Genomic DNA, 57,671 nt, shown 5'->3' with positions numbered 1-57,671 from the left:
GACGCTGTTGGCTTCATTTGGGTGGCCAGTAAAATGGTTTCAATTTCCCGGAGTGGAGAACGATGTGCCTCGCTGGGGTAATACACAAAACCTTCTATATAGAAAATTTTGCCTCTTTTGGCATCCACCACGGTATAGGACAAGAAAGACCCGCCCATTGATAGGTTATTGCTTTTCCAAGCCCCCCGCATCTCAATCGCATATTCTCCGTCAATGGTGGTAGTTGAAAAGACAGGCGGCTCGATGGTTTCTGTTTTTAGGAAGGATTCTGGTTTAGCAGGATCTGCGAAAACTCTGGGCTTTAAAATGCTGTCCCTCAGGGCTATGATATTTTCCGGAAAGACCTCGCTTTCGTCTGTGTAATCTGTCATATAAAAAAGGAGGCTGATGTCGGGTTTGTCCGAGCGGGGAGTGGGTTGACGAAACCAAAGAAATTGATCTTCGTCTTTTACGAGTTGATAAGACGCCGGGAGGTTTAATTGCACGCCGAATTTATCTTGTGCCAATACGGTGGCAAGGCTACTTTTGCGACTAAAAAGGGCTTTCCCTAAGCGTTCCCGTTCACGGGTTAAAAAGAGGTTTTGAAGTTTGGATTTATTGTCCCGAAGGTTTCTAATCAGCTCTTCCTCGTTATTCCCAAATAAGTAAACCACTTCCTGACCAATGGCGAATTCGTCTTTGGAGCGAAGCATAAACATAGACGGGTCCTCCAAGGCCAATTCCTTGGACCCTTCCGTAAATTGGCTATTGATCACCCGGCTACCTGGCTTGGGGTCGTCAAAGGTGGTGACATAGATCATGTTGGTTGCCATTTTCAAAATCCGGGTCAAACTCCGTGGGTCTACTTTTTTGATGTTAAAAAGTGACTCCTCCCGGATAATGCCTCTGATGTCCTCTTCAAAGATATCCATCAGGATTTCTCCTACAGGTCCAGCGTATTTGGTCGAATCGATTACCAAGATAATTTCACCGTAGGCACCCCTTGCTTTGGGGAGGGTTGATTTTCCGGAACCCCCATTGCCCCCGGTATCCTCGCAGGCAGTGAATCCAAACAGAGAAAGGCAAAGCAAAGAAGCCAGAGCAAAGATTTTTGAGTAGTTCATAACGATGGTTTTGTTCCTTGCTTACAAGTTAGGAAAATTAGAAAGCATAAAAAAATTAAATTAAAAAATTAGTTCCAAACTTACCCGATAATGAGCTTCTGCCCGGGCTTTATCTGGTTTGAGTTCAGGTTATTCAGCTTTTTGAGCTGTTCAATGGTGACTCCTTCCAGTCGGGAAGAGATTAGCCAGAGTGAATCTCCAGGTTGCACGGTATACACTTTGGATCCGTTTTCACTGTTTACCTGAAGCGGCTTCGTACTGCTGGCAATGGTAGGTTGGTTGAGCGTGCTGGTGGGCTGATGAATATGAAGCACCTGTCCAACGCGAATTAGGTTACCATTGATTCCATTCCAGCTTTTTAGATTGGCTACAGATACATTGTACCGTTGGGCAATTGCACCCAACACATCACCTGACTGAACACGGTAGGTCACTGTGTGGCCCGAGGTTGGCAGAGGTACCGCTGTTGTGGGCTTTTCAGCTACAAACCGAGTACCTTGTACATTTAGGGAATCTCTGATCCAAGCCTGATTTTCTACTAGGTAATCCACGTGTGATTTCGGTACTTTAAGGGGGATTTCCTTGTTGAGGTTCGGAATTCTGGTAGCGACAAGGGAGGGGTTCAAGAACTCTAGATCTTCTACACAAATGGCAGTGTGCTTTGAAAACTCCATGAGATCTAAGTGCCCTTCCCAAGCGATTTGCTCAAAGTCCAACGGAAAGGTGGGATTCTCCAAGTATAAGTTATGGTATTCGCTGTGGCGCATCACATACATGATCGCTTGAAATTGCGGGATATAACTTCTCGTTTCCCTTGGGAGGTAATTGTAGATTTCCCAAAAGGTACGTTTCCCTCCAGACCGCTTGATGGCCTTGTTTACGTTTCCCGGACCGCAGTTATACGCAGCCATTGCCAGTTCCCAATCTCCATAGCGTTTGTAGAGGTTTTTGAGGAATTTTAGCGCAGCTTCTGTAGATTTTTCAGGATCCTGCCGGTCGTCAATGTATTGGTTAACATAGAGCTGGTATTCCCGACCGGTTCCCGGCATAAACTGCCAAAGGCCCATGGCACCGACTCTTGACCGGGCTTTTGGGTTTAGTCCCGATTCAATTACCGCCAAGAATTTGATGTCCTCCGGCATGTCATTTTGCTGTAGGGCTTCTTCAAATAGGGGAAAGTAATGATCCTTTCGGGCGAGCACCATTTTGGTGTACTCCCTGTTTCGAACGGTGAAATAGTTGATGAAGGAAAAAATGGTTTCGTTTAACCGGAATGGCATATCCGTTTCCATGGCAGAAACCCTTTTTTCTACGTCCCTATAGGTGAAATCTGGAATGTAATCAAAGTTGTACTGAGGCTCTATCATGGATGATGAGCCGCTACTTTCACCGAAAAGGGAGGTGCCTCCTTGTGCTTTCGTATAATGGATGGTGACTACACCAAGTGTCATGCTGACAAAAAGACGCAATAAGAAGGACTTGGTATTCATCGTTCACTTTCGGTTTAAGGGTTCATCTTCAATAAGTAATTTGCGAAGGCATACAAATCCGCCTCTTTAAACGAATTTGCCATAATCTGCAATCCGATGGGAAGGCCTAGCTTATCTTTTCCATTGGGAATGGAAATTGCAGGGACTCCAGATACCGAGGCCTGAACGGTAAACAGATCTTCTAGGTACATGGCTACAGGGTCGTTGGAATGTTCCCCAAATTTAAACGCCGTGCTGGGCGTAGTAGGCATAATGATGTAGTCGTATTTATCGAGCAAGTTCTCGGTAAATTCCTTAATCAATCGCCTCACTCGCTGTGCCTTGGTAAAATATGCGTCGTAATAGCTCGCGCTCAGTACAAAGGTACCAAGCATTATCCTCCGTTTCACCTCGTTGCCAAATCCTTCCGAACGTGTCTTCTTGTACATGCTTTCGAGGTTATGGGCATTGGGAGATCTATAGCCATACTTTACACCATCGAAGCGCGAAAGGTTGGAGCTGGCTTCGGCCGTAGTGAGTATGTAATAGGTAGGAAGTACATATTCCAGTAAGGGGAAATTTACCTCGTCTACTTGGTGTCCTTCCTGTCTGAGGCTATCGATTGTTGCAAGTGTAGCCTGTTGGATTTCCTCCTGTAGCGCATCGGTAAAGATGGTTTCCTTCAGAAATGCCACCCTTGCCCGCTTGTCGAAATGCAGCAGCTCACTGTAATGAGGTACCGGTTTTCTAGAGGCGGTGCTGTCGTACTCGTCGGGACCAGCCATTACTTCCATCACCAGCGCATTGTCTTTCACATTTGTGGAAAATACGCCGATGGTGTCAAAGGAAGATGCATAGGCGATAAGACCAAACCGCGAAACCCTTGAATAAGTGGGTTTAATACCTACTACCCCGGTGAATGCCGCGGGCTGTCTTACCGATCCACCCGTATCGGTTCCCAAAGAAACCGTACAAAGGTTAGCTTGAACGGCCACTGCAGAGCCACCGGAGGATCCGCCTGGCACCCTCGACTCGTCAATGGCATTCAAGGTTTTTCCGTGTACGGAGTTTTCATTGGACGAACCCATCCCAAACTCGTCGCAATTGAGACGACCGATAATGATGGCGTCTTCATCGATCAGACGCTGTACAGCAGATGCCGTGTATTGGCTTTGATAGCCTTCGAGGATTTTGCTAGAAGCATTGGATTCGTGGCCCTTGTAGCACAGCACATCCTTAATTCCTATCACCATGCCTGCGAGTTTGCCCGCTTTGCCTGCTGCTATTTTTTGATCAACCAGATCCGCTTGAGCTAAAGCGGATTCCTTATAAACTTCAACGAAGGCGTTTAAGTGCGCCTTCGTCTGAATGTTTTCGAGGTAATAATTTACGATCGCTTTACAATCGGTTTCCTGTTTTTCCAGCGATCTTGTTATTTCGTCAAATGATCGGAATTTTTCCAATGTACTTTGTTTTAATCCTTGGTTTTCTTGTCTTTGAGACCTTCTTCCAGATCCTCCTGTATTTCTTTAGTGGCATCTTTGAATTCTCTGATTCCACGTCCCAATCCTCTTGCCAGCTCGGGGATTCTCTTGGCGCCAAAGAGGAGTATGATGACTAAAACGATAATAACCAATGAACCTCCCCCTATATTTTGAATAAATGCCAATGTATTCATGTGTTCCTTATTTTGGTTTTTAATTAATTACAAATATATCACTGAGTTTTTCTAACACAAAGGATTGCCTCCTTCTTCTTGTTTTTTTTGAATATGAACTGAATATACGTATTATTTCTTAGAGAGCCAAATGCTGGGGTCCATTACCTCCAATCCTTTCCACGTTTGAAAGTGAAGCTCCGATACGCCATTTTTATCCGTGTTTACGGTCCCAATTATACTCTTTGTTTTTACTTGCTGACCTGATTTTACAGAAACGGTTTTTAAGCGGCTATACATGGTATAAAAATCACCATGGCGGATGATTACCGTTCCACCCATTCCGGGAACTGTGGTGATTTTCGTGACCACCCCGTCAAAGACAGACCTGACGGGTTCGTCCCGATTGGTTTGGATATCTACCCCGTCATTCGTTTCCGTTATTCCCTTGAGAGTGGGATGGGGGTAGGTGCCGTAACGCTTTGAAATAAAGCCACTTTCGACAGGCCAAGGGATTTTTCCCCGGTTGCCGGCAAAGGACGTGGAAATGGCAGCACCTTCGGGGGTGAGCGGAACCTTGCTCGCAGAAGTGGTGGTTGTCCGGCTGCCCGATTTTTTCGATTCTGCCTCCGCGAGGCGAATCTCTTCTTCGATGACGCTTTTTATCAGCCGGTTGAGATTTTCCTGTTGTTTTTTAGCCGCAGCGATCTCATTTCTAAGCTCCTGCTCTTTTTTGGTCAGGTTGCTGACCAGACCTTGCTGTTCTGATTTGAGGCGGTCCAGTTGTTCTTTTTCGGTGCGCTCTTGAGCTAGTATTCGTTCCTTTTCCAATCGCTTTCCCTCCAGCAAAGACCGTTCGGCGGATAGTTCCTCCGTGACTTTTTCCATCTGAGCTACCTGCTTTTTTCGCTCGTCTGCGTACTGCTTTAGGTACCTCATTCGTAGGTAAAACTGCTTGAACGTGGAAGAACTGAATACAAAGACTAATACGTTTACCCCCTGATTTAACTTGTAGGAGGTGTAAATCATGGCAGCGTACTCCTGCTTTAGATTTTCCAGGTCTTTTTCCAGTGCGTTGATTGATTTTTCGGTACTGCTTATTTCCCGGTTGATCAGCAGTACCTCGCGGTTCAACGTGCCGATGTATTTGATTCGGGCATCCAACTTTTGGTTGACGGCTTTGAGCTCTCCCAGTGTATTGCTTTTTTGGGCTGTGGTTTGCTTTAGGATGGTGTCAAATTCCCTAAGTCTTTTTTGAATATCGGCTTTTTCTTTTTCCAATTGGGCCCTTGACCGTTTCAATTGGGATTGCGCAGGCGCATGCATGACTGTGAGCCCGAAAAACAGTATTCCAAAAATGGCGAGGCGCCAGAAAAACGGATGCTTGTCAATAATTATAAGGGAAGGATAAAGGCGCATTCGTTAGGTCAACTTTTACAATTTCAGCGTTCATGGACATTTTGGACCTAGGCTTATCTGGCAAACTCAAGACCATATTTACGATTGCTTTGTAGGGAAATGGCTGTGATTCCACATCTTTGAAATCCAGGTAGTTTGCAGATAAGCTTCCGCCATCCTTGCGCTTGGTACCACTTTGAAGGTCGGTTACTTTTCCATGCCTTGCGCTGATGGTCGACCGATATATCAAGTTGTCCCTTTCTTGGGTGAGTTCAAATACCTGCCCTACACGTACCATTCTGTCTCTAAACGTATATTCATGCGGAATATTGGCAAAGAGGAGGTTTTGTATCAGCGAAAGAGTAAGGGCCACTCCGTAACGGGTTTCGAATGTCGCATAGTCCATGTCGATGGTGTTGCCGTTAATCCGGTCTCTGATTTTGATAAAATCGGTGGTCATGATGCCTCTTGCAGCTTCTATACCCAAGCCAGGAGATAGACTAAACCAAACCACGGAATCTTTCTGTGCACGGATATTCAGGGTGCCTTTGGTGATTCTGCCAGATTGATCTTCAATCATCACTTTTCCCCTTGCTGAAAGGAACTCAAAATCCAGATAATTGGGTTCGAAATCCTCCATGACGGTGTCAGAGGTGTAAAGAAGGGGCTTTTTAGCACATCCAACCAACAAAATAGAGGCGGTAATGACAAGAAATAAGAGCAGCTTATTCATAGTATCGTTTATGCTTGATTTTCTCCGATAAAAATTTGGAGGTCTCGTCCAGCCCTTCGGCTTTCTGCCAATAGGCCAAGGCCTCGTTTTCTTCCCCTAACTTATACAAAATATCTCCAAAATGCTCGTACATCACCCCACTAGGCTCCTGTTGATATTCCAGCGCCTTTTCCATGTATTTTTTTGCATCCTCGTACTGACCAAGCTGAAACAACACCCAAGCATGGGTGTCTAGGTAGGTGGCGTTTTTGGGGAAACGGGCAACGAGTTTTTCAGACATTCTTTTTGCTTTGTCTAAGTCCTTTCTTTCCAAAGACAGAAAATAGGCATAATTGTTCAATATATGCTCATTGTTGGGATTTATTTCCAAAACTTTTTCATAGGCTTGAAATGCCTCTTCCTTTTTGTCCAACGAGTGGTATACGTCTCCCAACTGTCCCAAGGCCATCATTTCCAGTTGTCGATTGTTTTGTTGGTTAATTTCCAGCGCTTTTTCCAGAGATTCCCTCGATTCGGCGTACTTTTTTAAAGCTAATTTGGCAGTACCATCAAAAAACCAAAAGTCGGGTCGTTTTGGAAATTCCTCTACAGCCAATGCAGTGATTACCTCTATGTCCGCAAAATCAACCTGCTGCTCAAACATTAAATTGATCGCGGCTTGCAATACACTTTCGTTATCAGGTGACTCAGCGATTGACGCTTTATACAACGCTAACGCTTCTTTCTTATTACCCTTAGCTTGTTCGAAATCGCCCAATGCACCGGTGACCGCAGGGTGCTTAGGGTGAAGCTCGCTCAGTGAATTGGCTAATTCAGCCAACAGGTTATCCCGTGCCTCCGTTTTTAGTTCCTGAAGGATTTCCACAAAGACCCTGACTTTCATTTCCACTTCCAAGTCCGGATGTGCAAAGGCTTTTCTTAGGTAATCATTGGCCAGTGGTAGCTGTTTTTTTTCTTTATGCAGCGTATACATCGCCATAAAGAGTTCGGGTTGATCCGGGTAGTTTGTGAGGGATTGTCTTACGGCGTCCATCGCCTGCTCAACCCGGTTGTTGTTGAATAGGATTTCTACCAAGGCCAATACATAGGTAGCGTTGCCGGGATGGGCATCGATCAGCTTCTGTCCTTCCTCCACTGCACTAGCGAGATCATTCTTCCTGAGGTATATTCGTTGTTTTTGGGCCGTTAGTTGCTCTACTACACCGTAATACTCTTCTGCCTGCTCCAGCGCTTCCAAGGCTTTGTCGAATTCTTGGGACGCTAGGTACAAGGAGGCCAACTCCAATATATAATGTTGATTGTCACCGTCGGAGTCCATCAGGGACCGCAATACTTCGGCGGCTTCCTGAGGTTTTTTCTGTTTACTGTAGATCTCTGCGATCATCAGCTTATAGTACTTGTTTGAACCGTCCATCTCCACCGCCTTATTGGCGAGATCTAAGGCTTTTTCGAGCTGATTGGCTCTGGTCAGAATTTCTGACATCTTAAAATATACGGCAGCCTCGCTGGGATTATATGTCCGGGATTTGTCAAAATAAAAATACGCCCTGTCAAAATCCTCCAACATCATGTACTTTTGTCCTTCCACAAAGAGTCTGGAGGCTAGAATTTCCCGTTCTTGCGCTTTGCGCTCTTTTTTGGAAAGTTGCTGCGCAACGGTTTCCGTAGCCGAGGCAAGTAGAATGACTAGAAAGGTAATGTACCAAGCGGTATATAGGGTAGTGCGAATGCTCATAGGGTGGGGAAAATGGCTCTCATGCCACTATACGTCGAATGTTTCATCAAGGTTGATGGGTGAAGTAAGGATTGTAAGAATGGCCAGGTGGGCAGTTTTTTATACATGGTTACAATTTAACCGGTATTTTGGTTCATTGGTTTGTCGGGTACCATGCTGCTACTGCTACCTGCCAGTACTGCCATATCCGCCTTCTCCGCGAACGGTTTCGGTGAGCGAAGCGTTTGGCACCCAGTTTATTTTTTCGTGTTTCGCCACTACCATTTGGGCAATTCTTTCTCCGTCGTTGATGACAAATGGCTTGTCGGATAAGTTAACCAGCAACACCTTGATTTCACCTCTGTAATCGGAATCCACGGTGCCAGGACTATTCAAGACCGTGATCCCAAACTTAAATGCCAATCCGCTTCTAGGTCGTATTTGAGCTTCAAACCCAGGAGGAAGCTCCAGATATAGCCCGGTGCCGATAAGCTTCCGCTCCATAGGTAAGAGGGTGATTTCTCCTTCCGTATTGGCACGCAGATCCATTCCCGCAGACTCGTCCGTTTGATAGGAGGGGAGGGCATGTTTGGAGGTGTTGACGATCTTTACATCCATATCCGTTAGCGTTGATTTTTTCTAGAAAGCAGCGAAGTTAATTCCTTTTTTTCCATAAGAAAAAGGATCATTCCGTAAAGGACCACGAAACTGTTATGAATAACGAAATTTATCCAGCTATTTCCAGTGTCTATCCAAAATCCAAGATAGCTTATGCCAAAGGAAATTACCAAAAGCCAAATACCTTTCTTCAGGTTATAAGGAATTCGATAGTACTTTTGGCCTATCACGTAGCAAATCACACTCATGACAAAATAGCTCCCAAGGGTACTCAACGCTCCTCCCATGAATCCCCATACCGGTACCAGGGTGAGAATGATTGCGATCGTGATCACGGCACCGATGGCCGTAATGTAGAAGCTGTAGGAAGTACGATCTGTTAGTTTGAACCAAATGCTTAGATTGTAGTAAATCCCGAGAAAAAGATAGCCGAGAAGCAGCATAGGTACCATAACCAAACCTGTCTCATAGCCAGGAGACTGAAAGAACAAGCGGGCGATGAGGTCCAGGTTAACGGATACGACGACCATCAAAAAGGTGCAAAATATAATGAACCAATGCATAACTTTTGCAAATACCAGGGGACTGTCCTTATTCGCAGTCTGTTGAAAGAAAAAGGGTTCGGCGGCATATTTGAAAGCCTGTATAATGAGGTTCATAAAAATCGCTAGCTTAAAATTCGCGCCAAATACACCTCCGGCCTCCCGCTTGCTAAGTCCGTCGTAAAAACCTTCGGGAATGGCATATTCAAATAGACCCCTCGAAAACACTTCGTTGATGACGCCAGCCAACCCCATAAACATCAAAGGGTAGGTATAGGACCACATGGGTTTGAGAATGGACCGTTCGAGGCGGACTTTGATGGGTCTGCTATGATACCAAATCACCGGTAATATCAGGGCGTTGGCTATTACGTTGGCTAAGAGGATGTAATCCACTCCCCATTCCGGCTGGTACACTGTGCTGATCCAAGGTGACAGGCTTGGCAGCCAGTCCTCCATGTAAATATGGTAGGCGACTACAATAAAAAGCAGGTTTAAACCGACATTCAGGACAATGTTCAGCAGCTTGATCATCGCAAATGCCAATGCTTTTCCCTCCATACGCAGTTTGGCATAAGGAATGGCTAGGAAGGCATCGATCGTCAGAATCAACGCAACCCACTTGAACAGGTGTTCCTTTCCAGGGTAGTTCAACAGGTCTGCAAGGGTACCGGACAGGAGGTATATACTAGATCCCAGCGTCAACGCAATCAATCCTACCAGGCTCTGCGTGTTGTAGTATACACGGTCGGCCGGGAGCCCTTTTCCGGTAGCAAATCGAAAATAGGTGGTTTCCATCCCAAATGTGAAGATGACATTTAGAAAGGCAATAAGGGCGTAGATCATGGTGAAGGAACCTAGATCTTCCTTCGCCAAGTAGCCCGTGTAGAGCGGGATCAACAAAAAGTTGATGGTTTTACCTAGAATGCTGCTGATTCCGTAGATGGCCGATTGGCTGGCTAGTTTTTTAAGCTGGCCCATTTTACAATAAAAAAAGGGGAATTATTCCCCTTTGAAATTAGGTTCCCGTTTTTCCAGAAAAGCCTTTGTTCCCTCTCTGTAATCTTCCGATTTCACACATCTCGCAAAGCTATTGGCTTCTATCTGATAGCCGTTTCCAGCGCTGTCGTAGACGGCGTTGACACAGTCGATGATCATCCCGATGGAAAGCGGCGCCTTTTTCATGATCTTGGAAAGGATGGCTTCCGCTCGGGCTAGTGCTAGTTCCTTGGTAGGTTCCATGTAATTGAGCATCCCTAGGCGCATGGCTTCCGGGGCATCGATCATATCCGCTGTCATCAGCATCTCTGTGGCCTTGGTTCTACCGATCAGGTGGGTAAGCCGTTGGGTTCCCCCGTATCCAGGGATTATACCAAGGTTCACTTCGGGCTGCCCCATTTTGGCATTTTCAGTCGCAACGCGCATATGGCAGGCAATGGCCAACTCGCAGCCACCACCTAAGGCGTAACCGTTGATTACAGCAATAACCGGTTTGTGGCAGGATTCTATGTTTTGAAAAACCTCCTGTCCGAATTCCGCAAATTTTCGGGCATTTACCTCATTCAGTTCAGAAATTTCATTGATATCTGCGCCAGCAACAAATGCCTTGTCCCCAGCTCCGGTGATGATTACTCCCCGGATGGATTTGTTGTCGTTTACCTCGTTAAAGATATTGTTGAGCTCCTCCAATATCTTATAACTCAAAGCATTTAGTTTGGACTCCCGGTTTATGGTTAAATAAAGTATTCCATCTTTGATTTCCGAAAGAATATTTTTCTGTTCTGCCATATGAAACGATCCATGATAATCTTCAAATATACAAGTACGTATTTCAAACGCAAAAGAAACGACCAGAAATCATAGGGGGCAAAGATTCTACCGCCCTAGGTAAAAACAGACGACGATATCAGTTATGCTGTTAGTCGGGTGTCTACTACTACAAAGCAGGTTTTAAATTTTATTTTATTTCTATTTTCCAAATAATATTTTATTGTACGCTTGGGACAGGGACAAAATATCTAGTTTATTAGGATGAAGGGTTGCTGAAATATGAATTTTTTGAGGCGAACTCCGGTATTTCTTGTTATTTTTGCCTACGTTAATTTCTCAACTACTTACAACGAACATTTATGTCCTCAAAAAGAAAAATTACGGTAGCATATGGCGATGGCATCGGCCCGGAAATTATGAAAGCCACACTTTCGATTTTAGAAGCTGCAGGTGCAGCCATCGAGACGGATGTCATTGAGATTGGAGAGCAAGTTTACCTCAGGGGAATCAGTGCGGGAATAGAGCCCCGCGCCTGGGATTCCCTAAGGGAGACAAAGGTTTTTTTGAAATCACCGATCACCACTCCTCAGGGTGGAGGGTTTAAGAGCTTAAATGTCACCACCCGCAAGACGCTTGGGCTATATGCCAACGTAAGGCCTTGCAAGGCATATTCCCCGTATATACGGACCCATTTCCCAAAGACGGATTTGGTTATCATTAGAGAAAACGAAGAGGATCTATATGCAGGTATCGAACACCGACAGACAGATGAGGTCTATCAGTGTCTAAAATTGATAACTAGGCCAGGTAGTGAAAAGATCGTCCGTTATGCATTCGAGTATGCCCGTAAATACAATCGAAAGAAAGTGACCTGCATGACGAAGGACAACATCATGAAGCTAGCAGATGGACTCTTTCATAAGGTGTTTAACGAGGTTGCGAAGGAATATCCCGAAATTGAGGCGGACCACAAGATCATTGATATTGGGACGGCATTGATTGCAGACAGGCCTGAGATGTTTGATGTGATCGTGACGCTCAACCTCTACGGGGATATCATATCTGACGTAGCGGCACAAGTGACCGGTTCTGTTGGGCTGGGTGGATCTTCTAACGTGGGTGAACAGGTAGCCATGTTTGAGGCAATTCATGGGTCGGCACCAGATATTGCAGGGATGGATATTGCGAACCCCTCTGGTTTGCTGAATGGAGCCATCATGATGCTGGTCCACATAGGACAACCCGAAGTTGCCGAAAAAATCAGTAATGCATGGATGAAAACTTTGGAGGATGGCATCCATACTGGAGATATATACCACGAAGGTAATTCAAAGAAAAAGGTAGGGACCCAGGAATTTGCTCAGGCGGTAATAGAGCGTTTGGGACAAAAACCACAAACTATGAGTCCCGCGTCCTTTGCCAAAGGGGGAGAGGAAAGCTCTGGTGTGATGAAACTGACCAAAAGAGAATCCGCCAAGAAAGAACTCATTGGCGTTGATGTGTTTATTGACTGGAAAGAAGATCAGCGGGATCCCAATATCATCGGAGACCGGCTAAGGCAGGTCAACGCCGATGGGCTCAAGCTACGATTGATTACCAATCGAGGAGTGAAGGTATATCCGGATGGCATGAAGGAAACGTTTTGCTCAGACCACTGGAGAGTACGTTTTTTCAATGCCGACGAATCAACCATCACCCACCTGCAAACCATAGAGGTTCTCAGGCAGGTCAAAGAGCTCGGCTTTGATTTTATCAAAATGGAACACCTGTACACATTCAACGGTGAGCGAGGGTTTTCGCTGGCACAGGGAGAATAACGATTTGAAAGCAACCCACTCCTTTGCCTGTTGTGCAGGGAGTGGGTTTTTTTGTAAATTTGAGTTTGTTACTAATTTCAACGCCATGGGGGCGCCGAACCGAGTTCTTATTATTACGTACTATTGGCCTCCAAGTGCAGGGTCGGGTGTTCAACGGTGGCTTAAATTTGCCAAATACCTACCCGATTTCGGCTGGGAACCGGTGGTGTTTACGCCCGAAAATCCCGATTTTGACTTAAAAGACGAAACCTTACTTGCGGAAATTCCCGCGCAACTAGAAGTGTTAAAATTCCCTATTTGGGAGCCTTATCAATTGTTCCGGAAGGTCAAGCGTCAGGAAATAAAGGACACCTCAATTATTTTGGAGCAAAAAAGGAAATCGTTCCTTGACCGCCTGGCCATTTGGCTGCGTGCCAATACCTTGGTTCCGGATCCTAGGGTGTTTTGGGTGCGACCTTCGGTAAAGTATCTGACAGATATTTTGGCGGCCAATGACTTCAAGGCTGTAATTACGACGGGACCTCCACACAGCATGCACCTGATTGGCCGCGGCCTAAAGCGAGCGACAGGTATACCTTGGGTAGCCGATTTTCGAGATCCTTGGTCCTCTTGGGAGTTTTTAGATACGCTACCGATGATTTCATTGGTACGCGATCGCCATAATCAATTGGAACATTCGGTTTTTCGGGAAGCCAATGCGTTGGTTACCATCAGTCCTACCTTTCAAAAAGAAATGCAGGAGTTGGCGCAGCGCGAGGTTTACCTGCTCACCAATGGGTTTGATGGGAGTGATTTGCCAATGGGTTTTGCGCGGGCACCGTTGCCTAGCCAAGTATTTGAGATTGTATATACCGGGGTGATCGATTCTATCCGAAATCCGATTCCCTTTTTGAAGGCTTTAAAACATGTTTTTGAGGCGAGCGGGATGCCGGTTCGAATGACTTTTGTGGGAAGGGTAAGCGAGACGGTTAAGGCCTTCGTGGCCGAAGACGGTTGGTTGGTTCAAAACGTCCTGTTTACCGGCTATGTGAACCATGAGGTGGTTTTTGGGTATTATGAAAAAGCGCATTTGCTTTTACTTATTTTGACGGATACCAAAAATGCACGGGGAAACATTCCCGGAAAGCTGTTTGAATACCTAGCGACGAACCGTAGAATTCTGGCCTTGGGCGATCCGTTAGGAGATTCGGCTAAGCTTATCCATGAGGCAGAGGCCGGAAAGGTAATCAGCCATCTGGCAGAACAAGAAATAGTGAGTTATCTTACGTTGGCCCAGTCGCTACGGAATATCCCACCTCCCCAGACCGGTTTGGGGCAATTTGAACGACGGCAAATCACCCAAAGCTTAGCCGAAATTTTAGATGATCTGTGACATTTGTAATAGTAAGTAGATGAGCCTGCGTATTCCCTTTCTTGAGCTGGACAGGATGCACCAGTCGCTAAGGATTGAGCTGGAAGCCAAATTCAGCGATGTGTTACAGACGGGTATTTTTTCGGGGGGCAACGAAGTAGACGATTTCGCACATGCAGTCGGGAGATTGCTGGGAGTAGGCCACGCCATCCCCTGCTCAAATGGGACGGACGCCCTTGAAATGGCGTTGAAAGTAGTGGGTGTACAGCCCGGGGATGAAGTGATTGTGCCAGCACTTAGCTGGGTTTCTACGGCTGAGGCTGTAGTGAATATGGGGGCTGTCCCCACCTTTTTGGATGTAGACCAGAACGGGCTGCTTGACCTGAACCGACTCCATGAGGGTATTTCAAAGCGTACAAAAGCGTTAGTTCCCGTACATCTGTACGGGAAGATGGTGGATATGCAAGCATTGACAGCTGTCTCTCGCCCACTGGGTCTGAAAGTAGTCGAGGATGCGGCACAGGCTTTTGGTTCCTATCAAGGCGGTATCCCAGCAGGCGGATGGGGAGATGTTGGTTGCTATAGTTTTTATCCTACCAAAAATTTAGGAGCCTTGGGAGAAGGCGGCATGATGGTGACAGGTGATGCTTCGTTGGCAAATCATCTTAGCCTACTGCTGAATCATGGTCAGCCGGAAAAAGACGTGCACCTGATTTCCGGCCGAAATGCCAAGATGGATAGCCTACAGGCGGCGTTTTTGCAGGTAAAGCTAAATCATTTTGAATCCATGCAGCAGCGCAGAAAAGCACTCGCCAGAATCTATCTGGATCGCTTGAAGGTACAACCACTGATTAGACTGCCTGAGGGTATGTTGAACGCGGATCACAACGCCCACCTCTTTACCATCCATTGTCCAAAACGAAACTATCTCAAAGCCCATTTGGAAGATCGAGGGATAGGTTCTGCGATTCATTATCCGGAGATATTGCCTAACCTGCCACCTTTTTCAGATGCGGGGAACTATCCGATGGCATCCTACATCTCTCAGTCTACGCTTTCGTTGCCATTACATCCTTACCTTACGGAGGAGGAGGTTCACACGGTTTGCGATGCAGTGCTGGACTTTTTTGCGAGAGGTTAATTTTTTTTGATGTTAGACCATATATGCTTGGCCCGTTCCCTCGCCCAGCTTTCCGTTTCGGGCGATACTTCCCAAAATTTAGCTGCTACGACGTAACTGGATACCAACACGGTACTTTTCAGGGCCATATCGAACAGCACGTTTTCCAATCTTGGTAAGAGGAAGTGTGCAACTGACCAACTGACACTTCCTATGAGCAAGATTTTGAACAGCTCGATCGAAAACGGATTGAATCCCAATCGCACTTTGACATAGATGAATTTGATCAGGTTGTAAAGGAACATGGCAATGAGGGATGCCAGCGCAGCACCTTCGATTCCCCAAATAGGAATAAGCCAGAGGTTGAACAGTATGACGGCCACGCACATGATCAAGGTTGCGGTGATGTTAAAGAGGTAGAATCTGGAAAAGACGATGATTTCGCTATTTACCGAAAACAGGGCATCGGTTATTTTGCCTATCCCAATCAGAAACACCACCCATTTGCCAGCTTGGTAAATTTCCCGGTTTGGAACGAAATGATACAGGTTGTCAATGTTTAACCAGATCAAAATAAAAATCAACAGGCAGATCAACAGTTGGTTTACCGCTACTTTTCGGTAGATCAGATGGATGTCGTCCAACTGATTGGCGGCGAATTTTTCAGAAATGACGGGCATGATGACCTGCGAGATGGCTCTTCTGGGCATTTCAATGACCACCGCAATGGAAAAGCCGATGATGTATACTGCATTGGCATCCAGTCCGATCAGGGAACTCACCATCAAGCTGTCTATCTTCATGATAAGTAACGCGCCCGCTGTCCCCAGTAGCGTGACAAAGCTGTAGCTAAAAAAGGATTTACGGAATTTTCCGTCCAGGTTTTGCCAGTTTAGGGTGAGTTGAAAAAGCTTTGACCGCATCATGTAGCCGACCATAGCCAGCAATGCCAGAAGATACACCCAGCCCAGCCCCCACATTAAGTAGTAGAAGGAATAGAATTTGAAGTAATAGCCCAAGACCAGTACCGCAATCAATAGGCGGAGCAATACATCTCTGATAAAGGATGGAATGGCTACTTTGAGATAAGATCTACAGAAAGACTCCAAGATGGTGCTCAGCAGTGAGAACAGCGTAATCAGCAGCGCTACCAAGAGAAAGTCATTCACATCTGGGGAGTTTCGAGCAAATACTGAAACGACCGTATCCTGAAACAGCAAAAAGAGCCATGCAATCAGAAGAAAGCCAAAGACGCCTACCGCAAGTGTCTGGGTCAAAAAGGAAAACTTGCTCCCTTCTACCAATGGAAAAAAGCGGGTGATCCCGTTTCCTACTCCTAGCTGTGCAAAGGGAACCAGTAAGATCGCCAAGTCTTGAATGGTTTTGAAAAGGCCCACTTGCTCCGGTTCCAATACAAAAGGGAGTAGCCACAGCACGTTGAAGTATCCCACCACTACCCCCAAGTAGGCAAATAAGGTGGTCAACAAACTTTGCTTGGCTATTTTATTCACGGTCGGCTGGGTTTACGTTGGGAAATAGGGGAATCCCATGGAGAGATTAGCTGGAGTAACTTTTCTTTTCTTAGTTCATAGGGGAAATGTTCGATGATGCGGTTTCGGGCTTTTTTTCGCAGCCCCGGCAGGTCCTTATCTTTCAGACCTTCCACGATAGCGCAAAGTTGATGGAAATCCTTTCGCTGGAGCAAAAAACCGGTGTCGTCGATGATGTGTGGGATTTCCCCTACCTGGGAACCTAGGGGGATACAACCGCACAGCATGGATTCTGCAAGAGCGTTGGGAAACCCTTCTGAGGCGGATAATTGGAGATAGAATTGATGTTGGTGGTATATGTCCCGGAGTTCGGTAGGGCTGAGTTTGGGTTTTACGATGACATTTGGCATATCTACCGAAAACGTCGCATCGCCTACTAATGTGAAATGATACTGTTTGTAGTTTTGGGCTAGTTTCAGAATAAGGTCTATTCCTTTGACGTAGGCGCGGTTGGGCATAGAAATCCCCGTTGCCACAGTTACAAAGGAAAAGGGTACTTTGTCATTTCCAGGGTCATTCCAAAAGTTGGTGTCAAAACCATTGTATACGACTTGGATGGGCGTTTTTAATCCGGGAATCAAGTTCCGCAAGCCCTGCAGTGCTGGCACCTTTGAATCATAGCGGTATTCGGATGAAACCAATGCTTCGGAAACAGGGACAATCAGGCTGCAATTTCTGAAACTGAACACCGTGGCCCATCTCAGCCATTTTTTTCGGTAGTTTCCATAGTTAATATGAGGAAGGTGCATGGCGTCTGTACCACCGCATTGGATGATCACTTTTTTTCGGAATAGCTTGCCCAATATAACCGGAATCACGGTATGGTAGCCACCAAAAAAGCATAGGTACCGATTGGTAGCGGGCAGAATTACGATAAGCTGGATAAACTGTATCAGGAAATAAGCAGGAAGTAGTAGTGGGTTATCGGTAAATGTCAGGAATTTTATCCTGGTATGTTCCTTCAACATCTCCAAATCCCTTTGGATAAACGCGGTTTTGATCGGTGCTATATAAACCAGCATGCGAGCTTCAGTTAGGAAGACCCAATTTATTCCAAAGCCGTTCCTTTAAGATTTGCCATTTGGGTTTATGCGTCACCTTCTCTATTGGCCGTTGCCGTTTAAATACAAAGTATTGGTAGTCTTTTTCTTCGTAAAATACACTGTAGGTTTCCATTTTGTCTAGATAAAACCCGTTCGCAGCCAGGTCACCTACCAGCTTAGCTGTATCCAGCGGTTGATCGATCACCTGTAGTTTTTCGGCTTCATTTGCAATCATCCATTCCAAAAATCTTGGTGCGGGAATGTGTATAAAAACCATCGTGTCCTGGTGACTATGACGCTTTATCTTTTCGAACAGCGGGGCATGGTCTTCTACCGGGATGTGTTCCAACACGTCGGGAAAGACCACCGTGTCAAAGGTTTGGCCTTTTTTGTCAAAGTCCTTCATGTCCGACGTTTCAAAACGTAGGTTGGAGAAGCTTGCCCACAGTAAGGCGGCTTGTCGGATGCTTTCCGGACTGATATCTACTGCTAATACGCTGCCTTTCGGGACCTTTTTTGCCAGTAAGTGGCTCACCGTGCCTATTCCGCATCCTACCTCCAAAACCCGATGATCCGGCTTCAAACCAGCATCCAGCACCTTTTTGACGATACTGAGGTGTCTGGAGTTTACACCTATTTGGAGTTGAAGGTCGGCAAACTCGTCGTAAAACTTGGCTACTTTTTCAGACATGATACAGTGGGGTTATTGGTTGGGGCGTCGGCGAAAGGACAGTACGATGACCAATCCCAGGGCCAGGACCAATAGGTACTGGGTAATATTCATCACCAATGAGGCAGTAGCATAGGTGGTGGGCTTGAATTCAAATACCACGGTCGAGCTGCCCTGTGGTAGCTCCAATCCACGAAGTAGGTAATTCGTTCTCAATATCTCTGCATTCGTGCCGTTGATCGTGGCTATCCATCCTTTTGGATAGTAGACCTCGGAAAATACTACCAGACCGGCTGTATTGGCCTCTACCGAATACGTCAAACGGTTGGGTTGGTAAGATTCGAGGGCGATGGTTCCAGAGCCAGTAGCAGGTGATTTTCCTTGTGCCCCGGCAAGGGTGGCCTGGCGTTTTGTATCCAAGCTGTTGAGCAGTTCGATTTCCTCTTGATTGGTTTTCACTTCAACGATTTCCGAGGGAAACCAGGCAGGACCATTTGCCAGAGGGTTTTGAAACACTGCATTTTCGGCTCTTCCAGCCATGAGGTACTTGGTATTGAGCATGTTCAATACTGGAATGCTCTCAAAATCGAAATTGCCTTCCTGTGCTTTTTGGATAAATTGGTTTATTTCCGGAGAGATGCTGTTTTCAATCAGCTCTTGGTACCTACCCAGTTTTGCCCCATGGTATCCACCTATGCTGTTAAAACGGTAGCTGGTTCTGGCTTCGTTGAAAGGATTTTGTAGGTTGAGAACCCTGAAATAGCCTGGATCCTGTAGGATTTTCTGATCGGCCGGGCTAGCTGCGAAGTACTGCTGACTGGGGTTGTCGCTAAAGCTGTCCTTGTCCAAATACCGACGGTTTACACCCCATACATCGATTGTTATCAATACAACAAGGGTAATGAGTGCAAGGGATTGGTTTAGTTTTTCCTTTAGTAGGGCAAAAAGGAGGCCTGCCGTTAGCAAAAGAAATGCGACACTTCGAAAAGCATCCGACATCAGCATGCTCTTTCGATCTTCGCGAAGGGCCTGTTGCAGCCAATCGGGATAGGAACCCTCTGCGCTTCCTCTATAGCCCAAGATGCCCGCAGTTATCACTGCAAGCGCGATTAGGCCAAAGACCACAGCAACCGTTATCCAATAGGTTCGCAGTGTGTTTCTTTCTTGGCTCCGCAAGACCAAGTTTTCCAGTCCCAGCGAGCCCAAAACAGGGACCGCAAAGAGCGTAACACCTAAGGACATGGATACAGCCCTGAACTTGTTATAGCCGGGGAGGTAGTCAAAAAGGAAATAGTTGAGCCATTCCAGATTTTTGCCCCAAGAAAGGATCAAGGAGGTGACAGTGATTCCCAAAAAGATATTCCGATACAGTGGAGGTGCAAAAAACAAGCCTAAGATGAAAAAGAATACCATGATTACTCCGCCGTAGATGGGGCCACCAGTACCTGGCTGATCACCCCAGTAAGTAGGGGCACCGCGTGTGAATTCGTTGATTTGGGCTGGTTCAATGCCTTGCCGCCTCAGGGCCTCCTCTGATGCGGAAGATTTGGGCAGGGGTTGCACACTTCCTCCTCCCAAATAGTTCGGTATTAAAAAGGTCAATGTTTCTAATTTTCCTTGGGACCAGTGGAATGCGTAGTCTTTCCCTAGTCCGGATTGACCATCCTGCCGGGTATCCAAGTTACTGACACCTCTGGTGGAGTACTGGCTATATTCCATTACGCTGGTTAGCCGGGCTGCATTTCCTAGAATACCCAAAAAGGCCCCTAAAATCAACAAACCCGTGATTTTGCCGAATGTTGGCAGTTCGTTCTTTCTCTGGAAGTGTATCAACTGCCCGATTCCATAGATGATCACCATAATAAATGTATAATAGGTGATCTGCAGGTGGTTGAATTTAAGCTGCAAAAGGACAGCAAAGGCCGTTAGGACGACACCCAGTAACCTTTTACCTGAAAATGCCAGGTGTACACCTGCAAAAAGCAAGGGAATCAGGCACACGGCCCAGATTTTGGCGTTGTGGCCAGCCTCTAAACTCAATATATTAAAGGTGTTGAAGGCAAAGGCGATGGCGCCTGCTGTTGAAATCTCGGGCCGGACACGGAAACTCAGCAGCAGGACATACATCCCGACCATTCCAAAAAACAACGATCCGATCGGATGTGGCAGACCCAGCGTAAGCACCTTAATCAGGAAATTGGTAATATCACCTTTTGGATTACTATGAATAAGGTAGGCTGGCATGCCGCCAAACATGCGGTTGGTCCATAGCGTTTCTTCTCCCGTTTCAATTCGATGGTCGAGTACCTCCTTTGCAGATCCTTCCCACTGTAGGATGTCCGATTGGAACATCAGTTTTCCTTCAAAAACAATAGGAGAGAAGTATAGAACCGTAATCAAATAGAAAGCTAAAATCCCCAGCAAGTGGGGAAGGATATCTTTTTTAAAGCTAAAAGGCATGAGCTCGGTTTAGAATTGGCAACTGGTTGATGGTGCAAATTAATGATTAATCTCCACTTCTAAAATTTATAATTTTGTCTTGCTCTGAGCATTTTATCCCCCAAGTAATATCCCAAGGAAAATTCATGTGAATTATTCCGGTAATTGTTGGTTGCAGTTAGGTTAAAATCATATGTATATCCAAACCGGATACTATCAGATAATAATAAGTCAAAAAGTAAGGCCACAGCATTCCGATTGCCCCGGTCATCAATACTGGACCGATAGGAAGTTCCGATCCAAAAGCTGTTATTTAGAAGGAACATGGCATTGATATCGAAGCTGGTGGGACCAGAAAAATCCTCTCGGACAAGTAGGCTGGGTTTAAATGAGGTTTGGGGATTAAGGTCTAATATTCCGCCAATCTGAAAGAAATAATGGAAATTATGTGTTGCAAGCGCGAGGTCTTTGTTTTCCAGCGATCTTCTCCCCACCATATTGTACATGCTTATACCGGAAAAGAAATTTTCCGAATGAAAAAAAAGCCCGCTGTTTAAATTGGGAGTAAATAGATTGATCCGTTCCATGGGTATGGTCCCGTCCGTTAGGTCGTCCGGAAGGAGTCTGCTGCCATCGATACTATATTCCGAAGTACCACCACTAAGTCCCAATCCTAAATAGGATCGATCCCCTGTTTTGATTTTGTAGGCATAGGTGAGCAAAATACTTTGTACTGCAGAGGCACCTAAGCGATCTGAAAGGAGCGTGGCACCAAATCCCATGGTCCCATCCGAAGAAGCCATGTCCCCGGAGAAACTAAAGGTTTGCGGTGAACCCGGGAATGCCATAAATTGGCTCCGGTAACTAGCTTGGACAAATGGATCGACCTTGTAGCCAGCATAGGCCGGGTTAATGTGCAGGCTATTAAAAGTATATTGGCTGAATTGCGGTATTTGTTGGCCCTCAACCGGGGAAGGAATCAGACCAATGAAGGAAAGCAGAAGCCATCCCATGGTTGCCATGTACACGGGGAAGCTGTCTATTTGATTACCTGAACCCATCCTTTGTATAGTATTTTTTCACCACTAGGTAAATTTCCACTGACCTGATAGTAGTAAGTTCCACTGTTTAAACCCTCGGCATCCCAATCATTTTGGTAGTCGTTAGACTCATACACCGGGTCTCCCCACCTATTGAAAATAACCAATTCAGTCTTGTCGAACTTGTGATCAGCCCTGATAACAAAGGTGTCGTTTTTTCCGTCGTTGTCCGGTTTAATGACGTTTGGTATAAAGAGCCGGTTTATTTTTTTTGAAACCTGGGATTCGTTATTACTTGGATTAGGATCGTTTATGTCACTAGTCACCCACGCTTCATTGGTGAAGGTTCCGTGCGCTAGTGCAATGACCCGAAGCCTAATGATAAGGGAAGCATTTACTGGGAAATGTTGAACGGTCCAAGTCAACGTAGGCTCGGAACCTGATAATGCAGGAATTACCTCAGAGGTAGAGGACTCATATTCCCATCCAATAAATTTAACTCCAACGGGAAGCCTGTCGAATATGGTCACATTTGTTCCCTCATCGATACCACTGTTTTGGATAATAACTTGGTAAAAAAACTCATCTCCATCACTTACTTCTTCCAAGGTAACCGATTTGGTGATACTAAGGTCTGATTCGCGGGCTCTAACGATTATTTGAGGACTGGCTGCGGACCCTTGATAATCTGCTGCTGTAACGTTAATTTCATTTACAAATGTTCCATTTGTAACAGCGATGGCGTCAAAAGAAACCTCAAATTTTTCTTGTATTCCAAGGCGGTCTAGAATCCAAATATAATTACTTGTTGGGTTGATGGTTGCTGATAAAAACAAGAGCCCATCGGGAAGGAAATCTTCCAATTTAATATCGTCCAACTCAAACGGGCTGTTGTTGGTCACGGAAATTTGGAAAGTCAGTATCTCTCCCTCCACTGCCCGTTGCCTGTCCACACGTTTTTCCAGCCCAAGGTTTATAGCACCGATCCAGATTGATGCTATGGCTTTGCTGCAATTATCTGGTACGTTGGCTTGACAGATTTGGTACTCGACGGTGTAGGTTCCCGCAGGAGAACCAACGGGGAGTTTCAAATTACCATCTTCGTCAAAAGTAGCAGGCAAAGTTGTTTCCACTCCGTTTTCATCCAAGATCGATGTTACCTGATAGGATACCTCACCTGGAAGAATAGATCTGTCCATAAATCGATCGTTTTCAGACAGATTTAAGGTGTTTTCTTGAAATCCTTTTAGCGGGCCGAATTCGTCATCGTTGGCAATAATCGGAGCTACAAGGACCTCAATAAGTATTTCGTTGCTTATATGGTCGCCGCAAACCAAGTCAGAAGTAATTCTTCTAAAGTACGAGGTCTGTAGGAGCGGTTCGGGGACATAGGAAGCCGATACAGCATCCGGGATTTCTATCCAATTTTCCCCATCTTGTGAAACCTCCCACCGGTATACATACGGTGATTTTCCGCCTTGGGGAAGTTGTCCGGTAAGAGGGGCAATCTGCTCCAGTTGAAAAACTTCTTGGTTTCCGCCATCGATACCTACATTCGAAATAGGTGGATAGATTAATACGGTGACCGGCAGCCTCTCTGTTGAGGGACACCCATCTATTATTTGTTCAGCATAGTAAGTCTTCTGATGTTCTAGGAGTGTAGTGGAGTCCAAGGGTTGATTGCCAGCAGGAGTTGAATGCCATTGGATATTATCGCCACTTACGTCCAATATCTCCAAGGTCAACGCTTCCGCTTGACAAAATTCCTGAATTGTTTCGCCTACAGGGGTTTCTACTGGTGGCAATAATGTCAACTTAACAAGTGTTTCGTCATCCCCCGAGCAAAGACCGAAGATCTCGTACCTAAACTCGTACACTCCCGGTGAGAGTCCATCCGTATTCCAAAGGTTTCCGGCTAATTGTCCACTTCCTGTCAAATCATGCCAATTTCCATAGTTACCAAACGGACCATTCAGGTACTCGAATAAATTAATAGTTTCGCCCATACATACTGTTTCTTCCTTGCCGGTTCCAGCTTGACCATTCAGTTGATTAGGATCTATGGTGAATTCTAGGACTTCATTGATACAACTACCGGTATCTGGGTGGGATAATCGCACATTATAAACTCCCGCATGGGTATCTATTGAAAAAGGAGCAAACTGAAGATTGTTTTCGGTACCGATTATTACTTCCGGATTATCGGCGCGAAACCATTCGTAGCTTACCTGATCGAAAAAGGGAACTTGGAGCTCGCCTACTTCTCCTTCGCAAAGGTTTGAAGGAGTAATCACAGGCAAATTATCACCAAATAGCGTGAGGCTGTATGTAGAAGTGTTTCCACATCTATCTACCATCCGGAACCTGTATCGACCCGCCTCTAAGTTGTTAAAAAGTGGGCTTGTCCCATTCGGGATATTTACTTGATTGCCATTGATTGAAATAATGCTGTAGGTTATTGGTTCATAACCCCTTGTTGTAAGATAGACATCGTAGTTGTCGTCTCCACAAGAAAAGAAGTTTACGGATTCAAGCGTCGACCTGCTGCTAAAATTGAACGTTTTTAATTCCTCCACGCAATGTGTAAATGAGCTTTGCCCAGAAACAATTTCAGCCCCATTTTTATACACCCGAGCAGATTTGACTACACGTAAGTCCCCTGAGTAAGCCAAATTAAAATTGGTTTGGCCGTTGGATAGTAAAACGGAATTAATATTTGACAATTGCTGGCCTTCAATATATCGTGCCCCTGTTGTAGGGTGTCCCCACTCTCCTGTGACAGGGTCTCGTTTTTGAAGGCCAAACTGTAAATTTTGTTCACTTAGGATATTACTGGTATGATTGAGCAATAGGTTAAATGATCCGCAATTTTCCTCGACCTCCACCACATTATCCGAAACCATAGTTCCTATAACGTTAACGGTTGCCCTATAGGATTCGGGGCCACAACTCGTTGTAACGTCGAATCGATAGGTGCCTGAGGGTATCTCGCTAAGGAAAAATCTACGTGGGTCCGATTGGCTTATATGCTGTGAGAGATCTACAGGGTATGATTGCCCATATTCTTCTGGCCCTGAAATCAAGGTAACACTCTCCATTTGGTAATCAAAATTCAAGAGTTCAATACCCGCGAGCCCTGGAGTACAGCTTCTTAATACGGTACTAGTCGGCGCCGTCACTCGAACGATATGATTAACTGTGATAGATGAAGAATTTCCACACGCATCTAAGATTCGTATATCATAAAAGCCCTCAGGAATAGGATTAGCTGGGCTGCCAAAAAAGATGTTTTCTTCTTCGAAGGGGCCTGGGAATTTTTCGTTAAAAACTTCTGGATCGAAGCCTTCGGGATAGTCGTCAAAAAATATTTGAAACGGAGCCACCGCGTTTATTGGTTTGACGGACAGCCTCCTGTTGCCACATGGACCTGCTCCCCATCTTAGGTCCTCCGAGATTTTTATTTTGTTGTCTATTTCAAAGGTAGCCACCGGCGAGGCATAACCACAATTATCTACAGCTTGCAGTTCATAAGAATAGGCTTCATCGTGAAAAAATGGTAAATCTGTGAAGAATAAGCCATTCTCGAAACCATCAGCAGTTAATTCACGGGATATCGTTTCAAATAGTGTTCCATTTGGACGGTAAATGTTGTATACTAGATTTATAGGAAACTCAAACGATTGGGCGGATGTACGAAGAGAATGACCTACAGAAATTGTCCCGCAGCTTGGCAAAAGGGGTTTGAATTGTTGGCGTGACGTCTCAATTTCAATTTGGGGTCTAAACACTTGGAAAGTCTGGGATACAGCATCTCCACATTGGTCAGTTACTATGAGCGTATACGCCCCCTCACGAAGGCCAGAAAAAACAGGATTGGTCTGAGGTGGGAAATTTATCGGTCCGCGAAGCTCAAAACTTTCGGCAATGCCCGATAAAACGACAACGCTAATCACCCCGTCATCACCGTTACAGATATTTTCTGCGTTTATGTCAAATACCAAATTTTCAGATTCCTCTTGCTCTAAAACCAGCAACTCATCAATGGTGAAAGGATTTCCTTGGAACTCACCTGTTGCCCGAACCAGATACCTACCTACCGAAAGCCCTAAGAAATCCCCATTTTCCGAAGTTGCGATAGGATCTTGGAAATTTGGAGAGATGTACAACAGGTAAGTGGTGTTGGAAACCTCTGAGAGGTCATCGCCTACCAAATTTGCCGTGATCTGACCATTTCCGGGGCAGCTAGATGGTACTTTAAAAATCTCTAATCTGGGCAGGCTCTGCGATTGAAGATCTATACTATTATAAAATACCAATAGACCATACATTAAAAAAGTACTGAAGCAATTCAGAACTTTGGACCTACCCCATTCCCTAAACTGATATTCAAATGGTTTGTCCAACATCTTCAATCCGATCAGCATATTAATTTGACATTAGAGCAAATTGGTTGCCAAATTTATTCAAATGCACTTTTTTTCGTTAGCCACCGGTATCGACCAAAATCGTTAGTTCAAATCACCGTAAATTACTAACGTTTCGCTAATTCCCTAGGCCGCTTTTCTCTTCCAGACAAACTAACTACGTCGCAAATCAACAAAATGTTTGGTGAAAAAGTGCATTTGGTCTTATACCTAAATCTACGAATGATTCAACTTTATGCTTTAATGATGTACGCAATAAACACAAAAAAGGTACGCGTTGCAACAAAAACACGGTTAACTGACCGAGTTGTGTTTTTGAAGGGCATGTACGATCGCTTTGAGTAAGTTAAGTACGAAGCGGTCTTTGATTTTTTCTTCCAGAAATCCGGGTTCGTAGATGCCTTGTGAGCGTAGTAGTACCGTCAGTATTTTCCCCAAGGTTACGATGTCCAATAGGTAAAGTTTTGAGGGATCATGGTAAAATTGTTCTGCTTCGTGTTTCCAGGATTGCCAATCAAATAACGGCACCAATCTTAATTTAAGGACCGTGTCTAGCAGCCGGACGTGGATACCTTTGAGGCCAAGCACTTCATAAGGTGTGTCGCTAAAGTTGAGGATTCCGAGCGTTTTTTCTGCTTTGTAGAATTTGAATTCCAGCTCGTGGACAATGTCAACCAGTGGTTTTAGGTTACCCCCAGCCAACTGCCTGCAGTGGTCAGGAAAGCTGCTAATGGGGATAAATAGAGGTGTAGTTTCCTGTATCATGTTCATGATATTTAGTTTTATTTCGCAAATTTATATAACATATAATTTTGACTATAGTTACATATTTTTAAAATTTAATATGATATTTGTTGGTAAACAGATTTATTGGTGTACTTCAATTTCATACACAGCCAAATCTATATAACCACCCAATTTCAAGGATGGTTTCATAAGCGTTTGATTATGACTTCTTTTCGACGGCTAAGTAACGATTTTTTTTTTACCAAAAAAATACCCTGTTCGGGGTATTTTTGCATACTAAATACAAGTTTTTGGCTTTTTGGATATTTTCGGAGTAAGAGGCTTTCTGAACAAAGTTGACAATACGTGTCTAAGTCGTTGTTTTGTACAAAAATGTACCTGTGGCTCCCAGAGAATAGTTACATTTTTGTATTGAACAATAAAATTAAATAATAGTAAAAAAATTTCTTTTTGGGGTCTTTGTTTTTTTGATGACCGGTTTTTCGACTGAATCGGATTGGGAAAGCAGGCAATCGGCATTATATGGGCAGTAAATCTTTTTATGGAATTTATTTTATTTATTTTTGTGAAAGAAAAAATTGACTAGACGACTATGTTTGACAATCTGAGTTATAAATTAGACAGGGCATTTAAAACCTTAAAGGGTACCGGAACCATCACCGAGATCAATGTAGCGAGTACCGTAAAAGAAATCAGAAGAGCGCTGATTGACGCGGATGTCAACTACAAAGTAGCGAAAGATGTTACCGACCGCATTAAGGAAGAGGCTTTGGGACGTGATGTTCTCATAGCAGTATCTCCAGGGCAGTTGTTGGTGAAAATCACCCAAGAAGAGCTTACCGCACTAATGGGTGGGACCAAGGAGGATATAAACTTAAAGGGAGATCCTTCTGTGATATTGATCTCGGGGCTTCAGGGTTCTGGTAAGACCACTTTTTCGGGAAAACTTGCCTCTTATTTAAAAAAGCAGGGCAGGCAGGTTCTTTTGGTGGGATGTGATATTTATAGACCGGCAGCGATCGAGCAGCTAAAAACACTCGGCGGGCAGATAGGTGTGGAGGTATATGCCGAGCCAGATAACAAAGATGCCGTACTAATCGCTACCAATGCGATTGCTCATGCTAAGAAGACAGGAAAGAAAACGGTAATCATCGATACTGCAGGTCGTTTGGCTGTGGATGACATGATGATGGATGAAATCTCTGCATTAAAAGCAAAGGTCAATCCCTCGGAGACACTCTTTGTAGTGGACTCGATGACCGGGCAAGACGCAGTGAATACAGCAAAAACGTTTGATGAGCGACTGAACTTTGATGGTGTCGTGCTAACCAAGCTAGATGGTGATAGTAGGGGTGGTGCGGCGATTTCTATACGTCACGTGGTCAATAAGCCGATCAAGTTTATCTCCACCGGGGAGAAAATGGAAAATCTGGATGTTTTCTATCCCGATAGAATGGCGCAACGCATATTGGGCATGGGTGACGTGATTTCTTTGGTAGAAAAGGCCCAACAGTCTTTTGACGAAGATGAAGCGAAACGCATCAATGCCAAAATCCGGAAAAATCAGTTTAATTTCGACGACTTTTTGTCCCAGTTGGAGCAGATCAAAAAGATGGGTAACATCAAGGACCTGTTGGGAATGATTCCGGGGATGGGGAAAGCCATTCGTGGAATGGATATAGACGATGATTCCTTTAAACCCATCGAGGCAATCATCAAGAGCATGACGCCCACAGAGCGTCAAAACCCGGATATCATTGACGGCAGTAGAAGAAAGCGGTTGGCAACAGGTAGTGGCCGAACGATTCAGGAAGTAAACAATCTCATGAAGCAGTTTGGTGACATGAAAAAAATGATGAAACAGATGAATAATATGGGCGGGGCTAAAAAGGCGTTAGGCGCGATAGGAGGTAGAAGGAGGTAAGGCCCTGTTTTTGATATTACAATTAAAAAAAAGCACCGGATACTGTTAATCCGGTGCCTTTTGGTTCCGTCCCACCTGAAGGAACCCTCAGTTGGAAGCCGGCCTTAGCCGAGTTGAAACTATTCTCCGTCTGTGTAGCTCGCGTTGAAATCCACTTTAGCCGTATCGATTTCCAACAGTTTTGGTACATCGATTTCGAGAACGGCTTCTCTTTTTACCAATTCAGCCATCACGTCCATTTGCTGGCCGTAGGGTGCATCGTCTTTATGGATTTGATTGAAGAATGCAAGCAATTCTTCGTCACTATACTCCTCGTAACGGGCCTTGCGCTCGTCAATAATTTTCGATTTTTGTTCGGTAAACATGTCCTCCTTCCTATCGGAGATTTTCTCTTTGTAGGAAGCGATTAAAAATTCCAGCTCCTCACTGTCAGAGAATGGTGCCGCGGAAACCACAATTTGGCTCGCTTCCCCCTCAATGTTGACCACGGTGAGGGTATCCATATTTTGAAGGTAATACTCGTCACCTGTCTCGAGGTCTAGGATCCTTTCCTCTTCAAATACGAAGCGATCCTCGGTGGTGTTTTTTTGACAAGAAGTGAAGGTTAAGACTGATAAAGCAATGATACCTAAAGTTTTCATAATGTTATTTTTTTTCTTTTCGGATTTTACGTGGTATTCTTACAGAAAGTTCTGTTTTCGGTAAATGCTTTGTGAATGCACCTGCCTGATAAGAAAAACCGTCTTTTTTTAATTTCTACGACCGGAAAATGGCCCCGAAAACAAAATATCCGCAACTAACTGCCCGCAAACCCCGTGCAAAAAATGTAAACTAGGGATTAACTTATCCATTTTTCCATAAATTTTAAAAAATTATCTTTGTAGTGATCACTCACCGCGATGTTGAAAGTGCCAAGGTTTATAGTGTTTTTCGTAACGGACTCTATATGGTCTAAGGAGACGATAAAAGAGCGGTGAACGCGCATGAATTGCTCTCTAGGGAGGATTTCCTCCAGATTTTTTAATGAGGTCAACGACAGCAAGGGATGCGGTTTATCCTTTAAGTGCACCTTCACGTAATCTTTATAGCCCTCCACACATACGATATCTCTCAAATATACTTTAACCAGCTGATACTCTACTTTTAGGAAAATATAATCCTTTTTCGGAGGGAAGATTTGGGGTGGAAAATGGGCAGATTGGGTAATCTGGAAGGCTTTTGTGCTGGCTCGTAGAAATTCGTCGTAGCCAAACGGCTTAAGAAGATAATCCAGCGCATTTACTTTGTAGCCTTCCAGTGCAAACTGATCGTAGGCTGTAGTAAAGATGATTTTTGGGTTATGGAGATGCTTTCGGCCCTCCAAAACCCGCGCTAGCTCCATTCCAGTCAGATCGGGCATTTGGATATCCAGAAACACTAAATCCACCTCGTTATGGTGGAGAAAATTAAGGGCTTCGATTGCGTTGTCAAACTTACCGACTAGCTCTAAAAACTGCGTTTGGACAATGAATCCACTTACCAAAGCCAAGGCAAGCGGCTCATCGTCCACTGCAATGCACCTAATTTTGGTCTCGGTCATGCCGAAAAGATACGAATTTTTGTCGTCTTCCAAACGGATTACATTAAATCAATAGAAAGAGTTACCCGATAGAGTTTTTCGGGGTTGGTATCGTCAATGGTGAGTATATGCTTGTTTTTGTAAAGCAAAGAGAGCCTTCTCAAGGTGTTCGTCAGGCCTATCCCCTTGCGGGATGTCTCTGGGCTAGCCTGGTTTTTTTCACTGATTTTGTTTTCAGTTTGGAGGGTCAGCCGTTTTCCTTCCATTCCAAGATGAATTTTGATGTAGCTTTCTTGGCTGCCACTCACACCGTGTTTGAAGCAATTCTCTATAAAGGGTAGGATCATCATGGGGGCAATCGGTATTTCCTCGAATTTCTCCTGAATGCGAATATCAAATTTCACCTTGTCAGATACGCGCATTTGCATCAGGGAAATGTAGTCCTTGATAAAGCTAATTTCACTGCTGAGCAGGGTCTTGTCTTTTTCCGTTTCGTATAGCACATAGCGCATCATCCTCGAAAGCTTTAATAGTGCTGTTTTGGCCTGTTCAACATCAAAGTTAATAAGTGCGTAGATGTTGTTTAGCGTATTAAAGAAGAAGTGCGGATTGATTTGTGCCTTCAGATAGGATAGCTCGGATAGTTTTTTCTGCTCCTCCAATTGCCGCCTCACCAGATCCTCCAGCTGCCACTTCTGAACGGCGGCGATGCTGGTACTGATACCTATACTCAGTGCATACTGAAGATAAAAAACGATGTCCCAAGTATAGCTTTTGGGCTTGGGAACGTACGCCTGTTCCGGACGGAATGCCTCGTGCATCAACCGTGAAAACTCTACCCAAGTGTCGTATTTTTGTAAAATCAGGACAAACGCTAACCCGGTAAACAAGACGATGAAGAGGTATTGCCAATAGTTTCCTTTAAACAGGAATTTTGGTGCTACGTACAAAATATTTCCGTAAAAGGACCAAATTAATATGGTTAGGATAAGAAACTGTTTTATCCAAAATTCTGTAGGCAGATCTATCTTCCAAGACAAAGGATTGATGACAAAGAGCGCCAATGCGACCAATAGCCAGGCAAGTACATGCACCAGGACTGCTAGGTTTTTTCTAAATAGAGTGGGTTTCATTTGTTGTTTGTTACTCTTTCAATTTCACCTGCCCCCTGAAATAAATAGTGGAGCTTGGGAGTTTTTTGGCGGCTCGTAAATCGCACCAAGTCATCAGAGTTCTTTGGTGTAGCTGACAAACATAGTCAATAGAGTGGTAAACCTTCTGCTACAATATACAGTTCTAAGAAATGAATCGGTAGAAATACCAATTTAATCGACTAACGTAGTCTTGCCATCCTCCGGTTGAGATACCTGGGGTTTTTGGGGATTTCGTCTATAAAAGGTGCTGTTTCGTCTAGTAGATTTTTTATGGCCAAGTACAATCGCTTCCTTTGAGTATAATTTTGAAAACAAAACCGATAAAATGCTTAGTGCAGTTAAAGTAATGAAAAAATTCCCTGTTATTGCCTTCTTGTGCGTGATGGCCTTTTTGGGTGCCCATTTTACATCGTTTGCGCAAAACAGCGGTGGTAGCTATCAAATTACCGGCAAGGTGACCGATAAATCCCAGAATCCGGTATCCTACGCGTCTGTGATCCTAGTAGAAAACGAAACCGAAAAAAACGTTGCAGGTGCGGTTGCGGATGACAATGGTGAATTCTTTATTACGGGATTCAAGGATGGAAACTATCGACTGAGAGTTTCTTTTATGGGCTACAATAGTTCCGAGCCCATCGAGCTAAAAGTGACTGCTTCCGACAATTTCTTCAATTTGGGAAAGATTGAATTGGCAGAAGAGTCTGTGGCGCTTCAGGAGGTAGTCGTACAGGGTCAGCGTCAGCTCATCGAGGAAAAGGTAGACAGAACCATATACAATGCGGAAAATGACCTGACCACTGCCGGTGGGGATGCGTCCGACGTGTTGCGAAGAGTGCCGATGCTTTCGGTAGACTTAGATGGAAATGTGTCTATGCGGGGTAGCAGCAATATTTTGGTATTGATCGATGGAAGGCAATCGGCCATTGTGGCCAATAATATCGCAGAGGCTCTCAAGCAGATTCCTGCTGAAGAGATTAAGTCGGTTGAGGTGATTACTTCGCCATCAGCTAAATACGATGCAGAAGGTACAGGCGGTGTAATCAATATCGTTACCAAGAAAAACAAGCTTCAGGGTGTTTCTTTAAACATCAATAGCAGTGCTGGTCTAAGAGGTTCTAACTTGGGGGCAAATGCTAGCTTGAAAAAAGGTAAAATGGGATGGAATCTTGGAGGGTTTGGCCGTTCAGGCTATAACATCCTAGGTGGTTTCGAAAACGAGCAAACTCTTATCGACCCAACCGGAGCGAATACCCGGATACTGCAGTCTGCGGATACTAGAAACAACATGTTGTTCGGTAGGTATAATTTGGGCTGGGACTACGATATAGACAAATATAATTTCCTTACGGCATCCCTGAGTGTTGGGGTGAGAAATATGAGAAACCGTCAAAACGGGTTGCTTACAGATACCTTTCGTGAGGAGGAATTGCTTAGCTCTTTGCTTAGAGATGTAAATACCGATAACTTGTCAAACTCTGTTGATTTCAACTTCAATTACACCAAGACATTTGAAAAGCCACAGAAGGAATTTGCGATTTCTACCTTATATAGCCGGAACAATTTGACAAATGACTTTACCAACAGCTTGTACAATTCCAGCTTTGACGAAATTATCTATCGCGTCAGAAACGACAATGCGGGTATCAACGAAGAGTTTACGATACAATTGGATTATGTAACGCCGTTGGGGTCCGGTGGTAGCCAAATCTTGGAATACGGTGCTAAGAATATCTTGAGAAAGGCCGTAAGTGACTTTGCTTATTTCGAAGCGGACGGTCCCGGGGCGCCATTTGTTCAAAATGAGAACGTGACTTTCTCCAATCAGTTTAACTACGACCAAAATGTGACAGCAGGGTATCTTTCATTTACGCAAGCTTTTTTGGAGCACTACACGTTGAAAGCAGGCCTTCGGTATGAATACACAACCATACAGGCGGATTTTAGAAATTCCGATCTTCCCGCTGAGATTCCGGATTACGGCGTGTTTGTACCCAGCGTAAATTTGGGCAGGAAACTCTCAAACGGCAATATGCTGAAAGCTGCCTACAATAGACGAATTCAGCGGCCCTCATTGAACTTCTTGAACCCGAATATACAAGCAGCCAATCCGCTACAGATTACGCAAGGTAACCCCTTGTTGGACCCCGAATTGACAGACAATTATGAAATGTCATACAGCACGTACATCAAGGGATCTTCGCTGAATTTCACCACCTACTATCGAAATACGACGGGTTCTATCCAGCCCTTGCGTACGGTACAGGATGACGACGTGATTTTCACTACATTTGAGAACATCGGTAGAGAGCAGGCGTATGGATTGAGTGTTTTTTCAAACGTCAATGTGTCGGGTAAATTTTCCATTAATGGTAGTGTGGATACCTATTATGCCATGCTGGACAATGGCTTAGAAGACCCATTGTTTGCAGCTCAAAATGAAGGGTTTGTCGTAAGTGGTCGACTTTTTGGAAATTATACCTTACCAAAAAACTGGCAGATTCAGGCATTTTCCTTTTATCGAGGACGTGCGGTACAGTTACAAGGAACAGCCGGTGGATTTGGGATTTATAGCTTGAGCTTGAATAAGCAGTTTAACGAAAAGCGTGGAACAATCGGGTTTGGTGCGGAAAACTTCTTCACTACCGAGTTTAGAATACGAAACGAGTTGTATACACCTACCATCATGCAGCAAAGTGTTACTTCTCTGCGAAACATGAACTTCAAGGTGAATTTCTCCTACCGCATTGGTAAGCTAAGTGTAGACGGAGGTCAACGTAGAAAAAAGAGAGGTGTAACGAACGAAGACCTCAAGCAAGAAGGCGGCGGCACCATGATAGAGAACTAAAAGAGTTTGGGATTGAGTTTATTAATAAAGAAAAAAGGCTTCCGTGTGGAGGCCTTTTTTCTTTATTCCCAAGAGCGAAGCGCGTGTAGGCTTCCTCAATCCTTGTAAAGTACTTTTTTGACAGCTTGAATGGTCCTTTTTGCGTTCGGTAAGGTGGCTTCGATGTAGGAAGGGGAGTAGCTCAATGGTATATCCATGGAGTTCACCCGAAGCACCGGAGCATCTAGGTAATCGAACGCCAACCGCTGTATGTTAAAGGCCAGATCCGTGGCAATAGAGGACAAAGGATTCGCTTCCTCGACAATCACGCAGCGATTGGTCTTTTTGACCGACTGAATGACCGTGTCATAATCAATGGGTCGTACTGTTCTTAGGTCAACGATTTCCACCTCAATTCCGTCTTTCGCTAACTCGTCTGCTGCTTCATAGGCGGCTTTGATGATTTTGCCAAATGATACGATGGTCACGTCTTTGCCTTTTCGTTTGATATCGGCTACGCCCAAAGGAAGGAGGTACTCTCCTTCAGGTACTTCCCCTCTGTCACCGTACATCAGTTCCGATTCCATGAAAATAACGGGGTTATTGTCGCGGATAGAAGCTTTCAGTAATCCTTTTGCGTCGTATGGGTTGGAAGGCACCACCACTTTGAGTCCAGGTGTATTCGCGAACCAGTTCTCAAAGTTGGAGGAGTGCGTAGCACCTAGTTGGCCGGCATTTCCCGTGGGGCCACGAAATACAATAGGTACTGAATACTGTCCTCCGGACATGGAATACATTTTTGCCGCAGAGTTGATGATTTGGTCTATGGCAACCAATGAAAAGTTAAACGTCATGAACTCAATGATTGGCCTCAGACCGTTCATAGCTGCACCCACTCCCAGTCCAGCAAAACCGAGCTCGGAAATGGGCGTATCGTAAACCCGCTCAGGACCGAATTCGTCCAGCATTCCCTGACTAGCCTTGTAGGCACCATTGTATTCGGCCACCTCTTCGCCCATCAGAAAGACGTTTTTATCACGTCTCATTTCTTCCGACATTGCGTCCCGAATAGCGTCTCTAAACTGTATTTCTTTCATGTATATACAAAATTATCTATGGTCGTAAAAATAGAAAGGAATCTCCCAATAACCAAGTTCAAGCAGGTAATTAACTTGCCTGCCTGCATTCACCGGAGCGATTGTGTGCTTGCAAATGTCTCTAAATTGGGTATTATTGCAGCTATTCTCGCTAAGAACCATCATTATGGCCATTTCCATCGCATTGATCTCCGATACCCACAGCTACATAGATGAAGGAATTATCGCCCATTTGAATGAAGCCGATGAGGTGTGGCACGCCGGGGACATCGGTGCTATAGATGTAGTAAACCGCTTTCCCAAAGGGAAGGTGGTTCGGGTAGTGACCGGCAACATCGACGATTCGGAGATGCGTCAGCGCTTTCCCGAAGAGCTATCGTTCGATGTAGAGGGTCTACGTGTGTTGATGGTACATATAGGCGGTAACCCAGGGCGATATGCCAGAGGTATCAAAAGCCGTATTCAGGAGTCTGGAGCGACACTGTTTGTGTGCGGACATTCGCACCTATGCCGGGTGGAACATGATCGCCAATTGAACTGCCTATACATGAATCCTGGTGCCGCAGGGATTCAAGGATTCCACAAGATGAGAACCCTATTGAAATTTAAGGTAGCAGGCGGAAAAATATCCGATTTGGTGGTTGTAGAACTTGGAAAAAGAGGGATGCCCGGCCAAAATTAACGAAACCGGGCATTCAATAAAAGGCAGTTTCCCCAGATTTACTCTTAAGAAAAACTTTTTTTGATTTCCTCCACATCTACGTTTCTGATTACAGGCTTGGCATTCAACTGCTTGATTTTAAGCACTCTTGTGTTTTGTCCCTGTCGTTTTCTTCTAAGCTTTCTTTTTAATGTAGTAACGGCCATTGCTATTCAGGATTACAAGTGATTTCAAATGAGGGGCAAATATAACGCTTTAATCGGATATGTCCATGGGATTTTCTGGAAAAATAGAAGCTGTGTAAAAGGAGCTGCCTAAATACTGTTTATTTAAACCGGCATTTGATAACTTTGGCCAAAATTTACGATCGATGAGTATTTCGAAACCCAGTATTCCAAAAGGAACGCGTGACTTTGGCCCGACTGAAATGGCCCGAAGAAACTATATCTTAGAAACTATCAAAGACACGTTCCGATTGTTCGGTTTTCAACAACTGGAGACTCCGGCGATGGAGAACCTCACTACCCTGACCGGCAAGTATGGAGATGAAGGTGACCAACTGCTATTCAAAATTCTAAACAGCGGAGATTTTTTGAAGCAGGTCACGGTGGAGGATTTTGCGCAGGGTGCTTCAGCTATGCTGCCCAAAGTTTCCGAAAAAGGGTTGAGATACGATTTGACTGTTCCCTTTGCCCGCTTCGTCGTAATGAACCGAAACGAGCTCGTATTCCCTTTTAAACGGTTTCAGATTCAGCCAGTATGGCGGGCTGACCGGCCTCAAAGGGGACGTTACAGGGAGTTTTACCAATGTGATGCCGATGTGGTGGGGACAGATAGCTTGGTGTGTGAGGCAGAGATCCTCCTAATGATAAAGCGGGTATTTACGGCGTTTGGCCTTACTGACTACACGATCAAAGTAAACAACCGGAAGATTTTGACCGGCTTGGCAGAGGTGATCGGTGTGCCGGGCAAGGAGCAGGAACTCTGTGTGGCGATCGATAAACTCGACAAGATCGGATGGGAAAAGGTAAAAGAGGAGCTGCTAAATCGTGGCTTTTCGGGAGAAGCAGCAGAGAAGTTGGCCCCAATGGTGGCAAGGCAGCCCGATGGAAATGCGGCAACTGTTGTCTTTTTCAGTGAGTTGATGGCCGGTAGCGAGATAGGTACCAAGGGCGTTTCGGAGTTGGTGGAAGTATTTGAGCTTCTGAATACACTGGGAGGGGATGATTCTTTCATTCAGTTTGATCCGATGCTTGCCAGGGGGTTGTCCTATTACACAGGGGCAATTTTTGAGGTGAAAGTTAACAATGTACAGATTGGGTCTGTAAGTGGAGGTGGACGATACGACAACCTTACAGGGGTATTTGGACTTCCCGATGTTTCGGGAGTAGGCTTTTCTTTTGGGGTGGACAGGATTTACGATGTGTTGAACGAACTTGATTTGTTTCAGGACTTGAGCCAATCTCCTGTGAGATTAATGATCGCACATTTTGGTGAAGAGGAAATGAGGTATGGGCTGCGGATATTATCCAAGCTACGAAACGCCGGGATTTCTTCTGAGATCTACCCCGAGCAAGCAAAGATAAAAAAGCAGTTTGCTTATGCGGATAGGAAACATATTCCTTATGCGATCATTGTAGGTTCGGAGGAAATGAAGTCTGGAAAAATTACCTTCAAAAACCTAAAAACTGGAAACCAAGAGACGTTGGATTTTGATCAGGTACTCGCTCGGCTGGCATAAAAAATGCGGCCAAACCATTATTTGACCGCCTTTGCATTCAATCGACTTTTGCGATTGATTGGATAGGAATACACACTCCCCCTTTCAGGGTGATGAATTGCGAACCTACACACCAGATGGTAGTTTCGATCTGATAGGCCTTTCTGTTTTCCGCTTCAAAGGTAATGGCAACCTTGTTTTTCGAGCTATTGCCCAGTATCTGAGCGCGGTGCAGGTCATGGTTTCGGAGCTTCCGAGCATCCTCGTCAATCAGCACATCCGTCTTAGAAAAGGTAATCTCCCGAACAGCTTCTTTGTCTATTTTCAAAATTTCTTTTTCGTAATTTTCCATGTAGGTATTGGTTAGGGTTATTTCTTATTAATTCACTTACAAACTTTTCTTACGGGGATTTTTTAATCTTAGTTTCAATCTCTTACATAATTTATTTTATCGGTATAATAATAGGTATTTATGGATATTGTGGAATTAAATTTTAGTTGACCATCCTTTCTGCTAGACGATTTGTTTTATATTTGTGTTGCATTAATAACCGGAGGAGTATGTTTGATATCATGTCCATGATGAATAAGGTCAAGGAGGCCCAAGTGAAGATTAAGTCTGCGCAGCAGGAGCTTGTCCATTTGAGGGCGGAAGGCGAGGCAGGTGCCGGTATGGTTAGGGTGGTCGTAAATGGGGAGCGAAAAGTAATGGATATGTTTATCGACGATTCCCTCGTAAATCCCCAAGACAAGGAAATGATGAAAGATCTGATCGTGGCAGCCACCAACTACGCCATGCAGGCTATCGAAATAAAGATAAAGGAGAAGATGAAAAGTGCTACGGAGGGGATGATGCCCAATATCCCAGGTATGGATTTCGGTAATATGTTTTGATGCCTACTGCCGCGATTGTTATCCTGAACTACAACGGGGAGGACATGTTCCGTAGGTTCCTACCGTCCGTGGTTCAGCATAGTATTTTTGATATTATAGTCGTTGACAATGCCAGCACCGATAATTCATTGGCCTTTTTGGCGAAGTATTATCCGACGGTCAAGGTTGTAAAGCTAAAAGAAAACGGTGGATATAGCGGCGGTTACAATGCTGGACTGACCCAATTGCACGGAAGCTATTCGTATTACATTCTTCTAAACTCAGATATAGCGGTTACCCCGGAATGGGACAGTCGGATGATCCGGTTTTTGGAAGCCAGACCGGAAATGGCAGTGGCACAGCCAAAGATTCTCTCGTATGTTCAGGAGGGCTTTTTTGATTATGCCGGGGCTGCAGGTGGTTTTTTGGATTCCTTAGGGTATCCCTTCTGCCGGGGCCGGATCTTGCACACGCTAGAGCGGGATGAGGGGCAATATCAAGACAGCGTGTTACTTGATTGGGCCTCCGGAGCTTGTTTTTGTGTGAAAGCGGATATTTTTCATGAAAACGGTGGGTTTGACGACCATTTTTTTGCCCACATGGAGGAGATTGACTTTTGTTGGAGAATTCGAAGTAGGGGTTGGAAGATTGGCGTCAATCCCGAAGTCAGTGTATTTCATTTAGGGGGAGGAACCCTACAAAAAAGCCATCCTAAGAAGACCTATTTAAATTTTAGGAATAGTCTGTTTATGCTGTATAAAAACCTGTCAAATGCTGCTTTTTATAAGGTATTTGTATTGCGGATGGTGTTGGATTTTGGGGCAATGGTGCATATCGTGTTTACAAGTGGTTTGGCCCACGGATGGGCTATTCACAAGGCTTACAGGCATTTTCTTAGGGACAGAGGGAAGATAAGAAAGACTTCTCTGGGGCAACCCTCTGATATCACATCCAAAAGGCATAAAATTAACAGCGTGATTTTGGCGTACTATTTGCGAAGGATGACTCGGTATACCGATTTCTACTAATCAAATAAAGCTGGATTGGCCATTCTTCTGAAATATTTTCTAAGTTTCATCATCATCGCTAAGCTCACGTAGAGAATGATGGGTGACCCTAGGGTAATAAATGAGGCGTAAATGAAAAACAACCTGATGCTATCTATGGGGAAATTGAGTTTTTCCCCTAATTTTGAACAGACACCGAAGGCACTCTCCTGAAAATACAGTTTGATCTTTTCCATATGGCGATTAATTAGATGGTAAACTGAAGCATTTAAAAATTTCAACACTGAAGATAACCTCGACAACCTAAGTTTGTTATGTTAAAACCGATAATTCATAGTTTTCTTTTCTTTCTTTTGCTGTTTTCTTCCTGTAGCGTTCGGCAAGTTATAAAAAAAGTTGAAAACCAGAAAATCTCTGTGACTCCTGTTCCGCTGGAACGATATGGAGACTCTGTCCGATTCGAGCTGAGGGTTTCACTACCCAGACAAGTATTTCATAAGAATGCGAATTACAAGTTGATTCCAGAATTCCACTATGGCAGTCGAACGGTGGTTTTTGAGGAATCGCAATTTATTTTTGAAGGAGCAAAAATCGAGCCATCTGTCACCCCTGAGAAGCGGCAATCGTTTTCAATGCGTTTTGAGAACGGGATGGAATCGGGGACCTTGGAAATCTACGGTGTGGCCTATAACAATAGTGGATGGTATAAGAAGCGGACCAAAAGCTCGGTGCTAACACGAGGGGTGAAGAATACACCATCTCTGGCGCAGTTAGGACAGATTTATGAATCAGGCAACATCTTTCAGATCGGATTGTATGTACCTAGGGACGGCGTGGATAGTTATGGGATGTTTCAAGATGGCTGGAGAACTTTCAAGGATGCCCTCCAATCCTACAGTGGCATCGGATTTGATGAACGGGCCAAAATCATGACTCTGATACAGGGGCGTGGGGATTATTCTTATAAGGAAAAGCAATTGCAGGAGAGTCCCCAGTACGTCGCCTTGAGGAGGGATGTCATCTTGCGTATACCCAATCTGACCACGGGTTTGCCGGAAATCCAGAAAACGCCCATGGAAATCTCTGTATTGGCCCACCATATCAGAAACAACAACGCCGTGCCGCAGGTATTGACCGAGTCGGAATTGGCCTATGCGGCAGCCAATGAGCCACGGCTATCGGAGAAGAATAAGCTGTATTTTGCTATGGTAAAGGGATATCCCAGTGTGTTCTCGTGGAATAACCTTGGGGTGACCTACCTCAATCTTTATCACCGGGAAGTCGACAGAAGCAAAAAGCTAGGTCATTTAAGCGCTGCACGTGATGCGTTTGACCGGGCGAACGGGATTTTTGAAAACCCCTATGCATCCTTCAATATGGCCATGATCGATGCGCTGTTAGGAAATTTTCTGGAAGCTTACCAAGGTTTTTACATCAGTATGTCTCTGACACAATCCGAGGAACTCAGAAAGCTGCATCAAGCGAAACTGGGAGCCGTCTCTATTCTGAACGGTGACTACAGGCTAGCGGCTACCCATCTAAACCAAGGGGACAGAAATCAAGTCAATATGTTTAACAGAGGCCTTGCCTACGTGATGATGGAAGACTATTACAATGCGTTGATATCTTTTGAAGATAGCGCCGTGCTGGAAATCGAAAACGGGTATCCGTTTTACGGGCTCGCACTGATAGGTGCCAGAAACGGAGAAGAAGAGCGACTTTTTGAGAATCTAGCCAAAGCGGTGGAGAAAAACGAGTATTTGAAACAGCGGGCACTGGTTGATTTGGAGTTTTTGTTTTACCGTCAGCATGATCGATTCAAAAATATATTCCGGTAAGGGCACGAGCAAAAAATGGAGGTACCCGTAAAGGTTTTGGGCGTTGATATCGGCGGATCCCATATCACCGCAGGATGGGTTGATTTACACCGTCTGCAATTGGACCAGTCATCCGTGATACGCCGGCACGTGGATTCGTTAGGGTCAAAGGAACATATCCTCACAGCTTGGCTGGAGGTGCTTGCGTCGTTCCATTTGGGCAGGGAAGACCGGATCGGTATAGCCATGCCGGCGCCCTTTGACTACGAAGCTGGGATCGCATTACTCAAAGAGCAGGGCAAGTTTCGTAGCCTCTATGCTCTGAACATCAAGAAACTGCTGGCAAAAGATCTTGGTCTGCACCCTTCGCAGATTCAGTTTTCCAACGATGCGGCTTCCTTTTTACAGGGAGAAGCACTTTATCAAGAGATTCCTGCCATACATCGATTGATCGGGATTACACTAGGTACCGGGTTGGGATCCTCCTACAGGTTTGGTGAACAAGCCACAGATGCAGCGCTTTGGTCAGCACCGTTTAAAGGTCGCCACGCAGAATATTACTTAGGCACCGAGTGGTTTGTCCGATTTGCAGCCGAAAAATGTGGGCTGGTCGGTGTAGTTCCCAAAGAGTTTTTGAAGCTGGAGCCGGAGCTAGCCAAGGAGGCATTTAGCGAATTTGGAGCGAACTTAGGAGAGTTCCTTGCAGAGCCCATTCGAGCGCATCGAATCGAGCAGGTAGTGATCGGAGGCAATCTGGCCAAAGGTCGGAGCTATTTTTATCCGGAAATGATGCAGGAATTGGATCGACAACACATTCGTGTGACAGTGCACTTTAGTCAATTGGGGGAAGATGCCGCATTGATCGGCGCGGCAAGTAAATGTAGACTTTCATCAACTGAACCGAAATAATATTTTAATATCTTTGCCCATATTACACGAGGGTTTGGCTCTTGCAATACCCTGTGCAGATTAATTGTTTCACATTAACAGTAGTTTCGATGAATATTCAGAAAGATTTAACAAAAGCGGAGGTTTTCGACGAGGTTCGGAATTGGCTGAAGGAGAAGGGCTTTGGGATCTATAGCGAAGATTCCCAACGACCATGGGGTGGTTTTTTTGTGATTGATGAACGGCAGATCGACGCATTTCGCAATGCGTTTTTTCCCGAGGTAGTCTTCTCTGAATTTCAGCTTAAAAATAAGCTAAGCCCGAAAATACTGCTGGTGGCACCGGAAATGCGCCTATCTTGGCAATATCATTTCCGGAGGGCGGAAATATGGAAATTAATCGAAGGTGAAGGCGGTATAATCCGTAGTGATACCGACGAAGAAGGGGACTTGAACCAGATGGTAGTAAATGAAGTGGTACGTCTTCGGCAAGGGGAGCGCCATCGACTGATAGGGCTTTCGAACTGGGGAGTCGTGGCCGAGATATGGATGCATACCGAATCAGAAAATCCTTCTGACGAGGACGACATCGTCAGGGTGCAAGATGACTTTCTGCGCAAGTAGATGATCGCTCAAGGGGAAGTTAAGTGGCATAACTTCCCTTTTGTTTTTTGTAAACTGTATTATCTGTATCCTACTCGGAGATTCCGGAATCTGCCGAAAACAACTCGGAATTGTTGATCTTCAGAATATGATCGGCGATCTTGTCTCCTTGTTTTACGCCTTCTTCGATGGCGTCTCGGAAATGAATGCCCCCATACAATCTGGAAATCGCGGCTTCGTCGGCAGCTTGCAAGAACGATGTAAACGCTCGTTCTGGTAAGCCAAAATACACCTCTGAGGTGTCGATAAAATCAAAGTTGTCACCAAAATATGCCGTTAAGACCCGAGCGCTAACCCTAGAGATAACACTGTGTCCACTGGTGTATTCTGGAAATGGAGGTGTTTGTAGCATTGGTTGCCAGGATTCGTCCACATACTTGTTAATCGCTGTAATGGGACGTATCCGGTCACTTCGGTATTTTTCTGACCAGCAACTCACGAAGGCATCGTGGAGGGAAAGGGCCAACAAGGTATGTATCTGTACCGTTTGGGCGAGGCTAAGTCCGGCTTTTTGGCTGGCAATGCCGGTAATACCAATCCAGTGGCCTCCAGGCGAGATCTTCTTGATGCCAATGGCCATATGACCGCTATAGGCAACAAAAAAGGGGTTACAATCCCAAAAATTAGCAATGAGCTCTTGTTCTTCTGTAAGTTTTCCGGTCACGTCGTAGACCTCTTTTACCAACTGGAAAAAGGGGCTTTCCCGATCCTCCGAGAAGGGGACCGGAGGTGTCGGGTCGTAGGGATTGAGGTCTCCTAAAAAAAAAGTCCGGAGCGTACGCCATTCGGGATCTATCGCAGCCATGTAGGAAGGAGGCGTGGGATACCAGCGGCCTTTCTGCGGACTAGGACTATAGCGACGTAACGCGCTGAGTTTACGGTATCCGTCGTTTTGCGCATAACCTATCACTTGGTCAGCCTTGAAAGCTGCGTATGCAATGTTCCGGGCAAGGTCCCTTTTTTTGATTTTTCGGCTTTTGGTAAACTGTGTGACTAGGAGCTGTTGGCTATCGGCTAGGCGTTTCCCGGAGGGCATAATGGCTTTTCCAACTTCCAACATGCTGTATATGGTACAAAATTCCCTATTGAGGCCTTCTATTCCATCTGGAAAAGGGATATTCTGAAAGGGCTCGTTAAAACGCTGGATTAGGGATCCGTCAATCTCAGATGGAGATAATTCTGCTTGAACAGTGTAGGCTCCCAGTAGTATATACGCATAAAACCTTGCGGCACCGGGGGGAGTAGCCACATCAGTGACCATCACATCCGTAGCCGAAAACAAGTGGTCTACAAACAAATCCACTTCGTTGGCTTCGGGTGTATAAGTCACCGGAACCTTGCCTGGTACCTGTTCGGTCATGCTACAAAGAATAATAGCAATAAGAAAGAAATACCGTCTGCAACTCATAAACGCCTTGTGGGTTGTTCGTTCAAAGGTATTGGAAAAATCGCGGATGGTCAATAGGAGTGGCTATGGCTTTGTATATTAATTGATTGCCGGGTTAGATACGTTGGAATTGTCTTGCTGAAATTGATGCTCCTCCACCAGCGAAATGGCGCCTAGAATGGCAGAATCATCCAATTCGGATACGTAGATCCGTAAGTTTTCTGATATGGCTTTGTAGGGAAATTTGTCAACAGCCTGCTGCATGGTTTTTTCAAACAAGGGAAAAGCCTTTCGGATAGAGCCTCCTATCACAATGGCCTCCGGTGCATAGGTATATAAAATTCGGGTAATAAGAGTGCCAAGGTGCGTTCCGTAGGTTTTGAAAGCCTCTACGCCAAGAGTATCCTGTTCGAGTGCCCTTTTTGCAAGGCGTTTGGCACTTTCCCCATAATGCTCCTTAAAAAATTTGCTGGAACAGTAATCTTCAAATGTTTTATCTAGATAGCTTACACCACCCCACTCACCGGCTCCGCAGATATAGCCGGTGTATAAATGGCTGTTGGCAATAATCCCCGTGCCGATGCCCGTTCCAAGTGTAATACCTACAACATGGCGGTGTATTTTGGTCGGGCCATAATGGTACTCACCCAACGTAAAACAATTTGCGTCATTATTTACCACGACCGGTACATTGAAACGTTGCTCTAGGAAGTCCTTTAGGGGTACCTTTTGGAAGGAAGGGATGTTCGCTAGGTTATAAACAATCCCTCTGTCCGGATCGACCAAACCGGGAATGCCTATTCCAATGGCCTGGAAGCGATAGGGGGCATAATAAGAAATCTGCTCAGCTATTGCCTCAAGGATATACTCTTGCGATTCGGAATGAGGTGTTTTGTTTTCTAATCGCTCAAAAATCACTCCATCTGCATTAAGACCCGAGCTGATTTTGGTTCCTCCTATGTCCAAACCTAATACGTGGTTTTTCGCTATCATCTGATGTCAATTTGGCTAATTAACTGGTGGAGATCCTGCGCTTTACGCATTTCTACCACCCAGTTATTGGCCCATTTGTTTCAAAACAAAAATGAATCGAAGATTCGCCATGCCGGCATCTGTTCGGCATGGCTACTTCCTTAATATTGGTATGAAGTAATTAGATCATACCTTCTGTGGATTTTTCCAGCTCTCTTGCTTCCTGCAAAAATTCTTCCACATTCATTTCCCTAAAGAAAATCAGGCCGTGGCTTGAGCGTACTTTAGCGGTATCGTGTTGGTAGAAATAGTTTTTTCCAAGAAGTAACTGTACGTCGCTCAGCTGGTTTACCCATGTATTTTTGGCGAGGGTACTGAATTTGCCATTATGCGCGTAGCTAGGGAAGGAAGCGTTTACTTGGCTGAGGTAGCAATTGGAAAAAGAGTCTTCCATCACTGACATATCGCCGAGTGAAACAGGAACGATGACGTTGGCTTCCGCTGCATCAAACTTAAACCACACGTTTCGGTAGCCAATTACTTTGAAATTGCTCAGGTCTTCTTCCTCGCCCCACTGTCGCACAGCTTCTGCCGTAGCCTGTAATACCTTGTAATGAGTATCCGGACCGCTTCCTTCAGGGTCTAGAGTAAGACTGAGTTTGGTGGGGCGGATTTCCCGCAACATGTTTAATATGGGTTCCACATCCCGCTTTTTGTCGGGTTGTTCGGTGAAGATATCTCCGGTATAAAAACCGAGGCGTAGGTGATGCACATTTTTTACCTGCACACCAAAGTGGGCCCAGACCAACTCTTCCTCAAATTCACGGATCATGCCTTTCAGCGTCTGTATGTTCTTTGGATTTTTCTCACCGTCGTAGGAGTTTTTCAACACCGTGATGATCTCGTTGATCTGATCACGAAGTTCCATTGGTGATTTCACCGCATAAATGAAAACAATTGCCCTAACCACCCGGTGGCAAAGACCGCGAAGTCGTTCGTCTGCATTTCCGGAAGCTACGTTGGTTAGGTAGTGGTACACATCCTTGTCCATTTTCAGCTTATAGCCCGTATCGAAAAAGTCATCGTACTTCACCATTTGAATCAACCCTTCATCCAAGAAACGTTTTGTGTTTTTCAACGTGTCAATAACAAAGGTGTTGGTCACGGCAGTAAAGCCTGATGTTAGTACTGCAAAATGTGCCGAGTTGGAGTTCTCATGCAGTTGTTTGGTGATATGGGGTAAAATACCTAGGGAAATATCGTCGTGGTGAGGACCTGTATGAAGCAGTACTTCGTTTTTTTCCTCGGCCAGGCCCCGATCAATTTTTGCGCTGATATTCTTTATTACCTCTTTGACTGTTCGCTCATTCAGGTTGGGAATCAACGCAGTGTATTTGTCGTTTTTGAGATCCTCTAGCGTGACGCGATGTCCGTATTTTCGAAGTTTTTTGCACAGGTCCAATACAGCCCGTTCGGTTTTGATATCTGACCACTCGCCTTGCGTGTAAAAACGTTCTACACTGTCTTCGAGTTTTACGGCTGCACCTTTCGTAAGGTAAAATCTTCCCGCTTTCAGTTTTTGAAGTACTGTAGCTGGGTATAGATTCGTCATTTCGGATTCCAGCGAACTTTTTACAATGGGTGCCTTAGCTTCACCTGCGGCAATGATAATGGCCACCGCGTTGGGATTGTGTACGATGGTGTCCAGTCCGATCGTGATTACCAATCGGTTGGCAGAGATTTCAATACCTCCCAAGTCTCCGGCAGCTACTGCTTGGGTTTCAAAATTGGTTTCAGTGAGACGTGTTGTCGAAAAGAGGTCCGAGCCACGGGTGTTGAAGGCAATGTGTCCGTCAGGGCCTATGCCGCCCAAGAAAAATCCGATGCCTCCTTTTTCTCTGATTTTAGCTTCATATTCAGCGCACCATTTGTCTATCAGGTAGATGGATTCCTGTTTCAGCTTTTCGCTTTCAGTTGCTGCCTCTCTGAAGCGGAGTGAAAGGTCCACTTTGTAGTCTGGAAACACTTCCCGGTAGGATTTACCCTTTGCCAGAAGGATTTCGTCGGAATTGATCAGTAACGCTTTTTTGGGATCAAGTCCGAAGCCTTCGATATAGAATTTATTGACATAATGGTAAAAGCTGTTCTTTTGTGAAGAGGAGATGGGATAAAACTCGTCAATTTGAACGAACTGCAAGTCTTTCAAAATTGGTTTTTTGACGTTTTGCAGGTTGTATTTTTCGCGGATCTCTAGGCCCTTTTTCTTATCCCAGTTTTCAAGAAGAAACTGCGTCCACTTGATGAAGTATTCCGGGGTCTTTCCGGTAGGCAGGCTTATGACACCGTTCGGATTGTCAGCCGCCCATTCCAAAAATCTGCAAGCGGTCATTAAACCCAGTTTTGGGAAATTGTCTACAATCAGGTAAGGGATTTTACTGCTGATTTTTTCCACCCCGGATTCTTTCAGAAAGGCTTCTTCAGCAGGTGATAAAGGATAGTTCGCTAACATAATAGAGTTTTATTTTTACGTCTTATCTAATTGATTCAGTTATAATTGATGGTTTCTTCAAATATGTGCTCGTTCACTATAGCCACAGCACCCATCAGGCCAACTTCGCTTCCGAGTTTTGAAAGCTGAATTTCGGTTTTTTCACGAAGCTTGGCCATGCTGTAGATATTCAGTGCCTGTTGTATAGGCGTAGTAATGTACTGACTGGCTTCTGCGATGGCTCCCCCCAAAATGATCAGCTCCGGATTGAGCAATTGGATCAATATGGCAATGCCTCTTCCAAGATCTAAGCCCACATCAGACAAGATTCCAATCGCACGTTGGTCTCCTGCTATGGCGGCTTCAACTACCGTCGAAGGATCCAGTTCTTCACCTTTTGCCTGTGCCATCTTAGCCAATATTGACTCTGCATCCAATGCAATGGCCTCCTTTGCCAGTCGAATTACCGCTGTGCCGGAGGCGACTGATTCCAAACATCCTCGTTTTCCGCAGGAGCAGGAAATGTCTTTGTTGTCGAAAAGAGGGGAGTGGCTAAACTCACCTGAAAAACCGGAAAATCCCCGGTAGAGCTTCCCGTCTATAATGATCCCTAAGCCAATGCCCCAATCGACAAACATCCCGAGCACATTCTTAAGCTCTCCTTTTTGACCAAACTTGAATTCGGCGAGCGTTTTTGCTCTTGCGTCGTTCTCTATGAAAACCTTTCTTCCAAACTTGCCTTCCCAGATCTCCTTAAGACTTTTCTTGGCGGACTTCAAGTAAGTATGGTTAAATCCTGCAGTTCCGTCTACCAATCCGGGCATGGTAATGCCGATCGCAATGATCTTTTCATCTTCGATACCCGAGTGCTGAATTACCTCCTGTCCAAATTCATGGATGAGATCAATAGTCACTGCCTCGTTGTTCAATGGGATGTTTTTGACGAAGATATCCGTCACCCGTTCGTTTTTGGTGTTGAATATAGCGGCCTTGCCCGAAAACCGATTCAAATCGATCGCAACTACGTAAAAGGAGTCCTCTGCAAGTCCATACAAGTCGGGTTTCCTGCCCCCTTGGGACTGCCCTCGACCTTCCTTTACGACGATCTTTTCCTCCAGCAGATCGGAAAGCAGTAAATTTACCGTGGGAAGGCTGATGCCTACCATTTGGCATATATTACTGGCGGTATTACTACCTCCAGTGAATAATTCCTTGATAATTCTGATTTTGTTGATGTAGTTTTTAATCTCAACCACACCCTCTTTTTTGTCTAATACTACTTTTGGGTCTATTAGATTCATACGATTTAAAATTGACGCAAGTTAGTAAAAAATTTTATTAATTAATACATACTTAATTTAAAATATTTTCCAACTTTTATTATAAATTTGGTCACCCATAGGGATAGCCTGTGCAGACGGATTTACCATCCGTGTGTGTTTGATTTGATCTGCTTACCATGTACGTTTATGTAGCAAGCGGTTGATAAAATTAGTAAAAGAAAAAGTATTTTCTAAAAAAAATTCTTTTTTAGATACGAAGTCTAACCAAAACCTTTAAAATTTAACAGATTGCCATGCAAGGAAGAAGAAAATTTTTGAAAAAAACAGTAATTGGAGCAGGGGTTGCCCTTCCTCTTGCGTTTACAGAAAACTCATTCGGACGATCTTCCGGGATTAAAGGACCCAAGCCGTTGGTTCTTTCGACCTGGGATCACGGTATGGCGGCTAATGAGCGAGCATGGGAGGTGCTGAGTAGTGGGCGGTCGATTGTCGATGCGGTCGAGGAAGGGGTCAAGGTGACAGAAAACGATTTGGATAATCTTTCGGTGGGTCTTCAGGGCTTACCAGATAGGGAGGGTATTACCACGTTGGATGCTTCGATTATGAAAGGAGATGGTTCCTGCGGGGCCGTGGCCTTTGTGCGTCAAGTAAAGCACCCGATCTCGTTGGCCCGATTGGTCATGGAGAAAACACCCCACGTGATGATAGTGGGAGAGGGCGCCCGGCAGTTTGCATTGGCTGAGGGATTTCCGCTGGAAGAGGAGGTCTTGAGCGAAAAGGCCGATAGGGCCTACCGAGAGTGGAAAAAAACGTCGGAATACAAGCCGGTCATAAATATTGAGAATCACGATACCATTGGCATGATCGGGATGGATGATCAGGGAAGAATGGCCGGTTCATGTACCACGAGCGGCCTGGCCTATAAGATGCATGGTAGAGTAGGAGACAGTCCGATAATCGGTGCCGGACTTTTTGTGGATGACGAGGTAGGGGCGGCTACCGCCACCGGCTTGGGGGAATCCATTATCCGTATCAGCGGAAGCTTTTTGATTGTGGAGCTGATGCGTCAGGGCAGGAGTCCCCAAGAGGCCTGCGAAGAGGCTGTGAGGCGATTGATCGCAAAAAATAAGGATATCGAAAATATCCAGGCGGGATTTCTGGCTTTGAATAAAGACGGGGAGTTTGGCGCCTATGCGGTTCATCCAGGGTTCAATTTTGCAAGGCATCATCCAGGCATGAAGGGCATGGTAGATTCAGGCAGTTATTTTAAGAAGTAAGAAATGGTAAAATTAGAAGTGCCCGTCTATACGGTGGAGGCGGCCTTGCTTGCGGCCAAGCACGGTGCAGACAGATTGGAACTGTGTGCAGATGTGGGAGAGGGAGGGACCACTCCGAGTGTAGGATTGTTAACTTACTTAAAGGAAAACGTGTCGATTCCGGTTTTTGTCATGATTCGACCAAGAGGTGGTGACTTTTGCTATTCATCCGAAGAAGTTGCCGTCATGGAGCAAGATATTCGCTTGATGGGGGCTGCCGGGGCAGACGGTTTTGTGTTTGGAGTGCTGAATAGGGATGGGTCTGTGAATGGTGGCGAATGCCGCCGCTTGATAGCCGCGGCCGCAGGAAAGCCCTGTACCTTCCATCGAGCCATCGACGTTTCCAATGACTTAATGGACTCCTTGCGTGTGGTAATAGACTGTGGGTTTCGTAGGGTTTTGAGCTCCGGTGGCCGCAACTCGGTAGATGAAGGACTTGAGAATTTGATCAACATGCTGGAAACGGCAGGAGACGCCATCACGGTGATGCCGGGTGGCGGCACACGTCCCGAACACTTGAGGGAATTCGCGCTGAGCGGTCATTTACGGGAAGTGCACAGCAGTTGCAAGGCTTACAGGAATTCTGATAGCGACTATGTGTCCCCGTATGTGCAGCTTTCGGCCGACCCGGAGAGTTTTCGGTGCCTGCTCACCATTTCTCCCGACAAGGTGTTGCAGTACCGACAGGCTATAGAAGCATTGGGATAATTGAACAAGTGTGCTGTTTGGCCTTGGCTGGAAATGATTTATCCGGTAAATAGTTGATTTATTCGGTTTTTTTCGGTAGCTTATGCTTCTAACAATAAACCCTAATAATGCCATGGTAAAGAGTTTTCAAGGAGTACGGGAGGTTCCCGTCAAGAACGGAAAAGATCAAAAGATCTTAGTGAGGGATTATATGACCATAAATGTGATCACATTTCATCCCGAGGATACAATAGATCACGTGATAGATGTGCTCACCCGAAAGAAGATTTCCGGAGGGCCGGTACTAGACAGTTTGGGACACCTAGTTGGGATGATTTCAGAAGGAGACTGTCTGAAAGCAATCTCCAAAGGACAGTATACAAACACTCCCAGATTTCCGGCGCCAGTTTCGGAATTGATGACCAAGGAGGTGATTACCATGCATCCGGATCTATCGATTTTTGATGCTGCCCAAGAGTTTCTTTCATTAAAAATCCGGAGGTTCCCGGTGGTGAAAGACGGGAAATTATTGGGTCAACTGAGTGTCAGTGATATCGTGAGAGCCATTCCAAAACTGAAATCCTCCACTTGGTAAATCAGTTAATTTTAGTATGCATCGGCTGTGTGGGACTCACAGCCGATATTTTTTACATATACCCTGCCAAACGATAAGCTGCTATTCCCAACCATTCCTTAAACAGTTTGTGCCAAATCAACAGGGCGTTGGGACTGGGCTGGAAGATTCCGGTATAATCTAGGAGCCGGTCGTTGCCGTAATAGTCTACCGGAAAGGTATCTACTTGTAGCCCTACTTTTTTGAAACATCCCTCGGCACGGAACATGTGGAAGGCCGATGTAATCAGTAAATAAGGCTGATCTGTCGGATAGTAGTAGGCTTCGAGCATTTCTTTGGTGAAGACGGCGTTTTCACGGGTGTTTTTGGCAGCATCTTCTACGATGATATCCTCCGGTAGCACACCCGCAATCACCATAAATTCCGCCAATTTCCGCGCTTCTTTTTGGTCGTTGACCGGATCAAGTCCTTGTCCGCCGGTGATCAGTATTTTGCTCAGCTTCTTTTCTTTGTATAGTTGTATCGCATGGGTGGCCCGGTCGGCTCCGTGGGAAAAAAAGGTCCTGTCCTCCGCTGTCTTGCTAAGATTGGTTACGCCGGTAAGTACAATCCCTACCTCGTAATGGGCGAGGTCTGAAATGGATTTAAATGGGGGCTCCCAGTAGTTTATCAGCAGGTTGGCCAAAAAATTATTACTGACTACGAGCAGTAAAACAACACCGGCTACTTGAAGCCGCTTCTTCCACCTACCCTCCCGTATAATTTGCCCGGCGACCAAAAGGATAAGTACACTGGTCAACGGCATAACTAAAAAACTGAAAAGCTGTGAAATATAGAAAAACATCGGCGTACACAGTTTATTGAAAGTAAATTTCGCAAACACCAGAAAAAGGAGTTTGGCAGGCAATTTAAATTTAATTTCTTAATTTCAACTTCGGTCGACAATGAAATTGCATGCATAACACGCCCTTCACTATTTACAAATCCTCCGCTGGTTCAGGCAAGACCTATACATTGACCATGGAGTACTTGAAACTGGCCTTGGTCTTTCCGGCTGCGTTCCGAATGATTCTGGCGGTGACTTTTACGAACAAAGCCACCCAGGAGATGAAGGAGCGGATCCTCAAGGAGCTTTCCCGGCTAAAACGGCAGGTAGATCCCACGCAAACTATGGACAGGGAACTGCTGACCCATTTGGGCGTTGATTCCAGCGTGCTGATGCAGCGGGCCGGATCGGCTCTATCAGCGATACTACACGATTATGCCGCATTTTCTGTGAGCACGATCGATAGTTTTTTTCAGCGCATTATACGGTCCTTTGCCCGGGAGATTGATTTGCAGGCCAAGTTTGACTTAGAACTGGACCAAGATGGGGTGTTGGATCGTCTGGTAGAGCGGCTTATTCTCACCGTTACCGAGGATCCATTCCTGCACAAGTGGCTGATCGACTATTCTATCGAGCAAATCCAAGAAGGTAAGTCTTGGGATATACGAAGAAATATCAAATCGCTGGGCAGTCAGTTATTTCAGGAAGCCTTTAAGCGATACCGGTTCCAGATTCAGACTTTTTTGCAGGACGACGCCAATCTGGATGCGCTCAAGCAGCAGGTAATTGCACGACGGAGGGAGTTGATTGCAGAGGGCCGAGCGTTGAAATCGCAGGCAACGGTCATACGGGAGCGTCACGGATTGCAATGGGAGGATTTCAAGGGGAGTAGCCGTTCCTTTGCGCTCAAGTTTGACGCGCTGGGAAATCCGCAGACTCCGTTTCCGCTTTTGTCTCCTACGCAGATAGGGCTAGAGGATCGTCCGGAGGCTTGGTTTACCAAATCCAGTCAGCAGGCCCATCAGATTCAAGCTGCTTTTGCCGATGGCCTAGGGGCGATTTGGGGCCAGATTCAGCCGCTTTACGTGGCTTGGATTACCAGCGAAGCAGTTCGAAAAAATTTGGATGTATTCGGAATCTTCAAGTTTCTGCTCCGGGAGCTGGACGATTTGAAAGAAGAGGAAAACATCCTATTGATCTCGGATTCCAATGAATTCTTGCGGGAGATCACCGCGGATAATGAAGCACCATTTATTTATGAAAAAGTTGGATACAAGTATCGTCACTATCTTATCGATGAATTTCAGGATACCTCTGGTTTTCAGTGGGATAGTTTTAGACCCTTGCTGATAGATAGTTTGTCTCAGGGGTATGCCAATTTGTTGGTTGGGGATGTAAAGCAGTCCATCTACCGCTGGAGAGGCGGAGAGTTGCGTCTGCTCCTAGATCAGGTAGAAGCCGAGATATACCAGTTTGGATTGGAGATAAAGAACTTGGACACCAATTTTCGCAGTCTTCCCCATGTGGTCAAGGTGAACAATGCGGTGTTTACGCACCTTCCAGACCAATTGGCGGGCGTTTTAGAGCGAAAATTCGAGGTGGAGGATGCCGGTATACTTGCGCGTGCATACCAGGATGTCAGACAGCAGGTAGCTCCTTTCAAAACCGATTCAGCCTATGGGGGGGTGGTTCGGGTAGCGTTTTTGGCTGCCGAAGAGTCCGAAGAGAAATTTACCGAAATGGCCTTGGCCAAGGTGCCACAGATGGTAATTGACTTGCAGGAAAAAGGATACAGGCCTAGGGATATTGCTTTTTTGGTCAGGACCAAGAAGGAGGGTGTTAAGATTGCTGACCAGCTGATTTCTTTTGGGTTAGCAAATCCTTCTTCTCCCTACTCCTTCGATGTGGTATCCGATGAGGCCATGTTGGTAAGTAGGTCTTCCACCGTCAGTTGCGTGGTATCCGCACTGAAGTATCTCGCTGATAAGGAGGAAGCAATTCACCTGAAAACGATGTGGTACCATTGGGCGATAATTTTCGGCCATCCAGTGAGTCACGATTTGTTTGGAGTAGCGCTATCGATCCCTGAAATCGAGGCTATGCAGGAGCGTTTTGACACCTTGAAGGAGGAGCTACTTCAAATGCAACTGCTGGATTTGGTGGAGAGACTGATTTCTTTTCTGGGGCTGCAACGAGGAGGGAGTGAGCTGGCCTATCTGGAGGCGTTTAAGGAGGCGGTTTACGACTTTGTCTCTGTCAAAAGAGCGGATTTGCCAGGCTTTTTGACGTGGTGGGAATCGCAACTGGAAAAACGGACTATCAAGATCCCAGAGGATCACGACGCCATGCGCATCTTAACTATTCACAAGTCCAAGGGGCTGCAATTTAAAGTTGTGCTGATGCCATTTTTGGACTGGAAGATATTTGATACGGCCAAGGATCAGATCGTTTGGACACCTTATTCAGCGTATAAACTCGGTCAGGAAGTGGTAATACCACTTTCTATGTCTTCCAAGTTGATGGAGTCGGATTTTCGACCGGTTTATCAGGAAGAGGCTATGCTGGCTTTTCTCGATTCGTTGAATATGGTCTATGTGGCTATGACGCGGGCCGAGGAAGTTTTTTGGGCGTTTGCTCCCGCAACCCAAACAGCCAACCCCCAGTACGGAAACTTGGCCTCCAACTTGGAGGCGGTTTTTCAAGCATCTACCGTTCAGGTTGATCAAATTTGCCTGGGTGACTATTTTGATGTAGAGCAGGGTGTTTTTCAATTTGGGGATTGGCCACCCCATCAAAAACAGGTTCCTGGTGCCTATTTGCCCTATCCGTTGCGCTGGGAAAGCAGAAGCTGGGAAGAGCTCCTTACAGTCAAGGCAATGGCTACCGATTTTTCCGAAGATAATTTGAAGCTTCGGCTGAAAGGCACCTTTGGTACTTTGGTACATGGCCTGCTTGAAAAGTCCCGTGGTAGCCGGGATATCTTTTTGGGATTGGAGGATTTGTATTACGAGGGATTCATCAATCAGGAGGAGAGAGACACCCTTCGTGAACAGCTCCGGCATTTGTTGCAGTCCCCTCAATTTTCCCGGTGGTTTGGAGAGGAGGGAGAAGTCTTGAGTGAACAGGGCATTCTCCTGCCGAATGGTACCTTCAAGCGGCCGGATCGTATTCTGCTGTTTCCGGATCACGCGGAGGTGATTGATTTTAAGACCGGCTTGCAGCGAGAATTTCACACGGAGCAGGTGGGCGAATACATGAAGTTGGTAGGAGAGCTTACCGGATCACCGGTTAAGGGCTACCTATGTTATTTGGATGAGATGGCCATAGTTGAAATAGAAAAGTGATGGAAAGTTTTCTAAAAGATACGGCAAAGCACTTATTGGGCAGAAAAGAGTCTTTGAAGGACATCACCGTGGTGTTTCCGAACAGGAGGGCCGGGATTTTTTTTATCAAGCAGTTGGGAGGATTAATCGACAGTCCCACTTGGATGCCCAAGGTGATCACGATTGAGGACCTCTTTTATGACCTCGCAGGGCAACGCCCCACCGATCAGCTTACGCTGATTTTTGAGCTCTATGAGGTGTATGCGGACCTGCATAAGAATCCGGAACCCTTTGATCGGTTCTATTTTTGGGGGGAACTGATGCTGAAGGATTTCAACGATGTGGATCAGTTTATGGTCGATGCCAAAAAGCTATACCACCACCTGGCCGATATCAAGGTGATCGAGAAGGACTGGTCCTACCTGACCAACCATCAGGTTGCGTTGATACGGGCATTTTGGAAGTCCTTTGAAGGGAGCGATAGCAAGCATCAGGAGAGGTTTTTGAAGTTTTGGCAGGTTTTGTATGATCTCTATGAGCGCTTTAGAGCATCCCTGCAGGTTGCCGGATTTGCCTATGCGGGTATGCTATACCGCCGGGTAGCAGAGCGGTTGAAGGATTTGCCCCCGCCAGCTAGCCACTTGGTATTTGTGGGTTTCAATGCCTTTACCAAAACAGAGGAGCAGCTGATCAAGCATTACGTCGCGGAGCAGGGTGCCGAGGTTTTTTGGGACATAGATGCCTATTATATAGGAGATTCAGCGCAGGAGGCAGGGATGTTTTTCAGGCAATACCAACAGGATCGTGTGTTAGGCCCGACCTTTCCAACGGAAACACCTGATAGGATCCGGGGTCATTCAAAAACGATAAAAACCTATGTCACACCCCTGAAAGTGACGCAGGCAAACTTGGTAGGAAGTATCCTGGAGCAGGGATCCTCCGGTGGAGCGTGGGAAGACACGGTGGTAATTCTTCCCGATGAGCAAATGTTGTTTCCAGTGTTGAATTACCTACCCGAAAGGGTCGATAGTGTCAACGTGACAATGGGGTATTTGATAAAGAACACACCGGTGTATATTTTTTTGGAGGCTGCCCTTGAATTGCAGCGCTATGTAAAACGAGATGGTGAGCAGGTTTTATTTTACCATAAGCCGGTGACTGATCTGCTGACTTCGGTTTACCTTAGGCGCTTGAATCCGGATTTTTGCAGACAGCTTTCCGAGAGCATCATGCTTCAGAACCAAGTTTATGTGGCAGCGGAAAGCCTGGCCAAAGGTGGCGAGCTGTTTGGGCTGATTTTTCGGACATATAGTGCGGATTCCGTGCTAGAGGGACTCGGCCAGATTATGTTGCAGCTGTCCGGGCAGTTACCGGAAGAAGGGCTGGAACGCAGTTATTTGTTTCAATGCTATCGGCAGTTAAGCA

At 45.4% G+C, this 57,671-nt stretch carries 44 protein-coding genes and 1 pseudogene (1 of these 45 running past the window's edge); 17 read left to right on the top strand and 28 right to left on the bottom strand.

What is annotated here, in order from left to right; translation table 11 throughout:
- The 10 genes from JJU34_RS15725 to JJU34_RS15680 all read right to left on the bottom strand — a co-directional run.
- Nucleotides 1–1,103, bottom strand: the 5' portion of a protein-coding gene (locus JJU34_RS15725; protein WP_228693357.1) for a DUF4837 family protein. 7 nt of this gene lie to the left of the window's left edge; 1,103 of the gene's 1,110 nt are visible here — the first part of the coding sequence; it begins with the start codon at nucleotides 1,101–1,103; its stop codon lies beyond the left edge, outside the window.
- 80 nt (nucleotides 1,104–1,183) lie between these two features.
- Complete coding sequence (locus JJU34_RS15720) at nucleotides 1,184–2,593, bottom strand: lytic transglycosylase domain-containing protein (RefSeq protein WP_228693356.1); 1,410 nt, start codon at nucleotides 2,591–2,593, stop codon at nucleotides 1,184–1,186.
- A gap of 14 nt (nucleotides 2,594–2,607) precedes the next feature.
- Nucleotides 2,608–4,035, bottom strand: a complete 1,428-nt coding sequence (gene gatA / locus JJU34_RS15715) for an Asp-tRNA(Asn)/Glu-tRNA(Gln) amidotransferase subunit GatA (protein ID WP_228693355.1) — start codon at nucleotides 4,033–4,035, stop codon at nucleotides 2,608–2,610.
- An 11-nt stretch (nucleotides 4,036–4,046) separates the two neighbouring features.
- Nucleotides 4,047–4,250, bottom strand: coding sequence for a twin-arginine translocase TatA/TatE family subunit (gene tatA / locus JJU34_RS15710; RefSeq protein ID WP_010853085.1), 204 nt, complete (start codon nucleotides 4,248–4,250; stop codon nucleotides 4,047–4,049).
- Between the two features lie 111 nt (nucleotides 4,251–4,361).
- Nucleotides 4,362–5,648 (bottom strand): peptidoglycan DD-metalloendopeptidase family protein, encoded by a 1,287-nt coding sequence (locus JJU34_RS15705; protein ID WP_228693354.1) that lies wholly within the window; start codon nucleotides 5,646–5,648, stop codon nucleotides 4,362–4,364.
- Nucleotides 5,617–6,360 (bottom strand): DUF4292 domain-containing protein, encoded by a 744-nt coding sequence (locus JJU34_RS15700; protein WP_228693353.1) that lies wholly within the window; start codon nucleotides 6,358–6,360, stop codon nucleotides 5,617–5,619. The genes JJU34_RS15705 and JJU34_RS15700 overlap by 32 nt, the downstream gene beginning before the upstream one ends.
- Nucleotides 6,353–8,095 (bottom strand): tetratricopeptide repeat protein, encoded by a 1,743-nt coding sequence (locus JJU34_RS15695; RefSeq protein WP_228693352.1) that lies wholly within the window; start codon nucleotides 8,093–8,095, stop codon nucleotides 6,353–6,355. The genes JJU34_RS15700 and JJU34_RS15695 overlap by 8 nt, the downstream gene beginning before the upstream one ends.
- A 165-nt stretch (nucleotides 8,096–8,260) precedes the next feature.
- Nucleotides 8,261–8,692, bottom strand: a complete 432-nt coding sequence (gene dut, locus JJU34_RS15690; protein ID WP_228693351.1) for a dUTP diphosphatase — start codon at nucleotides 8,690–8,692, stop codon at nucleotides 8,261–8,263.
- Nucleotides 8,693–8,697: 5 nt separating this feature from the next.
- Nucleotides 8,698–10,215, bottom strand: coding sequence for a polysaccharide biosynthesis C-terminal domain-containing protein (locus JJU34_RS15685; protein WP_228693350.1), 1,518 nt, complete (start codon nucleotides 10,213–10,215; stop codon nucleotides 8,698–8,700).
- A 21-nt stretch (nucleotides 10,216–10,236) separates the two neighbouring features.
- Nucleotides 10,237–11,022 (bottom strand): enoyl-CoA hydratase-related protein, encoded by a 786-nt coding sequence (locus JJU34_RS15680; protein WP_228693349.1) that lies wholly within the window; start codon nucleotides 11,020–11,022, stop codon nucleotides 10,237–10,239.
- A 341-nt stretch (nucleotides 11,023–11,363) separates the two neighbouring features.
- On the opposite strand from JJU34_RS15680, the gene JJU34_RS15675 reads away from it, so the two are divergent.
- The 3 genes from JJU34_RS15675 to JJU34_RS15665 are packed head-to-tail and all read left to right on the top strand — an operon-like array spanning nucleotide 11,364 to nucleotide 15,313.
- Nucleotides 11,364–12,821: an NADP-dependent isocitrate dehydrogenase gene (locus tag JJU34_RS15675; RefSeq protein ID WP_228693348.1), complete on the top strand. Its 1,458-nt coding sequence runs from the start codon at nucleotides 11,364–11,366 to the stop codon at nucleotides 12,819–12,821.
- On the top strand, nucleotides 12,787–14,193 hold the full coding sequence (locus JJU34_RS15670; RefSeq protein ID WP_366512718.1) for a glycosyltransferase family 4 protein: 1,407 nt from the start codon (nucleotides 12,787–12,789) through the stop codon (nucleotides 14,191–14,193). Before JJU34_RS15675 ends, JJU34_RS15670 begins: the two co-directional genes overlap by 35 nt.
- A 19-nt stretch (nucleotides 14,194–14,212) precedes the next feature.
- A complete protein-coding gene (locus JJU34_RS15665) occupies nucleotides 14,213–15,313 on the top strand; it encodes a DegT/DnrJ/EryC1/StrS family aminotransferase (protein ID WP_228693346.1) in 1,101 nt (366 codons plus the stop codon).
- Here the strand turns inward: JJU34_RS15665 and JJU34_RS15660 are convergent.
- From JJU34_RS15660 to JJU34_RS15630, 7 genes are all read right to left on the bottom strand, one after another.
- Entirely contained in the window at nucleotides 15,310–16,803 is a 1,494-nt protein-coding gene (locus tag JJU34_RS15660) for a polysaccharide biosynthesis C-terminal domain-containing protein (RefSeq protein ID WP_228693345.1), read from the bottom strand. The genes JJU34_RS15665 and JJU34_RS15660 overlap by 4 nt on opposite strands.
- Complete coding sequence (locus JJU34_RS15655; protein ID WP_228693344.1) at nucleotides 16,800–17,864, bottom strand: glycosyltransferase family 4 protein; 1,065 nt, start codon at nucleotides 17,862–17,864, stop codon at nucleotides 16,800–16,802. The genes JJU34_RS15660 and JJU34_RS15655 overlap by 4 nt, the downstream gene beginning before the upstream one ends.
- 7 nt (nucleotides 17,865–17,871) lie before the next feature.
- Entirely contained in the window at nucleotides 17,872–18,576 is a 705-nt protein-coding gene (locus JJU34_RS15650) for a class I SAM-dependent methyltransferase (RefSeq protein ID WP_228693343.1), read from the bottom strand.
- Nucleotides 18,577–18,588: 12 nt separating this feature from the next.
- Nucleotides 18,589–21,015, bottom strand: coding sequence for a YfhO family protein (locus JJU34_RS15645; RefSeq protein ID WP_228693342.1), 2,427 nt, complete (start codon nucleotides 21,013–21,015; stop codon nucleotides 18,589–18,591).
- A gap of 59 nt (nucleotides 21,016–21,074) precedes the next feature.
- Nucleotides 21,075–22,055, bottom strand: coding sequence for a type IX secretion system membrane protein PorP/SprF (locus JJU34_RS15640; protein WP_228693341.1), 981 nt, complete (start codon nucleotides 22,053–22,055; stop codon nucleotides 21,075–21,077).
- Nucleotides 22,034–26,458: a gliding motility-associated C-terminal domain-containing protein gene (locus tag JJU34_RS15635; protein ID WP_228693340.1), complete on the bottom strand. Its 4,425-nt coding sequence runs from the start codon at nucleotides 26,456–26,458 to the stop codon at nucleotides 22,034–22,036. The genes JJU34_RS15640 and JJU34_RS15635 overlap by 22 nt, the downstream gene beginning before the upstream one ends.
- Nucleotides 26,459–26,752: 294 nt before the next feature.
- Nucleotides 26,753–27,229 (bottom strand): DUF6508 domain-containing protein, encoded by a 477-nt coding sequence (locus JJU34_RS15630; RefSeq protein WP_228693339.1) that lies wholly within the window; start codon nucleotides 27,227–27,229, stop codon nucleotides 26,753–26,755.
- A gap of 568 nt (nucleotides 27,230–27,797) precedes the next feature.
- Between JJU34_RS15630 and ffh the strand changes: the two genes are divergently transcribed.
- Nucleotides 27,798–29,129 carry a signal recognition particle protein gene (gene ffh / locus JJU34_RS15625; RefSeq protein ID WP_228693338.1) on the top strand — a complete coding sequence of 444 codons (1,332 nt, stop codon included), beginning with the start codon at nucleotides 27,798–27,800 and terminating at the stop codon, nucleotides 29,127–29,129.
- Nucleotides 29,130–29,248: 119 nt separating this feature from the next.
- On the opposite strand, the gene JJU34_RS15620 is transcribed toward ffh, so the two are convergent.
- The 3 genes from JJU34_RS15620 to JJU34_RS15610 all read right to left on the bottom strand — a co-directional run bounded on the left by JJU34_RS15620 (nucleotide 29,249) and on the right by JJU34_RS15610 (nucleotide 31,820).
- Entirely contained in the window at nucleotides 29,249–29,770 is a 522-nt protein-coding gene (locus JJU34_RS15620) for a hypothetical protein (RefSeq protein WP_228693337.1), read from the bottom strand.
- Nucleotides 29,771–29,967: 197 nt separating this feature from the next.
- Nucleotides 29,968–30,708, bottom strand: coding sequence for a LytTR family DNA-binding domain-containing protein (locus tag JJU34_RS15615; protein WP_228693336.1), 741 nt, complete (start codon nucleotides 30,706–30,708; stop codon nucleotides 29,968–29,970).
- 38 nt (nucleotides 30,709–30,746) lie between these two features.
- A complete protein-coding gene (locus tag JJU34_RS15610) occupies nucleotides 30,747–31,820 on the bottom strand; it encodes a histidine kinase (protein WP_228693335.1) in 1,074 nt (357 codons plus the stop codon).
- Between the two features lie 403 nt (nucleotides 31,821–32,223).
- On the opposite strand from JJU34_RS15610, the gene JJU34_RS15605 reads away from it, so the two are divergent.
- A complete protein-coding gene (locus tag JJU34_RS15605; RefSeq protein ID WP_228693430.1) occupies nucleotides 32,224–34,686 on the top strand; it encodes a TonB-dependent receptor in 2,463 nt (820 codons plus the stop codon).
- Nucleotides 34,687–34,781: 95 nt separating this feature from the next.
- Here the strand turns inward: JJU34_RS15605 and JJU34_RS15600 are convergent, their stop codons facing one another.
- Entirely contained in the window at nucleotides 34,782–35,762 is a 981-nt protein-coding gene (locus tag JJU34_RS15600) for a pyruvate dehydrogenase complex E1 component subunit beta (RefSeq protein WP_228693334.1), read from the bottom strand.
- Nucleotides 35,763–35,928: 166 nt separating this feature from the next.
- Between JJU34_RS15600 and JJU34_RS15595 the strand changes: the two genes are divergently transcribed.
- Both JJU34_RS15595 and hisS read left to right on the top strand, forming a co-directional pair.
- On the top strand, nucleotides 35,929–36,444 hold the full coding sequence (locus tag JJU34_RS15595; RefSeq protein ID WP_228693333.1) for a metallophosphoesterase family protein: 516 nt from the start codon (nucleotides 35,929–35,931) through the stop codon (nucleotides 36,442–36,444).
- Nucleotides 36,445–36,793: 349 nt separating this feature from the next.
- Entirely contained in the window at nucleotides 36,794–38,164 is a 1,371-nt protein-coding gene (hisS, locus tag JJU34_RS15590) for a histidine--tRNA ligase (protein WP_228693332.1), read from the top strand.
- A gap of 37 nt (nucleotides 38,165–38,201) precedes the next feature.
- On the opposite strand, the gene JJU34_RS15585 is transcribed toward hisS, so the two are convergent.
- Nucleotides 38,202–38,495, bottom strand: coding sequence for a hypothetical protein (locus tag JJU34_RS15585; protein WP_228693331.1), 294 nt, complete (start codon nucleotides 38,493–38,495; stop codon nucleotides 38,202–38,204).
- 209 nt (nucleotides 38,496–38,704) lie between these two features.
- Between JJU34_RS15585 and JJU34_RS15580 the strand changes: the two genes are divergently transcribed.
- Nucleotides 38,705–39,037 carry a YbaB/EbfC family nucleoid-associated protein gene (locus JJU34_RS15580; protein WP_228693330.1) on the top strand — a complete coding sequence of 111 codons (333 nt, stop codon included), beginning with the start codon at nucleotides 38,705–38,707 and terminating at the stop codon, nucleotides 39,035–39,037.
- Nucleotides 39,037–40,044: a glycosyltransferase family 2 protein gene (locus tag JJU34_RS15575; RefSeq protein WP_228693329.1), complete on the top strand. Its 1,008-nt coding sequence runs from the start codon at nucleotides 39,037–39,039 to the stop codon at nucleotides 40,042–40,044. Before JJU34_RS15580 ends, JJU34_RS15575 begins: the two co-directional genes overlap by 1 nt.
- On the opposite strand, the gene JJU34_RS15570 is transcribed toward JJU34_RS15575, so the two are convergent.
- Nucleotides 40,041–40,259: a PspC domain-containing protein gene (locus JJU34_RS15570; protein ID WP_228693328.1), complete on the bottom strand. Its 219-nt coding sequence runs from the start codon at nucleotides 40,257–40,259 to the stop codon at nucleotides 40,041–40,043. The genes JJU34_RS15575 and JJU34_RS15570 overlap by 4 nt on opposite strands.
- 78 nt (nucleotides 40,260–40,337) lie before the next feature.
- On the opposite strand from JJU34_RS15570, the gene JJU34_RS15565 reads away from it, so the two are divergent.
- From JJU34_RS15565 to JJU34_RS15555, 3 genes are all read left to right on the top strand, one after another.
- Entirely contained in the window at nucleotides 40,338–41,861 is a 1,524-nt protein-coding gene (locus tag JJU34_RS15565) for a tetratricopeptide repeat protein (RefSeq protein ID WP_228693327.1), read from the top strand.
- Nucleotides 41,862–41,876: 15 nt separating this feature from the next.
- Nucleotides 41,877–42,749 (top strand): ROK family protein, encoded by an 873-nt coding sequence (locus JJU34_RS15560; protein WP_228693326.1) that lies wholly within the window; start codon nucleotides 41,877–41,879, stop codon nucleotides 42,747–42,749.
- Nucleotides 42,750–42,838: 89 nt separating this feature from the next.
- Nucleotides 42,839–43,351, top strand: coding sequence for a phosphoheptose isomerase (locus JJU34_RS15555; protein ID WP_228693325.1), 513 nt, complete (start codon nucleotides 42,839–42,841; stop codon nucleotides 43,349–43,351).
- 70 nt (nucleotides 43,352–43,421) lie between these two features.
- Here the strand turns inward: JJU34_RS15555 and JJU34_RS15550 are convergent, their stop codons facing one another.
- From JJU34_RS15550 to JJU34_RS15535, 4 genes are all read right to left on the bottom strand, one after another.
- The gene (locus JJU34_RS15550; protein WP_228693324.1) at nucleotides 43,422–44,750 is read right to left on the bottom strand and encodes a vanadium-dependent haloperoxidase; all 1,329 of its coding nucleotides are present in this window, start codon (nucleotides 44,748–44,750) and stop codon (nucleotides 43,422–43,424) included.
- A gap of 126 nt (nucleotides 44,751–44,876) precedes the next feature.
- Entirely contained in the window at nucleotides 44,877–45,770 is an 894-nt protein-coding gene (locus tag JJU34_RS15545; protein ID WP_228693323.1) for an ROK family protein, read from the bottom strand.
- A gap of 160 nt (nucleotides 45,771–45,930) precedes the next feature.
- The gene (locus JJU34_RS15540) at nucleotides 45,931–48,258 is read right to left on the bottom strand and encodes a glucosamine-6-phosphate isomerase (protein WP_228693322.1); all 2,328 of its coding nucleotides are present in this window, start codon (nucleotides 48,256–48,258) and stop codon (nucleotides 45,931–45,933) included.
- Nucleotides 48,259–48,293: 35 nt separating this feature from the next.
- Nucleotides 48,294–49,538, bottom strand: coding sequence for an ROK family protein (locus JJU34_RS15535; RefSeq protein ID WP_228693321.1), 1,245 nt, complete (start codon nucleotides 49,536–49,538; stop codon nucleotides 48,294–48,296).
- A 275-nt stretch (nucleotides 49,539–49,813) separates the two neighbouring features.
- On the opposite strand from JJU34_RS15535, the gene JJU34_RS15530 reads away from it, so the two are divergent.
- The 3 genes from JJU34_RS15530 to JJU34_RS15520 all read left to right on the top strand — a co-directional run bounded on the left by JJU34_RS15530 (nucleotide 49,814) and on the right by JJU34_RS15520 (nucleotide 52,118).
- A complete protein-coding gene (locus JJU34_RS15530; RefSeq protein ID WP_228693320.1) occupies nucleotides 49,814–50,797 on the top strand; it encodes a N(4)-(beta-N-acetylglucosaminyl)-L-asparaginase in 984 nt (327 codons plus the stop codon).
- Nucleotides 50,798–50,800: 3 nt separating this feature from the next.
- Nucleotides 50,801–51,544, top strand: a complete 744-nt coding sequence (locus JJU34_RS15525; RefSeq protein WP_228693319.1) for a copper homeostasis protein CutC — start codon at nucleotides 50,801–50,803, stop codon at nucleotides 51,542–51,544.
- 112 nt (nucleotides 51,545–51,656) lie between these two features.
- Nucleotides 51,657–52,118, top strand: a complete 462-nt coding sequence (locus tag JJU34_RS15520) for a CBS domain-containing protein (RefSeq protein ID WP_228693318.1) — start codon at nucleotides 51,657–51,659, stop codon at nucleotides 52,116–52,118.
- Nucleotides 52,119–52,170: 52 nt separating this feature from the next.
- Here the strand turns inward: JJU34_RS15520 and JJU34_RS15515 are convergent, their stop codons facing one another.
- Complete coding sequence (locus JJU34_RS15515; RefSeq protein ID WP_228693317.1) at nucleotides 52,171–52,941, bottom strand: YdcF family protein; 771 nt, start codon at nucleotides 52,939–52,941, stop codon at nucleotides 52,171–52,173.
- Nucleotides 52,942–53,051: 110 nt separating this feature from the next.
- Here JJU34_RS15515 and JJU34_RS15510 point away from each other — a divergent pair, with 110 nt between their 5' ends.
- The gene (locus JJU34_RS15510; protein ID WP_228693316.1) at nucleotides 53,052–56,267 is read left to right on the top strand and encodes a UvrD-helicase domain-containing protein; all 3,216 of its coding nucleotides are present in this window, start codon (nucleotides 53,052–53,054) and stop codon (nucleotides 56,265–56,267) included.
- Nucleotides 56,267–57,671, top strand: a pseudogene (locus tag JJU34_RS15505) (PD-(D/E)XK nuclease family protein); the annotation flags it as partial. The gene JJU34_RS15510 and the pseudogene JJU34_RS15505, both read left to right, overlap by 1 nt.

The sequence above is a fragment of the Lunatimonas sp. genome, from assembly GCF_020832325.1.
Taxonomy (GTDB): Bacteria; Bacteroidota; Bacteroidia; order Cytophagales; family Cyclobacteriaceae; genus Lunatimonas.
The sequence above is the reverse complement of the archived record's forward strand: the minus strand, read 5'-3'. Positions and strand labels throughout refer to the sequence as shown.

Bases quoted from the DNA above. Each gene is read 5' to 3' on its own strand.
- JJU34_RS15720 (WP_228693356.1), bottom strand. From the start codon at position 2,593: ATGAATACCAAGTCCTTCTTATTGCGTCTTTTTGTCAGCATGACACTT.
- tatA (WP_010853085.1), bottom strand. From the start codon at position 4,250: ATGAATACATTGGCATTTATTCAAAATATAGGGGGAGGTTCATTGGTT.
- JJU34_RS15705 (WP_228693354.1), bottom strand. From the start codon at position 5,648: ATGCGCCTTTATCCTTCCCTTATAATTATTGACAAGCATCCGTTTTTC.
- JJU34_RS15700 (WP_228693353.1), bottom strand. From the start codon at position 6,360: ATGAATAAGCTGCTCTTATTTCTTGTCATTACCGCCTCTATTTTGTTG.
- JJU34_RS15695 (WP_228693352.1), bottom strand. From the start codon at position 8,095: ATGAGCATTCGCACTACCCTATATACCGCTTGGTACATTACCTTTCTA.
- dut (WP_228693351.1), bottom strand. From the start codon at position 8,692: ATGGATGTAAAGATCGTCAACACCTCCAAACATGCCCTCCCCTCCTAT.
- JJU34_RS15685 (WP_228693350.1), bottom strand. From the start codon at position 10,215: ATGGGCCAGCTTAAAAAACTAGCCAGCCAATCGGCCATCTACGGAATC.
- JJU34_RS15680 (WP_228693349.1), bottom strand. From the start codon at position 11,022: ATGGCAGAACAGAAAAATATTCTTTCGGAAATCAAAGATGGAATACTT.
- JJU34_RS15675 (WP_228693348.1), top strand. From the start codon at position 11,364: ATGTCCTCAAAAAGAAAAATTACGGTAGCATATGGCGATGGCATCGGC.
- JJU34_RS15665 (WP_228693346.1), top strand. From the start codon at position 14,213: ATGAGCCTGCGTATTCCCTTTCTTGAGCTGGACAGGATGCACCAGTCG.
- JJU34_RS15655 (WP_228693344.1), bottom strand. From the start codon at position 17,864: ATGCTGGTTTATATAGCACCGATCAAAACCGCGTTTATCCAAAGGGAT.
- JJU34_RS15650 (WP_228693343.1), bottom strand. From the start codon at position 18,576: ATGTCTGAAAAAGTAGCCAAGTTTTACGACGAGTTTGCCGACCTTCAA.
- JJU34_RS15645 (WP_228693342.1), bottom strand. From the start codon at position 21,015: ATGCCTTTTAGCTTTAAAAAAGATATCCTTCCCCACTTGCTGGGGATT.
- JJU34_RS15640 (WP_228693341.1), bottom strand. From the start codon at position 22,055: ATGGGTTCAGGTAATCAAATAGACAGCTTCCCCGTGTACATGGCAACC.
- JJU34_RS15635 (WP_228693340.1), bottom strand. From the start codon at position 26,458: ATGCTGATCGGATTGAAGATGTTGGACAAACCATTTGAATATCAGTTT.
- JJU34_RS15630 (WP_228693339.1), bottom strand. From the start codon at position 27,229: ATGAACATGATACAGGAAACTACACCTCTATTTATCCCCATTAGCAGC.
- ffh (WP_228693338.1), top strand. From the start codon at position 27,798: ATGTTTGACAATCTGAGTTATAAATTAGACAGGGCATTTAAAACCTTA.
- JJU34_RS15620 (WP_228693337.1), bottom strand. From the start codon at position 29,770: ATGAAAACTTTAGGTATCATTGCTTTATCAGTCTTAACCTTCACTTCT.
- JJU34_RS15615 (WP_228693336.1), bottom strand. From the start codon at position 30,708: ATGACCGAGACCAAAATTAGGTGCATTGCAGTGGACGATGAGCCGCTT.
- JJU34_RS15610 (WP_228693335.1), bottom strand. From the start codon at position 31,820: ATGAAACCCACTCTATTTAGAAAAAACCTAGCAGTCCTGGTGCATGTA.
- JJU34_RS15605 (WP_228693430.1), top strand. From the start codon at position 32,224: ATGGCCTTTTTGGGTGCCCATTTTACATCGTTTGCGCAAAACAGCGGT.
- JJU34_RS15600 (WP_228693334.1), bottom strand. From the start codon at position 35,762: ATGAAAGAAATACAGTTTAGAGACGCTATTCGGGACGCAATGTCGGAA.
- JJU34_RS15595 (WP_228693333.1), top strand. From the start codon at position 35,929: ATGGCCATTTCCATCGCATTGATCTCCGATACCCACAGCTACATAGAT.
- hisS (WP_228693332.1), top strand. From the start codon at position 36,794: ATGAGTATTTCGAAACCCAGTATTCCAAAAGGAACGCGTGACTTTGGC.
- JJU34_RS15585 (WP_228693331.1), bottom strand. From the start codon at position 38,495: ATGGAAAATTACGAAAAAGAAATTTTGAAAATAGACAAAGAAGCTGTT.
- JJU34_RS15580 (WP_228693330.1), top strand. From the start codon at position 38,705: ATGTTTGATATCATGTCCATGATGAATAAGGTCAAGGAGGCCCAAGTG.
- JJU34_RS15575 (WP_228693329.1), top strand. From the start codon at position 39,037: ATGCCTACTGCCGCGATTGTTATCCTGAACTACAACGGGGAGGACATG.
- JJU34_RS15570 (WP_228693328.1), bottom strand. From the start codon at position 40,259: ATGGAAAAGATCAAACTGTATTTTCAGGAGAGTGCCTTCGGTGTCTGT.
- JJU34_RS15565 (WP_228693327.1), top strand. From the start codon at position 40,338: ATGTTAAAACCGATAATTCATAGTTTTCTTTTCTTTCTTTTGCTGTTT.
- JJU34_RS15560 (WP_228693326.1), top strand. From the start codon at position 41,877: ATGGAGGTACCCGTAAAGGTTTTGGGCGTTGATATCGGCGGATCCCAT.
- JJU34_RS15555 (WP_228693325.1), top strand. From the start codon at position 42,839: ATGAATATTCAGAAAGATTTAACAAAAGCGGAGGTTTTCGACGAGGTT.
- JJU34_RS15550 (WP_228693324.1), bottom strand. From the start codon at position 44,750: ATGACCGAACAGGTACCAGGCAAGGTTCCGGTGACTTATACACCCGAA.
- JJU34_RS15545 (WP_228693323.1), bottom strand. From the start codon at position 45,770: ATGATAGCGAAAAACCACGTATTAGGTTTGGACATAGGAGGAACCAAA.
- JJU34_RS15540 (WP_228693322.1), bottom strand. From the start codon at position 48,258: ATGTTAGCGAACTATCCTTTATCACCTGCTGAAGAAGCCTTTCTGAAA.
- JJU34_RS15535 (WP_228693321.1), bottom strand. From the start codon at position 49,538: ATGAATCTAATAGACCCAAAAGTAGTATTAGACAAAAAAGAGGGTGTG.
- JJU34_RS15530 (WP_228693320.1), top strand. From the start codon at position 49,814: ATGCAAGGAAGAAGAAAATTTTTGAAAAAAACAGTAATTGGAGCAGGG.
- JJU34_RS15525 (WP_228693319.1), top strand. From the start codon at position 50,801: ATGGTAAAATTAGAAGTGCCCGTCTATACGGTGGAGGCGGCCTTGCTT.
- JJU34_RS15520 (WP_228693318.1), top strand. From the start codon at position 51,657: ATGGTAAAGAGTTTTCAAGGAGTACGGGAGGTTCCCGTCAAGAACGGA.
- JJU34_RS15515 (WP_228693317.1), bottom strand. From the start codon at position 52,941: ATGTTTTTCTATATTTCACAGCTTTTCAGTTTTTTAGTTATGCCGTTG.
- JJU34_RS15510 (WP_228693316.1), top strand. From the start codon at position 53,052: ATGCATAACACGCCCTTCACTATTTACAAATCCTCCGCTGGTTCAGGC.